Raw genomic sequence first — 57,671 nt, forward strand, 5'->3', positions numbered from 1 at the left:
ACAGGCATAGCCCAGCTCATGCTCCTCTCTTGGCTTCCGGGTCCCAAAGCACGTTCCGTATACGCAGGATCCGCTCATAAAGAGCGCTCCTGCCGGACGTCCTGACGCTGCAAGCTCCAGCGCTGCGCCGGGAGAGCCCGTCTCATCTGCGAACAGTATCACGTAATCCTCCGGCGTGATCTCTTCCGCCTCCTGCAGCACGGTAAATGTATGTCCGGGCTGCTCTGCCGCCTCAGTCAGCTCCTGCAAAAAGCTCCCTGCGGATCCTTTTTCCAGCCCGAACAGCAGGATCCGCTTTCCCGCCAGGGCATCCCGCAGCTCCTTTGACAGGCGCTCATCTCTCTCAAGCTTCTGTGTCATATGATTTCCTTTCCCGGTGCGTTTCCTCATCCATATACCGCATCAGCCGCTCAAACATCTCCGGCAGATCTGTCTGGGCCTTCCATCCAAGCGCATTTAGCTTCTCTGAATTGACGAGCATACGTGATGTCGGCGCATAGCCGAATGTATTCGCATCCTCAGGAATATCGAATACGAGCTTTGTATTGCCGCCCGGATGTCCGTCGATCAGCATCTGCGCCATCTCCCGGATCGAGCAGAAGGTCTCCTGATTGGAAATATTGTACGCCTCTCCGGGTGTACCGCGAAGGAGCACCGTCAAAAGCCCCAGCACCGCATCTGCCGTATAGCAGTAGCAGTGTGCCTTACTGCCATCCGTATGGAGCACAATATCACTTCCTTCCATAATACTGCGGGCAAACTGCGCAAACACACGGTTTTCAGTTTTTGCGATCCCTGCGCCAAACGTCTGCGCCAGGCGGGCGGTGCATACAGGCACCTGATACTCGTGCGCATATGCGCCGCACAGCCCCTCCGCCATACGCTTTCCTTCAGAATAGCTGCTGCGCACCTGGAGCGGATCAATGTATCCGTAATCCGTCTCCCTGACATTATAGTGCTGCTCATCTACCACGCCGTACGCTTCCATGGACGAAAGATATACCATGCCGGACACCTGCTTCTTTTTTGCCAGCTCCAGCACATGCTCCGTCCCTTTGAGCGTAGTGAGGATCGTCTCGACCGGACGGTTGACAAAATCTTTCGAAGCTGTGACACTTGCTGTATGGAAAATATAATCTACGTTACCCTCATACCGGATCGGCAGATTGACATCCCCAGACACGATCTCCAGCCCGCTTCCAAGATACGATGCAAACTGTGTCTTTGCTTTTTCCTCATTTCTGACAAATGCGAGCACCCGGATGCCAAGTCCTCTTATCTGTGACGCGCACACGAGGCTGCGCGCGAGCAGACTGCCGATCAGCCCGGTCGCTCCTGTGATCAGAATACTCCTGCCGGCAAGCTTTTCCCAGTCGATCTGCTCTGACGCAGCGATCTGCTCCAGATCCTGCTGCAGCACTGAATTTTGTTCCCAGATCTTATTTTTCATTTTCCGTCTTCCCCTGTCTCTTATAGCGGTTCATCTTTGCTGCCAGACGGTCCGTCAGTCCGAAACCAAACGCCTGCTCATTTTCCTTATACTGTAAAAGCGCACGGAACATATACACATCCTCCGGCGTTGTCACCTTGATATTCCCACGGTTGCCGATCACCATATGCGGCTGTCTGCCAAGCGCACGGTAGATCGTGCAGGCATCCACCATATTTTCGTAGCGGGTCGGCATATTTCGGATCATCTCATGCGCCTCTATGATGTCCTTCAGATAAAAGCTCTGCGGCGCCTGCGCCGTGTAGCTCTCCTTTCTGAGCGGCATCTCATCTACAGTACATCCATCCCTGCTCACCAGCACAGTCTCATAGCACAGCGTGGAGGTGATCGCACTGCCGTACTTTTTCACACTTTCGATGTTGTCACTGATGACTCCATACCCGACGACCGGTCGCACGCCATCATGGATCAGCACCACAGAATCCTCCGGATTTTCCTGCGCTGCCCTTGAAAGCGCATGATAGATCGAATCCTGCGCAGTCTCTCCGCCTTCCACGACTGCCGCCAGCTTATCAATGCGGTAATCGACTGCCAGCTGCTGCGCATACCGGATATAGTCCGCATTCATTGCCAGATAGATCCGGTCAATCTCCTCATGCTCCTGAAAAAGCTGAAGCGTATGGATCAGGATCGGCTTTCCATTGATCTCCAGAAACTGCTTCGGCACTCCTGCCCCCATACGCACGCCGCTTCCTCCGGCAAAAATGATCGCAATATTCATATATGGCCTCCTTTTCTTTCTGATACGCTGCCATCCCGGCACATCCGCACGCTGCAGCGTATCCTCTATACAGCCCTTATTATCTGCTTTTCCGGCTGCGCGCTCCGCCAGCTGTCTGCGTCACTGCAAAAGCCCGGCAAGCTTCAGTATCCGCTTTGTGGCATGCCCGTCGCACGCGCCGACATACTCCCTGCGAAAGGCGCTGATCTCTTCCTTATGCTCATCTGCCCATATCCAGGATCCGCACAGCGCCTTTTTAAGCTCCTGCTGCGTACACGCCAGAGGAAACGGGATCTGTCTGTAATCCAGGTAGAACCCTCTTCCGGCTTCGTACTCCTGCAGATCCGGTGCAAAGAGGACTGCCGGTTTTTCGTACAGCAGATAGTCAAACAAAACAGAGGAGTAATCTGTCACCAGCACATCAGCGACCGGCAGAAGCTCCTCTGTCGGAAGCTCGCAGTTTGAGACAGCTCCATGAGCGTCCACATGCGGATGCGCTTTCACGATCAAATACCACGCTTCGCCAAGCTCCTGCACTGCACTGCGCATTTCCTCCAGGCCTTCCAGACGGGGCATCGCTGCATTTCCGCGAAAGGTCGGCGCCCACAGCACGATCCGTTTTCCTTTTGCCTGCGGATACCTGCTGTAAAACCGCTCTTTGCAGCTTTCCTTCCATTCTTTATCAAAATAATAATCCGTCCTGCTCACCCCGGTCGCACAGATCCGCTCTGGCGCAAGACGCAGCGCACGTGCATGAACCGGTACGCAGACCTCTGCGCTCAATGTGAGGTACGAATAATTTCCAAACATATCGCCTTTATAATTCTTCGGTATGTCCTGCCCTGTATCATACGCGATCTTTTTCATCAGACCGCAGGAATGCCACAGCTGGACAACGGTTGTCCCGGAGCGCTTTTTGCAGGAAGCGACAGGCAGATAATAATCGCAGATAAACACGTACTGTGCCGTCGCATACTGCTTCATAAAGCGCAGGAGATACCTCGCCAGCGCGACAGACGACAGGCTGCCAAAATCACAGACAAACAGCTCCGTCCGGCATTTTCCCTGACGTTCCAGTTCACAGACCTCCTCATACATGCGCCGCATGGAAAACGGCATCTGCGTATGGTGGGCGTCCGCAAAGATCACTGACCCCTCCCGGATGGGCGCATGGCGAAAGCAGGCATAGACAACAGGAAGCAGGACATTTTGCAGAAACATTTTTATATACTGTCTGATACGGAACATACGGTCTCCTTCCTGCTTCGCGCTTCTTCCTGATACCTTCTCGCATCCTCGTAGATGCGGCGGCAATTTTCCTGATCGCTGTAAGCAAAAAACGCATCCTGACGCGCACGGTATACTTCTTTTAAAGAACATCCACGGCGCATATAATCACACAGCGTATCTACCAGTACATCCAGCGTCGCACAGATCTCGCCAAAGCCCTGCTTTTCATAATCAAAACCGCCGTCACCATAATGCGGCGGCAGCTCCTTCGGATGAAAATATACAACCGGCTTTCTCATATATGCAAAATCAAACTGGACGCCGGAATAATCCGTCACCATCAGACTTGACTGTGTCAGGATCGTTTCATAATCTGTATCAAGCGCCGTGCAGATCTTTACACCTTCCGGCTCCCGGAAGTCCTTTTTCTGCGCGCTGATCACCGGATGCAGCAGATAAATGATCCTGTACCCGCACTCCTTCGCACACGCCCGAAGCTTCTCATTATCCAGCAGCGACTGAAACAGCTGGAAATACTGCGTATTGCGAAACTCGGGATTGTACCCCCGCGCCTCTCCCATGACAGACTGGACCGCCAGATATGCGCGCCACGTCGGCGTGATCAGGATCTGCCTGCGGTCGTCATTGACCAGCCCGTCATACCGGGGGATCCCGGTAAGCCGCAGCGTCTCCGGCGCATAATCATACGCAGGTCTGGAAAGGTTCTCAATCTCACAGGAGGACGCACAGTAATAGCGCTTATTATTATTGACTGCCCGATTGGAATCTGCACTGAGATCCTGCACCGAAAGCCCGTGCTGAATACACGTATTGACGGCGCGCAGACGGTCCTGCACAAAGCGGATCTCCCAGTTATTAAACCCGCAAAACGAGTTTACCCCGCTGTGTGTCCCAAATACCATAGAAGCAAACAGATACGCAAGTCTTTGTTTTTTGCTGCGGTATGCAGCCGGATGATACCCCTGCCCCTGCAGCCTGCGGTAATCCGGCGCATCCCCACGGATCACATAGACCGGAATAATGTCTGACTCTGTGCGGCTGCACAGATATTTATAAAAATATTCTCCGCAGTCGCCGCCCTTATACAGCTTATCAAATGTGATCCAGATATTTTTTTTCATATAGGCCGGATAGGCTAGCCAGTACTGACAGCGCATCAGAAACATTTTTCTGGAACCGTTTTCTGCACACAGGATCTCTCCAAGAAACCCAAGCTCCTGCCTGATACGCCGGCCATATCCGGCGCGCCGGATGCGAAGCGCGTATGGCGCCGCGCCGTTTTTTGCGGGCTCCCCAGAAGCGTGCAGGCTCCTGTCATCTGCCCATGTCACGAGATATACGCACCTGCCTGTGCCAAAGCTCCACCAGCACTTTTTCAAGTCACTGTGCAGCCTTGCCTGGTAATTTGCTGCCAGTATCGGAAGACGCCGTTCTTCCCCATCGGGTGCGCGCCATATAAACTTCAGGATATTATCCGCCGACAGCTCTCTGATGCAGATCTCTGATGCAAAAGCCACCCGCCCGGAAAATACCTCTTTCCCGGCCACGGCCTGCGCGCGTCTTTCGGACCAGTGCACCGGAACATCTGCGCCGTTGATCCGGACTGACAGCGTCCCTCTCTTCAGAAGCTGCCCGTCTGCATTTCCATCTATGCGCAGCAGCCCGCCTTCATACTCCAATATATCTATGCTGACACAGCCCGCAGCAGCCGCTTCACTCATACCTTGATCTTCAGCTCCTTTTTGATATCCGTGATCGCGGCGGTGATCACCTTGTCCATATCATAATACTGATACGTCCCGAGCCGCCCGCCAAAAATAACGTTCTTTTCCTTATCCGCAAGCTCCCGGTATCTCGCATACAATGCATTATTTTTTTCATCATTTACCGGATAATACGGCTCACTGCCCGGCTGCCACTCCGTCGAGTATTCTCTGGAAATGATCGTGAAATCCTTTGGAGCCTCCCGCTCTGCTTCCGGTTCAAAATGCTTATGCTCAATGATCCTCGTATACGGGACCTCCCGGTCTGTATAGTTCACAACGGCATTGCCCTGATAGTTCTCCTCCGGGATACGCTCTGTCTCAAAACGCACCGTGCGGTATTCCAGATGACCGTAGCAATAATCAAAGTATTCATCGATCATACCGGAGTAAATGACCTTTTCAAACATATCGGGATGCTCTTTGCGGTACGCAAAGAAATCCGTATCCAGCATGACATCTGTATTTTCCAGAAGACGCTCCACAAGCTTTGTGTATCCGCCGATCGGGATCCCCTGATACCGATCGTTAAAGTAATTATTGTCATACGTAAACCGCAGCGGCAGGCGTTTGATGATAAATGCCGGAAGATCCTTGCAGTCACGCCCCCACTGCTTCTCCGTATAGCCCTTGATCAGCTTCTCATAAACGTCTGTCCCGACTAAGGACAGCGCCTGCTCCTCCAGATTTTTCGGTTCTGTAATATGCAGATCCGCGATCTGGGAAGCAATCTTTTCTTTTACCTCCTTCGGGGTGCGCACGTTCCAGAGCCGACTAAAGGTGTTCATATTAAAGGGAAGATTGTACAGCTCATCCTTATACACCGCCACCGGAGCGTTGATGTAGTTATTAAACTCTGCCAGGCGGTTCACGTATTTCCACAGCTTCGGATCGCTCGTGTGGAAAATATGCGCGCCGTACCGATGTACCTGGATGCCATCCACATCCTCTGTATAGACATTGCCCCCGATGTGGCTTCGCTTGTCGATCACCAGACAGCGCTTGCCCCGCTTTGTCAGCTCCTTCGCACAGACTGCCCCGTACAGTCCTGCGCCCACGATCAGATAATCGTATTTTTTTCCTTCTCTGCGCAGCTTTTCCCTGTGCTCGCGCTTCTTTTCCTTCGTAAGACGCTCCTGCTCCGCCTGATACGTCTCACAGATCTCCTGCGCGTCTCCGATCATCCGTATCTCTCCGTGATCCAGCCAGACGGCCTTTTCACACAGATTCTTCACTGCTTCGATATTATGCGAGACAAAAAGAAGCGTTGTCCCGCCGGAGAGCATCTGCTGCATGCGCTCATTACATTTCCTTCGGAAGCGCATATCTCCGACCTCAAGCACCTCGTCCACGATCAGGATATCCGGGTTCACGATCGTCGCGACAGAAAACCCGAGTCTTGCCTTCATACCGGAAGAGAAATTTTTCACCGGAGAGTCCAGAAAGTTTTCCAGATTGGAAAATTCAACGATCTCATCAAAATGCTCATCCATAAATTCTCTGGAATGTCCCAGCACGAGACCGTTGAGATAAATATTCTCCCTTGCAGTCAGATCGCCGTCAAATCCGGCGCCCAGCTCGATCAGAGGGGCAATGCTCCCGTTTATTTTTACGCTTCCCTCATACGGCTTCAAAATACCGCTGATCGTCTTTAACAGTGTAGATTTTCCCGATCCGTTTGCCCCGACCAGACCCCACGCCTCGCCTTTTTTTATCTTCAGGCTGACTCCTTTAAGCGCAAAGAACTCCTGGAACATCAGCTCATGACGGACCAGCTTGATCGCATACTCCTTGAGATTGTCAACCTTCTCATTGGAGAGATTAAACCGGATTTTTACGTTATCCACTTCTATTGCATATTTGCTCATCTTTGTTCTCCATTTCCAAAATTAGTCGCACAGAGCTTCTTTCCATTAAATATATAAAATAAATTTATCCTTTGCTCTCTGGAAAGACCATACGCCGACAAACAGCATCAAAAATGCGATCAGCCAGCCGCCCAGGAAAATCCGCATCCCCGGGAACTGTCCATAATACACGAGATCACGGAACTGAGCCACATAGTAATACATCGGATTAAAGCCTTTGATCAGCACCACGAGCCACGGGATCCCCTCGAGCTTGTCAAGATCATAAATGATCGGCGTCAGGTACTGCCACGCCGTCAGCACTGCCGCATAAATATGCTGCACGTCCCGGAAAAATACATTAAGCTGCGCGAGGAAAAATCCAAGTCCCACACAAAAGATATACAGCTGGATGATCACAAGCGGCATCAGCAGGAGATGCCAGTGAAACGGCGCTCCTGTCACCAGCATAACGATCAGCATCGCGCCGAGCGAAAATACAAGATCCAGTGTACAGCTTGTCACCTTTGACAGCGTAAAGATATACTTGGGTACGTATACCTTCCGCAAAAGTGACGCATTTCCGGTCACAGAACGCATAGCGTTTGTCGTTCCGTTTTTCATGAAGTCAAACAGCAGACGGCCGGTAAACAGATATACCGGATAATTCTCGATATTTTTACCAAGCAGATTGGAGAACACGATCGCCAGTACGATCATGATCATCAGCGGGTTCAAGATACTCCACACATATCCGAGAAAGCTGCGTCTGTATTTCAGCTTCAGATCCCTGCTCACCAGCTCCCTGATCAGGTCCTGATACCGGAACAGCGTTTTTATACGGTATTTCAACAGATCCATAATTTTCCCTCCGCATTTCTTCTTTTCATACCATCTTTTTATTTTAGCATACCTGCTATGGCATTTCAACGAAAATACTCGGATTGCAGATAACGCAGATGCAAAATTCCCCGGACAGCCCAAAAGCCATCCGGGGAATCTTCTGTTTATCTGTTATCTGTCTGTGCTCCTGACCGCATGCCTTCTGGCATATGCGGCACCAGGCTATTTCCTGCGTCTGATATAATCCAGGATAAGCTCTACGGAATTGTCGATCCCAAGCACGCTGCTGTCTATGCACAGATTGTAGCTGGATGCCATCCCCCACTTTTTCTCAGACTGGAAATTGTAGTAGCTGGCACGCTTCTTATCTGTCTTTGCGAGCATATCCTTTGCCTTCGCGTCAGTGATGTGATACTCTGCCGCCACGCGGCCGGTACGGAACTCAGTATCCGCATGTACAAAGATGCTGACAAGCTCCGGGCAGTCCCTGAGAATATAATCCGCGCATCTTCCCACGATCACGCAGGATTCATCAGACAGCTTGCGGATCGTATCGTAACTCGCCTGATAGATCTGCTGATCGATCGTTGGTCCGGAATACATCACGGAAGGATATACATCCATGACAATAGAGTACAGCAGACTGTTTGTCGGTTTCTCATCGTAGCTCTCCAGTACTTTTTCGCAAAGACCGCTCTCTTTTGCGATGAGCTTGAGGAGTTCTTTATCGTAAAATTTAATCCCCAGCCTCTTTGCCAGCTTCTCGCCGATCTCATGGCCTCCGCTTCCAAATTGTCTTCCGATCGTGATAATTACCTTTTTATCCATATCTGATCCCTCCTGCCTCTATTCATTAAGTCTATCGAGGTTTATATGCTATAGTATATCACAATTTTACCAATTCGTCCAAAATAATTTGACAATTTTGTTCAACTTTACTTAAAATCCTTCGGGAAGAGCACAACATAATCATTTTCATCATACCGCTTTTTGCCCATGGAAATCTTGCGGAAGAACTTATTCGACCGTGCGATCGCCTTCTGAACGATCTCCACTGCGCCTGCGACGGAAAATTCCGCGCTGGCCTCCAGCCCCTCAGAAAGCTTTTGATAAAACGCATCCCACGCCTCGTCGCCGATCACATAGTCCTGCATATTCGCATAGATCTGTCCGAAGTTTGCCAGCTCATCCTCCGTATACTCCGGCAGATAGATCTGCGCAGTAAACTTCATCGTAAATCTCGGGTGACGCATCAAAAGCTCATGGATATACTTCTGCTCGTCCTCCAGGATAATGATCAGACCATCTGTACGGAACTCCATCGCCGTCGTGAGCTGCTCTACCGTACCCGGCTCCAGATCTCCGGCTTCCTCCACGATCAGCGTACCGCCTGCGATCTTTGCAACGGTTGCCGCTATATCCTTACGGTTCAGATCAGACGCGTAGATCTTTGCCATTTTCATGACCTGGCTGCCCTTATCCTGCGCGACCGCTTTCGCTATATTCATTGCAAGCGTTGTCTTTCCTGATCCATGCGCGCCGAAAATGAGAATATTTCCGCTGCGGGAGGTCCGGTCGTTTCCTTTAGATTCTGCCTGGATAATTGCATTTGCAATCTGATCCTCCAGCCCCTCTACCTCCGTAAAACCTGCAAACAGATCTCTGAGATGATCTGGCAGAGTCAGATATTCCTCCTCGCCATCGTATCCGTCCGGATCCTCTTCATATGCTTCATCCGGCGCATATGGAACATCCTCTTCTTCATAAAATGCGTCATCTGATCCATCGACAGCATCTCCGCCTGCCTCCGGCTCATATCCGTCTGCACCATCTGCAGCCTCATCGTAGTAGCCATCCGGATCCATCTCATCAAAATACGCTTCCTCCGGCACATCCTCCGGCAGCGTCTCCGTAAACATCCGGTCTTCCCCTGCCTGCTCCTGCGCGCCTTCCTGCGCCAGTCTGCGCTCGATCTGTTCTGTCGGGATCCGGATCGTCTTTTCTGAAAGTATTTCTTTTCTTGCAGCCTCTGCAAGCTCCTCACGGCTTACGATCCGGCGTGTCTTGTCAAGCTCCTCCTGCGGCAGCTGCTCCTCCTGACCGGACTCCTCTGTGTAAGTCGGCAGAGAACGCTTATTGCGCAAAAGCTTTTCCGGATTGTTTGTATACTGAAGCGCTTCTCTTTGCGTCTGGGTCAGCTCCTGTGCCGCCGCCTGAGCAACACTTCTGACCGGCGCCGCATCCTCCAGCGCGATCTCCTGTATATCCACATCTTTTTCTTCTGTCTGCTGCGCCTGTGCATCCCTGCCTCTCGCCCTGCCGGACTGCTGCGGCTCTGTTTCCGGTGCATCAGCGCTCTGACCGGCGTCCTCTGCCTCCGGATCTGCGGCATCCTCCGGGGCGCCCAGCACTGCATCTGTGATATGCTTGCCCTGATCGCTCATAGACAGGAGAATGTCATCAATAGAAAGCTTGCCTGCTGTCTGCTCTGTGACCTCCGGCATCTGCAATTTCTGATATCTTGGGAATTTCGGGTCGACGGATGCCGGGATATCCTCCTCTGAATGCTCCTCCCGCTTCACCACGCCGGAAATGATCCTGCGCATACTCTTTGCGAGCTCTACCTGCAGATCTGCCTGCTCCTGCGGCTCCTCCTCTTCTTCCTGAGACAGTCCCTGTACCGCCTCTTCCGTCTGCGCCCAGTCTTCGGCTTTTGCTTCTGCCTGCGGCAGCTTTATCGTCTCCTCCGGCACCGTCTGGCGTCTTACCGGCTCCATCAGGCGTGTCTTTTCTGTCTCTGACGGCTCCTGTACACCTGCCTGATCGGCCTCATCCAGCTGTGCCTTATGCGCTGTGACCTGATCTGCGATCTCCTTTTCTGTCTGCGCCATGATCGACTCAGCGATCACCTCTCCATCTGTACCCGGCACATCCGGAAGCACGCTCTCTGCTTTTTCTTCTGCTTCCTGCTCCTGTGTCTGCTCCTGTGACTTCTCGCGCAGCTCATCCTCATAGATCTGCTGCTGCTTCGGCGTCAGAGCGGCATATCGTTTTTTCAGCTCAAGCGCCTTTAAAACATATTTGCCTGAATGGAACCACAAAACAAGATCGTCACAGGTCGCCAGACACTTTTGCATCTGTCCCGCCTGCTGATACAGAGTTGCCAGCTCATACGCCCAGCGCTCTGTATATTCCTGACCGAGATACTCCTCCAGAATAGTGATCAGCTCCTCGATCTGGCTGCCGCGTCCCTTGTAGATCTTGTATTTTAAAATGTAACGGTTATTATCATGCGGTGCCGCCTGTACGTATTCAGAATAATACTCTATCGCCTCATCATACTGTCCGAGCGCTGTCGTCACCTCTACCAGGCGGTACAGAACTGTCCTGCCCACCGGAGAACGTCTGTATGCCCGCTGCAGCAGCGTTTTGCTGTCTTCCAGTCTCCCCGCCGCCTCATATATTTCACTGATCAGACACAGCGTCCGGATATTCCTGACCCGTCTCCAGTCAATCGTATCTGCCAGATTGGCAGCTTCCTGATAATCTTTCTGGTCTACCAGTTTATCAATCTCTTCCAGCTTGAGATTGTATTCGTATTTATCCACTTCATCCACCTCATTGATCTATGCTTTAAAAAAACCTGCACGATACGCAGTATATTTTTTAGTGTACCATACCTGTTTTTTCTTGTCAAAAACAACTGTCATAAATTTTAGAAAATTGGCGACAGTTGCGCTGTCTGTACATTGACGAACACAAGCCTTTGCAGTAAAATTGTTTCGTGCTCTGCACTCTCGCAATTGTGCATTTAATAATGAAGAAAGGTTTTACAGAAATCATGAATACAGCAGCTTATGATATTACGGTCATCTGTGCAGGTCATGGTGATTCCTGCCAGAAAGCGCCCGCATTTGCACACCAGACGTATCCCGCCGACCGGATACAGATGCTTTATATACAGGAAGAAGATTTTGTTTTCCCACGCCGCGCTTCTCTTATGGCAATCTCCAGAGCATGCGGCCGTTATACGATCCTTTTGGACGAGGAGGATACCTTTGATACAGACTTTCTCGAGCGCATGTATCAGGGCGCCGAAAGCTCCTGCGCCGCCTTTTCGATGTCCGCGCAGGTATTTCCGCGCGTCAAAAGAGTCGTGCAGTATTTCGCCCAAAAAGTGCCCTCTGATCAAACCATTGATGTCAGCAGGGAGCTGACGGTCTTTCCGATGGAGCTGCACGGTCTGATGATCCCGACCGACGTTTTGCAGGAGGCCTGTGCAAAGTATCTGACATCTCCACAGCCGGAAAAGCAGATGCTCCTGTACATCCTCGGGAAAAATCCCGTATTCCGTTTTCTCGGCACATTGCAGCTGTCCTACAGCATCCCGCGCGAATGCGACCCGGAATACGATCTGCGCTGCCTGACGCACGAATGGTACTATGAACCATTTCATCAGTTTTTACTCCCCGCGCTTCAGGCCCGCGCTGCCAGAGATGTTTCCGCAGCTGCTGCCGCAAAAGCGTCAGATCAGACGGATCCGGCCCTCACCTGCGCGGATACTGACCGCATGCTGCAGGCAATGGCGCTCCATATGATCAATGCACGGCTGTTTGCAAATGCAGACAATCGCAACAAGCACATCCTGGAGCCGGAGGAAGTCCTCCCATACTGCAGGCTGCTCACTGATATTTTGCAGTATGTCGAAACGCCGCTGATCCTGTGCCCGGACGAGCAGTGTCTGCCCGCGTCCTCGACGCCGCAGAGAAAGCTGTTTTTGCTGCGCCTGAAAAAAAACGATTTTTCATATTATCCGACCCTTCACTGCACAGATCAGGGCGCCATGCTTTTGTGTGACGGGGTGGAATTCTGTGATTTCGCCCAGATCCCGCTGCGCCTGATCCAGCTCGATTACCGCGGAGGGTGCCTGGAAGCAGACGGCGCGTATCTGGATTTTATCCCCCCGGAAGCACAGATCCTCGCGAAGTTCGATGGAACTTACTATCCGCTGACACTGAACCAGCGTTATTCTATGACAAAGTATTTCGGCGTCACTGCATTTCGCATGAAGACGTTTCACACGACTGTCCCGGTCGCGCAGAGCGACAGACAACGCATCCTGCAATTCGTATTAAAAGTACAGGAGCGCGAATACGTGCTTGATTATGCCTTCCCTTCGCAGGGCAGCCGCTTCGCAAAGGATTTCGGCTACGCCTACTGGCGCTTTGGTCCCTACCTGTCCTACTGGCAGAAAGACGGGATCCATGTGGTCCGCTCCAGAAAGCTGACTGTTCTAAAAAAAGAAATCGCGCTCTGGCTGCAGATGTGGAAAAAGAAGGATGGATTTTACCGTTATCAGCTTCCGACAAAAATCATCAATTTCCTGCTGCGCCCGTATTTTGCCCACCAGAAGATCTGGCTCTTTCTGGACAAGATCTATAAGGGCGGCGATTCCTCGGAGTATATGTACCGCTACGCGGTAAAGCAAAATGACGGGATCAAAAAGTACTATCTGCTCGACAAGGCATCCGCAGACTATGCCCGGATGCGAAAAGAGGGCTATCGTCCTCTGGTGCGCGGTACGCTCAGACACAGGCTCGTCTTTCTGAACGCAGATATGGTCATCGCCTCGAACTCTACCGTGTTTGCCTTTAATGACTATCCGTTTGACCGCTCTCTGCCGATCCGCGGGGACGTGCACTTTGATGTCGCCTGTGTGCAGCACGGTATGTCGGTCCAGAAGATCGCGATCGCCCAGAACCGTTTGCGTGACAACACCAGACTGTATTTCTGCGCTTCAAAATACGAAATCAAAAACCTCTCAAAGCCGGTATATGATTATGCAGGCTACGATGCGTTAAAGCTGACTGGCGTGCCGCGCTACGATGGTCTTGTAAACCGGGCAGAAAAGATCCTTGTGATCTCTCCTACCTGGCGCATGCAGTCCGCACTGCCTGTGACAAGAAGCGAGGGCGTCTCCCGCGACTTCAACCCGCATTTTAAGGAGACGAACTATTTCAAGGTATACAACAGCCTGATCAACGACCCGCGCCTTCTCGACGCAGCGCGCAGATATGGCTACCGCATCCAGTACGTCCTGCATCCGATCATCAGTCCGCAGCACGAAGATTTTGATAAAAATGACGTAGTGGAGATCATCCCGTCCATCGGAGATATGAGCTACGAAAAAATATTCTGTGAAGGAGCGCTCATGGTGACGGACTTCTCAGGCGTACAGTTCGATTTTGCCTATATGAGAAAACCTGTGATCTATCTGCACCATCACGATATTCCGCAGCATTATGAGGAAGGCACGTTCTTTTATGATACCATGGGGTTTGGCGAGATCTGCCACACAAATGATGAGCTGATCCAGGTTCTGTGCCGCTACATGGAACACGACTGTGTCATGCCAGAGCTTTACCGAAAGCGTGCAGATGACTTCTTTGCCTACTCTGACCATAATAACTGCGCGCGTATTTATCCGATCATGCTGGAGCATGAGAAAAACCGCGAACGCTGACCGGTCTGCCGCAAAAGTGCAAAAAGCAGCGGATGCTGTGCTTTACAACATCCGCTGTTTTTTATTTTATATTATTCAGTTTTTATGGTATCGTTTATTTTTTTATCAGAGAGTTCTTTTCCTGTTTTATTTATAAAAGTATCGTCCGTTTCTTTACACGTATTTTCCTTATTATAAACCATGCGGCGTTTATTTCTATATCAATTTGCTCATGTCAGATATGCGGAAGTCCTCTGCCTCCCTGTCAGGCATCTGAGACGTATCGTCTCTTTTATCTTCTGGTATCTCCTACCGATGATCTTTCATAACATGTATCTGTCGCTGCAAATACATACCACAATAGCTTTTCAGTATTCCTTACATCCTGACTCTGTTTCTTTTGATGAATTCTGTTCTTGCGATCATCCCTATGATGATCCTTATCACAATGTATGATCTCAAATACTCCTTATGCAGATAACTGATCGGAACCACATCCGACTGACTCTGCATTTCAGATCATAACTCTCTCATCCGGTATCTGACGGTACGAACCTGTCTGTCCGCTCATCTCCTTTTTCCTTCTGGGTAAATGTGCTCTGTCAGCAGATTCTGTATACTCTCTGATTTATCGTTCTTTTTCGATCAGGCTTGAATCAGTTCTGACAGAGGTCTTTTTTACAGGAAACATTTACCCTGCCGCATGTATAAAAACTGTGCGACACTATATCCACGGGCATCGACCTCCATTCCTTTGTAAACTCATCATTGTCTATAGGTTAATTGCTAATCTATAGGAACAACAACTGTTTGTTGATAATTGTATAATAGCAGATCCGTTTTATTTTGTCAATACTTTTCTTTCATTTTTCTTTTATTTATTTCTTTATTTTGTTTATTATTTTTTATTTTCTTTTATTTATTTATGTTTTTTATATTTTTCTGATAATTTGTAAATTCAAGCATATTCAGGAATCCAGACGAAGCCTGATCCAAAATTCTACTCCGTTCTCTGTATTTTTAACCCCGCACGCGCCCTGGTGCTGATCTATGATCTTTTTCACCATATAAAGCCCCAGTCCCGCATTGTATGTGCCGCGATCCTTCCCGGCCCTGGGAGAGCTCTGGAAAAAGCTTTCCCAGATCCTTCCTGCATCCTCCTCCCGGATCTGCGGACCTTCGTTGTAGACGGCAAAGACCGCATATCCCTCTTGCGCCGTGAGGCTGATCCGCATACCGGCTCCCTGTGCCGTGTGCTGAAATGCATTCATAATATAGTTATTGACCGCCTGCTCCAGATACATACGATTTGCCTTTACGATACAGCCGGGAGCAATCTGTGTCTCCAGGTGTATCCCGTTCTTGCAAAACAGCGCGTCGTATTTTAACACCATGTATTGCGCCACTTCTGAAAAGTCAACCCGTGCCGTCTCCATCTGTTCCAGTTTATTCTCTATCGTCGTAATGTCCAGCAGCGTTCCGACCATATCTGACATTTTTTCAATTTCTTCCCGGATCGAAGAAAAGTAATATCCCCGGTCGATCTGATCTCCCATGCTCTGCAGCATCTCTACCTGACCGGAAATCACTGCCAGCGGCGTTTTCAGTTCATGAGAAACATTTGCCACAAACTCCTTTTGCGCTTTTACAAGCTGTGATGCCCCCTGCGCCAGCCCGGTGGCGCCGCAGACCTCCGGTCCGGGCTCCTGTACCGCGTCATTTGTCTCTCTTTCAAACATACGGCTGGCCAGAACATAAAATGCCCCCAATATCACAGCGACACAGGCACACAGGTAGACAGTCGTATAGAATACCATCTCTCCTGCGCCACGCACCTCCTTGCGGATGTACACATAATAGGGCTGCTCCTGCATGATCCGTCCGCGCATCCGGATAATGCGCGTCTCATTATTTCTCTGTACATAAACAGTGGGCTGCTCCTGATAATCCTGCAGATGGGATTCAATATATCCGCTGATCTGTTTCTCTGCTCTCTTTACACTGGAAGAATAGACCGTCTGAAAACTGCCGTCCACGATCACGATATTCAGATACTCGCCGCTGTAGCTCTGGAGCAGCTCCTTGTCCTCCTCATCGAGGGCAGAGAGCGTCATCTCACCAATGCCCTGATATACTTCCTCCATTATCCGGATCTTTGTCTGTATATAAAAAGGATACGCAAAAAACACGTAGACTGCCATGACCGCTGCCGCTGCCAGAGCAAGCCATATCACCAGTCTGCGTGCCTTTTGCCTGTTTCTGTCTGTATGATTGCTTTTTTTTGCATTCCTCACGAAGCATCTCTCCCAAATAAATACCCTGCTCCATATACGGACCTGATATAAGTACACTCATCTGTCAGCTTCCTGCGAAGCTGCTTCACAAGCGTATCTACCGTCCGTATATCCCCCACATAGTCATATCCCCACACAGCATCCAGGATCGTATTACGTGTAAGCACCACATCACTGTGCTCCATAAAATAGACGAGCAGCTCAAACTCCTTGCGCGTAGTCTCCACATACGTATCCTTCCAGAACACTCTCTGCCCTGCGAGATCTACATGGATATTACCAAATTCCATGGTGTTTTTCAACTTCCCGGCACGTTTTAAAAGCGCCTCGATGTGCAGCTTTACCAGCTCCAGCGTATAGGGCTTCGTAATATAATCATCCGCTCCCCGCTCAAATCCGTTCATCTGATCTTCTACGGAAGCACGCGCAGTCATCATGATAACCGGAACATCCCGGATCTTTCGGATCTCCTTTAATACCTCATACCCGTCCATGCCGGGCAGCATGATGTCCAGCAGGATCAGATCAATATCTTTTTGATTCTGAAAAAACAGGTTCAGCGCCTCTGTACCGTCCGCTGCACACAGGATATCATATCCCTGAAGCCTCAGATAATCCGACATCGTCCTCGCCAGCTTTTCTTCATCCTCCACTATCATAATCTGGTTTTTTCTCATTTTACACACTCCATTTATGTCATCCAGGTCGTAAAGCCAAATATTAAAAATCAAAAAACCTTGTAAATACTCACGTATCTTAGTATAATAATCTACATACGCTAAAAAATATACTACAAAAATAATGTGATGGAAATGTGTACAAAAAGGACGGCTGCCAGCTGTCCCCATACTTCTATCACAATCTTCTTTTACGATATTGGAAAGGATATTGTAAAGAATACCAAACAGACAAGGAGTAGTTACTATGAGTAATATGACCCATCTTGACGAGCTCGAGGCAGAAGCCATATACATCATGCGCGAGGTCGCTGCCGAGTCCGAGAAGCCGGTAATGCTCTACTCGATCGGCAAGGACTCTTCCGTCATGCTGCATCTGGCACTGAAGGCTTTCTATCCGGAAAAGCCTCCATTTCCGTTTCTCCATGTAAACACAACATGGAAATTCCACGAAATGATCGAATTTCGTGATCAGGTGGCAAAAAAATACGGCATTGAGATGCTGGAATACATCAATCAGGACGGCGTAGCTCAGGGGATCAACCCGTTTGACCACGGCGCTGCCTATACCGATATCATGAAGACGCAGGCGCTCAAGCAGGCGCTTGATAAGTACGGCTTTACAGCAGCCTTTGGCGGCGGCCGCAGAGACGAAGAGAAATCCCGCGCAAAAGAGCGTATTTTCTCCTTCCGCAACTCGAACCACGCATGGGATCCGAAAAACCAGCGCCCGGAAATGTGGAAGCTCTACAATACAAGGATCCAGCAGGGAGAAGAGATCCGCGTTTTCCCGATCTCGAACTGGACAGAGGCCGATATCTGGCAGTATATCCGGCAGGAAAAGATTGACATTGTGCCGCTTTATTTTGCCAAGGAGCGTCCTTTCGTGCGCAGAAACGGTAATATCATCATGGTAGACGATGACCGGATGAAGTTAAAAGAAGGCGAAAAGGTCGAGCACGGCATGATCCGTTTCCGTACGCTTGGCTGCTATCCGCTGACCGGCGGCGTGGAGAGCACGGCGACAACACTCGATGAGATCATTGACGAGACATTAAGCGCTGTTTCTTCTGAACGTACCAGCCGCGTGATCGACAGCGATGGCGGTTCCGCCAGCATGGAAAAAAGAAAGAGGGAGGGTTATTTCTAATGAATAGTCTTCTGAAATTTATCACCTGCGGCAGTGTGGATGACGGTAAGTCCACGCTGATCGGGCATATGCTTTATGATGCAAAGCTTCTCTTTGCAGACCAGGAACAGGCTTTGGAGCTTGACAGTCAGATGGGCTCCCGCGGAGGCGCGATCGACTACTCCCTGCTCCTGGACGGTCTGATGGCAGAGCGTGAGCAGGGTATCACGATCGATGTCGCATACCGCTATTTCACCACAGAAAAACGTTCCTTTATCGTCGCAGATACTCCGGGACATGAGGAGTATACAAGAAATATGGCGGTTGGCGCTTCCTTTGCCGACCTTGCGATCATCCTTGTAGACGCAACGCACGGCGTACTCGTCCAGACAAGACGCCATACGCGCATCTGCTCTATGATGGGTATCCAGCATTTTATATTTGCAGTCAATAAAATGGATCTGATCGACTTTGACGAAAACCGTTTTGACAAGATCGCCCGCGATATCCGCCAGATGATGTCCGAGTACGATTTTGCTTCTATGAAGATCCTTCCCGTGTCTGCGACGGAGGGCGACAATATCACGCTTAAATCCGACCGGATGCCCTGGTACAGAGGCACCTCGCTCCTCACATATCTTGAAAATATCAATGTAGCGACCGAGGAGGACGATTACGCATTTACCATGCCGGTACAAAGAGTCTGCCGTCCGGACCGCACCTTCCGCGGATTTCAGGGACAGATCGAGACCGGCGCTATCAGGATCGGAGACGAGATCACGACACTGCCATCCAATGAAAAGGCAGTCGTAAGCCGGATCATTGATGCCGGACGCGATGTAGAAGCCTCTGACCGCGGACACGCAGTCACGATCTCACTCGACCGTGAGGTGGATGTATCAAGAGGCTGCGTCCTTGTAAAAGATACTGCTCCGTATGTCGGCACACTGTTTACTGCAAAGCTTCTGTGGATGGACGATACGCCGCTCGTAGCAGGAAAGAACTATTACCTCAAGCTCGGTACCAAAATGATCCCTGCTGTGGTGATGAATATCAGCCATAAGATCGATGTAAATACCGGAAATGAGATCCCTGCTGATACGACATATAAAAATGAGATCGTTCAGTGCGACATCTCTGTTTCCGACAAGATCGTATACGAAAAATTCAAAAATAATCAGGCGCTCGGCTCCCTGATCCTGATCGACCGTGTCACAAACATGACGTCCGCCTGCGGTGTCGTGCTGCACAGTCTGCGCCGTTCTGACAACCTGACATGGCAGAAGCTTGACGTGACGCGTGAGTTCCGTGCCAACCAGAAGGGACAGACGCCTGCGACTATCTGGATGACGGGCCTGTCCGGCTCCGGTAAGTCCACGGTAGCAAACGCACTGGAAAAACGTCTGGTTTCGCTCGGCAAACATACTATGATGCTTGACGGCGACAACATCCGTATGGGACTTAATAAAAACCTCGGCTTCAAAGAGGCGGACCGTATCGAAAATATCCGCCGGATCTCAGAAGTATCCAAGCTGATGAATGATGCCGGACTGATCACGATCACCTCCTTCATCTCTCCGTATCAGAGAGACAGAAGGACTGCCCGCGACATCATCGGAAACGAGAGCTTCCTCGAGGTCTATATCAGTACGCCTCTGGAGGAATGCGAGCGCCGTGATATCAAGGGGCTTTACAGGAAGGCCCGCGCGGGACAGATCCCGAACTTCACAGGCATCTCCAGTCCGTACGAGGCACCGGAGCATGCAGATGTGACCGTCGATACGACCAATATGAGCGTAGACGAGTGTGTGGATAAGATCATCGAAGCGCTGGAAGCACGTTTCGGGAAATAACTGACAGTCAATTCCATCAGGAGGAGTTTTTTAGGATGAAAACATTATATGTACATGTAGGACAGCCCAAGACCGGAACAACTGCCCTGCAGGTCTTTTGTCTGAAAAACCGGAAAGTACTGAACCAGAAGGGTTATGAATATCCGTTTTTTCACTATAAGTATGAGCACATCAACCGCAGACGCAACGGACATTTTCTCGTAGGTATCGTTAAGGACAGCGAGGGAAACCGTCTGAAAGATGAGGAGCAGCGTCTTTTACAGGAAGGACTTGCGCTCGTAGAGCAGTCCTTCCAGAAGTATGACAATGTCGTGCTTTCCGATGAGCGCCTCTGGCATGCGTCAAAGGGTCCTCTTTTTGCCTACTGGAATATCCTGAAGGAGCATTCCGAAAAGCACGGCTATGTCGTAAAGATGATCGTTTATCTGCGCCGTCAGGACGTCTTTGCGACTTCCTGGCGCAACCAGATGATCAAAAACGGATTCGAGGGCGCTTACGGACAGTACCGCTGGAAGGAATGGCTGGAGAAGGATACCCCGGGCATTGTACTGGATTACTACTGGCTGCTTGAGAAGATCGCAGCTGTTATCGGCAGAGAAAATATCAAGGTCCGCATCTATGACCGCGCATGGCTTGAGCGCGATGGCGGCAATATCTACACCGATTTTCTTGATGCACTCGATCTGACCTGGGACGACTCCTTTGTGATCGCCCCGGAGGATCCGAATCCGTCCCTGACGCTTAATCTCCAGGAGATTAAGCGTGTCGTCAACAATATCCCCGGATATATCGGCGGCGACGGCGACCTCTTCGGAACAGCGATCCGTCAGTGCGCAGCAGGTAAAAATCCAGACTATCCGTGTTCTATGTTTTCGGTTGACGAGCTGAAAGAATTTCTCGGAAAATACGAAGAGAGCAACAATAAGGTGGCAAAAGAATATCTCCACCGCGAAGGACCGCTTTTTGATACAAAGATCAAAGAACTGGACAAGTGGACCGAAAATAATCCTTACATGTATGAGGATATCATCCGCTACTTCGCACAGATTGCCATGAACCAGCAGGCTGAGATCGAAAAACTCAAAGCAGGCGTATCTGCGAACAAGGCGCGTCTGAATAAGATCACCGATATGGCAAAGCATCCAATGAAGGCTGCAAAGCACTTTGTCGGAAAGAAATAGTCTTCCGAAAAAAGCGATACAGGAGAAATGATTATGGCGACTGTTTACTTACACATCGGACTGCCGAAGACAGGTACTACGGCGCTTCAGCGCTTTTTATACAACAATACTGACGTTCTTGAACGTCACGGGGTCTCTTATCCTGACTTTGGACTCCGCTATAAAAATAACAGTTCATATTTGAGTTTCCACAAAAACGGGCGTTTTCTGATCGCTCCGAATACTTCCAGCGGGACGCGGGATTTTTCCCGTCCTGCGGACGAATATGCTCCGACACTTGATAAGATCGCCGAGCTTGGAAAGTCCTATGAAAAGATCATCATTTCGGACGAAGGTATCTGGAAAATCAGCGGAAATCGTGAAAATTTCTGGTCCGATCTGAAGTCTGACCTGAAAAGCCGCGGTCTTGAATTGAAGGTCATCGTTTATCTTCGCCGTCAGGACTCCTTTGTTCAATCACTGTATGCACAGCGCGTCAAAGAAACGAAGCAGCCATTTACATTCGAGGAGTACCTTGCTTCCGAGGCTGCCGTCTGGCCGCTTGACTTCAAGAAAAGGCTTGACCATATTTCAGGTATCGTGGGAAAAGACGCAATGCTCGTGCGCATCTACGAAAAAGGCCAATACCAGGGAAGAGAAGAAGAGCCCACCCTGTTCTCTGACTTTCTCGATATTTTCGGCCTGGCGCTTTCTGACGGCTTTCAGGTAGAACAGGAGCAGCTTAACTCTTCCTTTGACGGAACGTATCTGGAACTCAAACGGCTGCTCAACATCCTGCCTGAATCCATCAACGGTTCCGCATTGCAGAAGACTCTTTATGAGATTGGATCACTCAACCCATATATACAGAAATCGACCAAAACGACATACTTTAAATCGCGTGAGGTACAACAGGCATTCCTTGATCAGTTTGCCGAATCAAACAGTGCAGTTGCAAGAGAATACCTTGGCAGAAAAGACGGACAGCTCTTTTATGAACGTATCCCCGATCTTCCGCAGGAAACAGTCTCCACAGAAGAGCTTCTGCGTGATTCCCTGCTGTTCTACGGTCGAACAATCCAGCGTCTTGAGAAGCAGAACGCTGAACTCGAGCAAAAACTGGAAAAGCTGGAGGCTGAGCTTGAGAAAAAGCGCAGCAGGAACGTTGTAGCACTCGTCAAAAACTCAGTGTACAGCCGTACACAGAAAACTTCATAAAGCAACAGCAAGCAGATTGGAAAACATGAAAAAAAATCAATTATCATCCATGGTTTCATCCATGTTTAAAATCGGCGCGATCGGATTCGGTGGCGGGACAGCACTGATTCCCGTCATTGAAAACGAGATCGTTGAACATTCAAAAATCGTAACAGAAGAAGAATACAACAGAGATGTCATGATAGCCAGTATCACCCCAGGCGCACTTCCTGTTGAGGTTGCAGCCGGGATCGGCAGAGAGGTTGCCGGAAACAGAGGAATGATAGCAGGTGCCACCGCAATGGCTCTGCCCGGTGCTTTTCTGACACTCTTTTTACTTGTACTTTTTTCCGGTATGAGTGATGCCATGCGGATTCAGCTTGGCTTCCTTTCTGCCGGAATTTCTGTTTTTATCATCTATCTTTTGATACAGTACGTGATCAATACGCTTAAACAGGCAAAAAACACAAACGAAGCTGTACTCTACTTTTTTATGATGCTGGCAGTCTTTGCCGTATCAGCCGAAAAAAATATATATCATCTGTTAGGGATATCTGCCACACCGGTATTCTCTCTGTCTGTCGTGCAGGTCCTTGGCGCAGCATTTTTTGTAATTCTTTTTACCCGGGGACAGCTGCGCATGGCAAAACGCAGTGTACCGGCGCTTGTGATCGTCTTGATCTATTTTCTGTGCGCAGGGAAGGCGCACGTCCTTCCTGCTGCCTGGAAGACGCCTGTCTCACTATTGATGACTGCTCTGGCACTTATCGGCTTTGTACAGACCGTTGCAGCCGCAAAGCACCGCAGAGCGTTTCCTGCAAAGAAACTGTCCGGCGCCATCGCCTCATGGCTTGTATTTACTCTGGTTTTATCGCTCCCGGCGATCCTTTTGACCTTTGATACTTTTTCGTTTCTCGGAAACGGCTTTCTCTCCTCCATTATGTCATTCGGCGGCGGAGATGCCTATCTTTCCATTGCGCAGGGTATGTTTGTAGAGACTGATCTGATCAGTCATTCTGATTTTTACGGAAACATTGTCACAGTCGCAAATGCGCTTCCCGGATCCATCCTGTGCAAAATCCTGACCGGAGTCGGATATTACCTCGGTTATGGTCTGAATCAGTCCGTATGGGACGGTATCTCTATGGCACTGTGTGGATTTGTCTGCAGCGTTGCATCCTCCGGAGCGATCTATACCCTCGTTTGGGCAATCTATGAAAAATATGAAAATCTGCGGATCTTTGCAACGATCAAACATTTTATCCGTCCTATCATATCAGGACTTTTGATCAACGTTGCACTTTCCTTATATATTTCCGCTATTCTCGCCCCCCTTCAAAACGGGCGTCCGACAGTACCTACTCTGGTCATTACAGTCTCTGTCGTTACCGGTATGTTTTATCTTTCTGGTAAACAAAAACACTGATTCTCAAATTTCTCTCAAAATCCTCTTATATAATACCTGTATCATACGGATTATAGAAGGGGATTTTTTATGTCTACTGTATTTTTACATATAGGTCTTCCTAAAACAGGAACGACCGCGATCCAGAATTTTTTACGCACAAATGATGAGGCCCTGCGCCGTCGCGGAATCTGTTTTCCTGATCTTGGTTTTTCTTATCCAGAGATCCATTCTAACCGTAACGCACATTTTCTTGTTTCATCCTACGACGCACCGTCACAGATGTCTCACTTTACTCCAGGCTCTGACTATACCTCAGGAATCGAACAGCTCGCCAGATTGTCCAAAACATATGATACAATCCTTTTAACAGATGAGCTTATCTGGCGTGTCTGCAATCAGCACGCTGATTTCTGGCCAACAGTCAAAGAAGATTTCTCCAGACACGGCATGGAGCTTAAGGTGATCGCCTACCTGCGCCGTCAGGATGAATTTGTACAGTCCCGCTATCGCCAGCGCATGAAAGCAGGCGAAACCTTTTCTTTTTATGAGTTTCTTGACCAGCTGCGCTCGCACAACTACCCGCTCGACTTTTATGCCGCTGCGCAAACAATCTCCCGCGCCATCGGAAGGGAAAACCTGATCCTGCGTATCTATGAACAAAAACAATACCAGGGGATACAGCATACACTGATCTCAGATTTTCTTGATATTTTCGGTTTGTCTATTTCAGACGATTTTATTGTGGAGGATAAGCTCTTCAACCATTCTCTGCATGGCTCTTATCTTGAAATGCGCCGTCTGCTCAACGCCCTGCCAGGAAATGTAAAAGGCACACCCACGCTGACGCAAAGCATAAAAGAAATTCAGGAAGCCAACCCTTATACACAAAAGCAGGAAAAACAGACGTTATTTCTTCCAGGTGATCAGCATACTTTTCTGGAGCATTTTGCTGATTCTAACGCCCAACTTGCCAGAGAATATTTTGGCAGAACAGATGGCTCTTTATTTTACACTCCCCTGCGTGAGCTTCCTTATGAAAAAACCAGTACTGAAGAGCTGCTGCGCGATGCTCTCCTTGTCTATGGACGCGCATTCCAGACACTCGACCGGCAAAATAAAGAGCTGAAAATGCGGACGGAAAAGCTGGAAAAAGAACTGAAAAAGAGCAGTCTGGCAAACTGCGCCAAACAAACAGTAAAAAAACTGATCGGACGGAAATAACCACAGCCATGTTCCCGACATACTGCTAACGTATGGTACAAAAAACATGGCTATACAAAATAAGCGGGCTGCCGCAAACTCTTGCACCGAAGATCCATCGACGCAAATGTTTGCAGCAGCCCGCATGTTTTATTCAACCCGCAACAGTTTCAGATGTTTTTATTCTGGCGCAGATCCCTACTTCACCCGATTGTAATTGATCAGACATCCATCCAGTATGATCTGTCTTTCATCATCTGTCATTTCTCCGAGTCTCAATGTAAATTCTTTCAGCGCCCCATCCTTTACCACATAAGCAAAAATCTCTGTCGCCTTGTTCTGCACCGCAGCACGGATGCCCGGGACGAACAGATAATCCTTATTTGAAAACGGCAGCCCGCCCTCCTCGATCAGGAACGGGAGCATACCCCAGTTGATGAGATTGGAGCGATAGCGCTTTGTCGCATATCCATTCGCAATATTTGCCCATCCGCCAAGCACCTTCTGGCAGGACGCAGCCTGCTCTCTGGCAGAACCGTCTCCCGGCTTTACTGCAAAGATCGTACTGCCTACTCCCGTATTTGCTTCGGAAACATCTGCAAACTGAGATACGCCTCGGAGCACGCCGAGTACCTCTGCAAGCTCCGGAAGAGCTGCCTCCATACTTTCGCCGGCTTCACGCGCCTTCTCTGCCTTCTGCACCTCTTTTGCCAGTCCTACATACGCCGGATCTTTTCTGGAGAGCGTAAACTCTGCAAGACCAAGCGGATTGGAGCGATAAGAAGAGGTTTCGCCGGACGGGATCAGCTCATCTGTAGTAGTCACAGGATCATGGATCTCCGATACGACCTTTAAGATCAGATTTTCCGGCAGTTCTGCCATCGCCGGCCAGTCCTTGATATTTGGTCCGAATTTGATCTCCACAGACGGATCAGCCACGCCGTGACTGTCAAATACGCGGTTCGCATAAATACTGCTGTCAAAGAAATACTTTGGCTTTCCATAGGTTGCGTCAATATCCGTTGCAGCCGTAAGATAGCCCTTATTTGCGGCTGTGGCTGCGATCGAGCGCGCATCCATGAGCGCAACTGATGCGATCTGTCCGCTCTGAAGCTTTGAGCCCTCCCGGTTCGGGAAGTTTCTCGTTGAGTGGCGGATACTGAAGCCATTATTTGCCGGCGTATCTCCCGCGCCGAAGCACGGTCCGCAAAATGCTGTCTTTACGACTGCTCCGCTCTGGATCAGATCTGCCAGACGTCCGTTTTTCGCCAGCTCCATATAGATCGGCGTACTTGCCGGATACACACTGAGCGTAAACTCATCCGCACCGATAAATCTGCCCTTGAGAATATCTGCAGCATCACAGATATTTTCAAAACCGCCGCCCGCACAGCCGGCGATGATCCCCTGGTCTACATACAGTCTGCCGCCGCGCACCTTATCCTTCAGTGTAAAATCAACGGCTCCGTCAAGGCTTACCTTCGCGCGTTTCTCTACATCATCCAGAATATCCATCAGATTCGCATTCAGCTCCTCGATCGTATAGGTGTTGCTCGGATGGAACGGCATTGCGATCATCGGACGGATCTGACTTAAATCCACCTCGACCATACCGTCATAGTATGCTACCTCACCCGGGTTCAGTTCCTTATAGTCCGCGCCTCTGCCGTGGATCTCATAAAACTCTTTGATCCTGTCATCCGTCTTCCAGATGGAAGAGAGGCAGGTCGTTTCTGTCGTCATGACATCCACACCAATACGGAAATCTGCACTCAGATTCTCTACGCCCGGCCCGACAAATTCCATCACCTTATTGTTTACATATCCATTGGCAAACACAGCTCCGATGATAGCGAGCGCCACATCCTGCGGTCCTACGCCCGGTATCGGCTTGCCAGTCAGGTATATACCGATCACACCCGGCATATTGATATCGTACGTCTGTCCCAGCAGCTGTTTTACAAGCTCCGGTCCGCCCTCTCCCATGGCCATTGTGCCAAGCGCGCCGTACCGTGTATGAGAATCTGATCCAAGGATCATGCTGCCGCCGCATGCAAGCATCTCGCGGGCAAACTGATGGATCACTGCCTGATGAGGCGGTACATACACGCCGCCGTATTTCTTTGCGCATGTCAGACCAAACATGTGGTCATCCTCATTGATCGTGCCGCCTACCGCACAAAGAGAATTGTGGCAGTTTGTCAGCACATACGGCACCGGGAACTTCTCGAGACCTGACGCCCTTGCCGTCTGGATGATCCCGACAAACGTAATATCATGAGAGGTCAGCTTGTCGAATTTGATCTTCAGCTTCTGCATATTGCCAGAAGTATTGTGTGACTTCAGAATCGACCACGCGATCGTATTCTCTGCAGCTTCCTGCCTGGACGGCACGCGCTCTCCAAGTCTGCTCTTTAACGCTTCTGCCGCGTCATCTGTATCACTGATGATCTGTGTCCCGTTCAACAGATACGCGCCTGTGTCATGCAATTTGATCATTGAATTATCCTCCCTGTAGTAAAATTAATACATTCCCGGGATACAGGAGACTCCTGCTTTCCCATATTACAAGAAAAGGCTGCCGCAGTTTACCGCAACAACCCCTTTGTTCTTCTCTCTAGCTGATCCTCAATATAAATTTCTGCGCTTCCTTCTCGCTGTTTACCCGCTCGATCTCAGCACCCAGACTTTTCAGCTTTTCTTCAAACTCTTCATAGCCTCGCTGGATATAGACAATGTCATCGATCGTAGAAATCCCCTCTGCCGCCAGAGCCGCGATGACAAGCGCTGCTCCTGCACGCAGATCCGGCGCTGAAACGCGTGCGCCCTCCAGCTTCTCCACGCCTGTGATGATCGCTGTATTTCCTTCTACACGCACATTTGCACCCATACGCGCAAGCTCGTCCATATATTTAAAGCGATTTTCAAAAATGCTCTCCGTCACGATGCTCGTACCCTTTGCCAGTGCGAGCGTCACACCGATCTGCGGCTGCATATCTGTCGGATACCCCGGATACGGAAGCGTCTTGACATTTGTGCTGCCCAGCCGTTTTGATGCGACTACGCGGACTGCATTGTCAAACTCCTCTACCTCGCAGCCGATCTCCAGAAGCTTTGCTGTCGTTGCCTCCAGATGCTTCGGAATCACATTTTTTACCATGACGTCACCCTTTGTGGCAGCTGCGGCAAACATAAAGGTCCCCGCCTCGATCTGATCCGGAATGATCGGATACTCCGTCCCATGCAGCTTCTGTACGCCGCGGATACGGATCACATCGGTACCTGCGCCCTTGATATTGGCGCCCATGCTGTTTAAGAAGTTCGCTACATCGACCACATGCGGCTCACGCGCACAGTTCTCGATAACTGTGTATCCCTCTGCCATAGCCGCTGCCATCATGATATTGATCGTAGCTCCTACCGAAACCGTATCAAGGAAAATATGTGCGCTGTGCAGATGCTCTGCCTCTGCGATAATAAAACCGTTGCGGATCGTGACCTTTGCGCCAAGAAGCTTAAAGCCCTTCAGGTGCAGGTCGATCGGCCTGCTGCCAATATTACAGCCGCCCGGAAGCGGTACCTTTGCCCTTTTGTATTTTCCAAGAAGCGCACCGATCAGATAGTACGATGCACGGATCTTTTTGATATATTCGTAGTCAACGCTGACTTCGCCAATATGCGCGCTGTTCATACGCACAGAATGGCTGGAAAGACGCTCGACCTCTACGCCGATGCTCTCCATTGCCTCTAAAAGCACATTAATATCTCGAACATTGGGAAGATTCTCGATCTGGACGGTATCATCTGTCATGATCGCAGCCGCAAGAATCCCCAGTGCAGCATTCTTTGCTCCACTGATCTCCACTTCTCCCACAAGTGGATTCCCACCCCGGATAATATACTGTTCCATAAAACACCTCGAATGTTCCTGATTAATATCTATACAATTCCCTTATCAAAACGCCAGTATCCGCGGGCGCTGTGCCTGTTTTGATACTGCGATCCTGTGGTCAGTCTAAAACCAATACGGTTTCAGTATACCACATTCTCCTCATTTGTAAATGAAAATTCATACTCCGTATATAATTTCGTCACATTGCCAGTATGTTTTTTCACGGATTTTCGCGTTTTTTCTGATGTTTTTATACGGAACGTGTCATTTTTTTCGTTTTTTTCTCCGCACACTATATCCAAAACTTCCGACTTTTTTCCCCAGACCAAAATATTCTCCATGTGAATATACGATCGGATCCGCCTTGTTTAAGCAGAATTTTCCACTCTCATCCAGATATTTGTCGTCAATATCCACACCGAGCACCTCTGCAATAAACATATGGTGGGAACCCAGCTCCAGGATCTGCTTTACGCGGCATTCAATATTCACCGGGCTCTCTTCAATATAAGGAGCGTTTACATGGACAGATTTTCCCGGCGTCAGCTTCATTTCCTGAAACTTATCCGTATCCCGTCCAGAACGCACCCCGCAGTAATCTGCCGCACGCGCAAGCTCCTGCGTCGTCAGATTGATCACAAACTCTCCCGTTTTCTTTATAATGTCATAGGAATAGCGCTCCGGCCTTACTGAGATTGATACCATTGCCGGGGAGCTGCAGATAGTCCCTGTCCAGGCAATGGTGATAATGTTTGGCTTTTCTCCCGGTCTCTGACAGCTTACCATGACTGCCGGGAGCGGATAGAGCATATTGCCTGCTCTCCAGCTTTCTCTTCCCATTTATCTTCCCCTTCTTTCTTACAGTTGGCTGATCGCCATCATAAATGCCGGCACCAGCTGCTTCTTTCTGGAGACAACACCCGGAAGGTCCACGCAGCCGTCCTCGCCGCTGCCCTGATGAAATGCCTCCTCAACAAGCTCTCCTGATTTTTTTCCGAAGCACAGCAGCTGTGTGGACTCGCGGATAATATTTGTCAGCATAAAAAATATCATATCCATATCATCCTTTGCGTGTACCTCGCGTATGTAGGGCAGGAGCCTCTGCTTGATATTGTTCAGCTCTTCCGCGTTCATGGATGTGATCTGACCGATCCCGATATTAAAGTCCCCGAATTCAAACCGCTTGAAGTCCTGATACAGGATTTCCTCTGCGGTCTTTGACTTCAGATCACTGCCTGCTGCAAACATCTTTTCCGCATAAGACTCGCACTCGATACCTGCGATTTTTTCCAGCGCTCTTGCCGCCTGGATATCCATTGCCGTACATGTCGGGGAACGAAATACCAGCGTATCAGAGATGATCGCACTGCATAAAAGCCCTGCGATGTTCTCCGGGATCGCAATCCCCTGCTCCATAAAGATCTGGTAGATGATCGTTGCTGTGCATCCCACCGGCTGATTGCGGAAATATACCGGAGACATCGTCTCCAGAGAGCCAAGCCTGTGGTGATCAATAATCTCCATGATCTCCGCATCCAGCACATTATCAACCGCCTGCGTCACCTCATTATGGTCGACGAGGATCAGCCCTCTCTTATGCACACCCAACAGATTTCGCCGGGAGATCATGCCGACATACTGCCCGGAGCGGTCAAGGATCGGGAAATCGCGGTAGCGTTTTTTGGACATCGTATCGCGGATCATTTCCGTATAATCTGCCAGCCGGAATGTAACCAGATTATCTTTTTTCATAAAGAAATCCACCGGCATGCTCTGATTGATCAGCCTTGCGACTGCATACGTATCAAGCGGCGTCACGATGATCGTACAATTGCGCTCCTGTGCCAGACGCTTGATCGTGCGGGATACCGGAGCGCCCAGACAGACTACGATACAGCCTGCCTGCATCTCGATCGCGCAAAGCTGAGATTCATACCGGTTCCCCAGCACGACCATATCATGCTCCTCGATATACTCCTCCATCACATCTGGATTCGCCGCTGCAATGACGACCTTTCCTTTATCAAAATACCCTTCCGGATCACCGACGATCATCTCTGCATCCAGCGTCTCGAGAATATTTCGATACGGTGTTTTTGCCACCGACACGATCGCGCTGTCATACTCTTCCATGTAAGATTTTGCGATATCATTTGTCGTGATGACGCCTTTCAGCTGATTCTTTTCATTTGTGATCGGCAGTGTAAACACATTCTGCGTCATCATCAGGGTCCAGGCATGCTTCAGAGAAATATTGCTCAGTACACCCGGGACATTTCGTATATCCATGTCCTTGACCCTCGTACCAATGTTCTCAAGAAGCGCTGGCGTCTCCACTCCGAACCGCTCCAGCACGTACTGCGTTTCCGCACTGATCTGCCCCGCTCTTGCCGGCACATACTGGTGATTCGGGCAGATCTGATCCTTCAGATACGCATAAGCGATCGCCGAGCAGATCGAATCCGTATCCGGGTTCTTATGACCTACCACGTAAACCGTACGCCTGGTCGGATGGCCAAGCCCCGCCTCATCCTTTCTTTCCTCTATCTCCATCAGTTTTTCTCTGTCTTCCATCTTTTCCTCCAAACAGTCATCCTTTCCCCCACTCATCCAAATGTCCCGCATGATCAGACTCCCCCTGCTCAAAGCTTCCTGATCCTACGCTGTTTCCAGTGCGATTTTTACCATATCGCCAAAGCTCGACTGGCGCTCCTGCGATGTCGTAGCTTCACCTGTGACAAGGCTGTCAGAAATCGTACAGATCGCAAGTGCATGCTTCCCGCAGCGCGCCGCATTCATATACAGAGCTGCTGCCTCCATCTCAACAGCAAGCACTCCCATCTTCTGCCACAGAGCTGTAGTCTGCGCATTATCATTATAAAATGCATCCGAAGACAGCAGATTACCTATTTTATACCGGATCCCTCCCATGTCTCTGATCACGGAAACTGCCTTTTCGAGCAATTCATAGGAAGCGGTTGGCGCATATGTCCCGGGCAGACCAAACTGCTTCGCATAATTTGAATCCGTGCATGCACCTATGCCGAGCACAACGTCGCGAAGTGCGAGGTCCGGCTGCATCGCTCCGGCTGTCCCCATACGGATAATATTTTCCACATCATAAAAATGATACAGCTCATACGAATAGATACCGATCGACGGCATTCCCATCCCGCTTGCCATGACGGAAACACGCTTGCCTTTATACGTTCCGGTAAATCCATTTACGCCGCGCACCTGATTCACCAGAACCGGTTCATCCAGAAATGTCTCTGCGACATACTTTGCCCGAAGAGGATCTCCCGGCATCAGGACTGTTTTTGCAAAATCTCCTGCCTTTGCCTCAATATGAGGTGTTGGTGTCTTTCCCATATCCATTCTCCTTTCTCATATTACCTGTTATCTTTTTCAATTTTACTACAATTCCATAGGAAAAGGAACCATTTTTTGTCAAAATATACTCAGTCGCTTTACCACGTTACATGTGCAAATCGCACAATTATTTTTCCTTCCCTTTTACTTTTTTGTCATTTTTACTGATTATTTATTGTTCGTTCATATTTTGTTCACAAGTGCCTGTTATATTATAATCAGTTCTTGAGAGAGATTCTCAAACCTAAATTGATAAATTTTTTCATAATAGCCTCCGGTGTACCAGACGCCGGGGGCACTCCTCATTTTAGAGGAAATTCTGCAAAAAATCTGCCATCCATACAAAGCGCCTTGCTGCGGTGCCATGTATGGATGGTTTTTTATCTGCGCCAGGCTATCCTTCCTGCAGGATCTGTATCTCAAGATAGTCGAACTCGATCTCCTCTATAAAGCTGTCCTGATAAAATCTTGCCTTGCTGTGTCTTTGGAACTCCGCTACTGTCATATCCAGCCAGATCGGCTTCCCCAGATCAAAGTCTGCGCATATCTGCTCCAGTCCCCGAAAAATCTTATGGGTACGCGTATCCTCGCTTTCTTCTTCATATACCGTATCACAGACCATGCGGCTGTCCTTCCATATCTTTCCCCATAAACGAAACATCATTCTGGCTCCTTTTCTTCCTTCACTGTCCTGTCAGTTTAAAAATGTGTACACAAGGCTGGATATCGAAGCAATCCTGTCGATCGCCTGCGACTTGCTCTCCCAGTCACTTGAAAGCACCACGAGAATATAGTCACACGTTTCACCGAAAATGATCGCCGCGTCATTCTCTGTTGTCTCCATTTCTCCTGTTTTGTTCCCGCACAGTACACCCTCCGGGAGTCCTGCCGGTATTTTATAGCGGGTATGCTGATTCAGCAGCATCTCCTCGATCTCATTTGATACGCTGCGGCTGCCCCACTGCCTCCGGTAAATATCCTCCAGCAGCCGGCCGCAGTCCTTTGCCGTTACCTGATTCGAGCGCTCACTGTCCATGACCGTTTCCGGGTCACTGAAGCCATTATACTCTATGGTCTGACTGCTGTATTCGTTCTCCCGGATAAATGCGTTCACCCGGGCGATGCCTTCCCCATAGCTGGAATCCCCCAGCATATATAAAAGCTGATTGGATGCAGTATTATCACTGACTGTGATCATCTGCTCCATCAAAGACATGACCTCCTGCGTCCGTTCCAGCTCTCCCTTTTCTATCGCGTCATAAACCGTTCCCATGATAAACAGCTTCATCACACTGGCGGACTTCATCGGCTTGTCATTGAGCACAAAGCTCTCCTGTGTCGTCAGGTTTTTAAAATAGACAGACCACTCCCCATCATATGACGCAAGCCGCGTCCTCAGCATCGTCTCAAGCATGGCAGTCGATCTGCTCTCCTTCCCCGCCATCAGCTCTCCATACGGCACCCTTTCAAACTGTTCCTGCGGATAGACGGGATGTACGCCGTGGATCTGCCGCATATCTTCCAGTGTATAGAGCTCCAGACGGAGCGTTTCACTGTCGTCCTGACTGTCATCGCGCTCCAGTACCATCGGATATCGGAATCCCTCCGGGAGCAATGTCAGAAAACGATGTGCTTCCCGTGCGCGCTCCTGCTTCTCCTGTACTTCCCCGTCGCTTTCTGTTTCCTGCTGCCCGGCTCCTTCTGTCTGTTCTGTCTCTGATTCTTCTGTCTTATCTGTATCTCCGAATATGATCTCTCCCGGCGTCCCCTCCACCTTCAGCATCAGGTCTTCCAGACTTCGCTTCGCCTTTGCCGCTCCCGTATCAGGCAAGACAAAAAAAAGACCAGCTGCCATAAGTGCAGTCCCCATCATAAGCGGGAAACAGACTCTGCCCGGAGCATTCCTTCTCTTCTTTCTTATTTTCTCTGTTTCTTTCATTCCTTATCCTCATTTGCTTTGCAGCTATCGTGGTCGTTATTCGCCGCTCCCGATGAACAGGCTGCGCCTGTTCCCGCTCGCTAATGCCCATCATACCATATAACCGTCCTCCTGACACGCTTTTTTTCATTTTTGACCTTCCCTTTTTTTCCCTCATATGCTACTCTCGATGATAGAAGCTGTATACAGCAAACCAGAAACGGAGGTATTTTCCATGATCGAGAAAAAACAGACTGGTCTCATCCATATCTACTGCGGCGATGGCAAAGGCAAGACCACCACTGCAATGGGACTGTGCGCCCGCGCTGCCGGATTTGGCTATCGCGTGCTGATCTACCAGTTTATGAAAGATAATTCAACAAGTGAACGGCAGGTTCTGCAGCTTTGCAGCAATATCACCTTTGTAGACGGACTTTCCTCTGAAAAATTCAGCTTTCAGATGACTCCGGAAGAAAAGGCGCAGCGCAGGCTATATTATGCCGAACAGCTTTCCCTCGTGACTCAAAAAGCCTGTCAGGAAAATTACGATGTACTTTTTCTTGATGAAGTCATCTACACGATCGGCGCCGGGCTTCTTGACGAGGCGCTCCTGCTCGATTTCCTGCAAAACAAGCCAGAGCACCTTGAAGTCATTCTGACTGGCCGCAATCCCGGCGAAAAGCTTCTGCATATGGCAGACTATGTGTCCGAGATCCATAAGATCAAGCATCCCTTCGACCGGGGACTGCCTGCAAGAAAAGGGATTGAGCGGTAAGCCCAATCCCTTTTCTTATCCGGCATCTGCAAACAGCTCCATGCACCTGTCGTTTCCGCCAAAAATGTAGTTGTACTCCAGAATATTGTACTCATTTACCCGTTCAAAATACGGGGAGCTCTCATCGTCCAGCTCATAAAAATCTCCGTCACTGGTCCAGTAGCCGCCTGCCGCAAGCACCGGGATCTCCTCGCTTAGATCCAGCAGATATTCCTGATAACCGGTCATCGGCAGATCCAGCCGGTCTGCCAGGATACTGTAGAGATAATTCAGACTCGTTTTCTCGATCACCTCTTCTTCAATATCATAGTTCGCCCAGGCAATGAACGGCACCTTATACTTTTCCATCCGCTCCTCGGCAGTCAGGGTCTCTTCTTTACCGATCAGATGCTCATACGTCGCCGTCCCCAGACTCGCCTGATGATCTCCAAACATGATCACGACTACCGGTTCCTCCCGTGTTGAAAAATACTCGATCAGCTTCTGGAACGCTTCGTCGGACGTCCGGATCAGATTTGCGTGCTGCTGTACCTGGAACGTATCAACATCCTCATCCTTTACCTTAATATTTGTCTTGAGGTTCTGCACATTCGAAGATGTGTAGCCCCCGTGATTCTGGATCGTCACATTATAGCACAGCAGCGGATCATCACTCTGCGCCACATGCTTTTCAAACTCCCGTATCACGCGGTCATACAGCGCCTCATCTGATATATATCTGCGGATATATCCGGCTGACATAAAATGCTTTCTGTCATAATATGTATCAAACCCGATCTGAGGGTAAACGATATGTCTTCTGTAGTTTGTCCCGCGATACGGATGCATGGCGAGCGTGGTGTAGCCTTCATTTTTAAGCTGAGAAGCAAGAGAGGGCATATTGCCACGCACAAATACATTAAAGCCAACCGATGTCTCCGGCAAAAAGCCCATCGTATTTCCGGTAAGAAATTCATACTCTGAATTTGGTGTGTTTGCACCGAATATCGAGGCGTATGCAGTCCCCTTTATCGTATTTTCTGTCAGTCCGTGGATAAACGGCATGCAGTCCTCAGAAAAATCAAGTCCCTGCCCTATATCCGAATAATCTGCAAAGGATTCATTCATGATCACCACAAGATTCGGTGTACTGACTTCTCTGTCCTCATCTGTGCCAATGTACTCCTCTGCAATTTCCTGCGCATGCTCCACAGAATATCCCTCTGGTTTGTCAGCAATCATATAGAAGCACGTACATAACGTGGTGAACAGCATATCATACTGCTTGTACCGCAGCTGATGCGTAAATCCGCCGGAACGGATATCGTGATCCTCCAGGAAAGAGGTCCGGCAGCAGATATGATAATATGTTCCCGCAAAGATACACCAGATGCACAGAAGGATCACGCGCACCTTCCAGTGGAACGGGCGAAATCCACGTATCTTGCAGCTTATTATACAGATACCCACAGTTAAAAACAGTTCCATAAACATGAACCAGTCCAGTCGGTACTCATAGCTCGATACGACCGTCATTGCCGTGTTGATGGAGAACAGATCCCCTCCGGAAAGCGCCATTCCGCGAAATTCAATGACAAAGCAATTTGCGATACCCAAAACGGCTACTGCTACGGCAGGCACGATCACTGCGGCGCGCAGGCTTCCAAAGAGGATCAGCACTGCGGCTGCAAGCAGATATAAAAACCAGAAAGTAAAAAACAAAGCGATCCGGTTCAGCTTAAAAAATTCAATATGAAATTTTTCTGCGTTTAAATACAGCAGAGAAAAATAGATCGCAAACGGCGAAACCGCAAACCAGACCCATGCGATCACGCGATTGCTCTTTTCTGAAATCCGATTCGGTATCAGGCACAGCGCGATCAGGACTGTCGCACATACGATCATCGCATACGTCCTGCTGCTCTCAAACAGCGCTGTACCGCCGTCCTCCCCGCTGTAGTATTCGGGATGCAGACAATACCATACCAGAAGCCCGCCTACAAGCCCTGCTCCAAGGATCCGGCAGACTGCCAGCCAGATCTCTTTTTTCTTTTTTCTAAAAAAGCTGCTTTCCGGAGATGCAGCCCCGTTTTCTTGTACCTCTTCTTTCTTTTGTACTTTCTCCTGTATTTCTTCCTGTATTTCTGACATATCTTTCCTTCTCTTCTAATCGTAAAACTGCCCGGGTCGATCCGGTGTCCAATAACAGCAGAGATGCCATGGGACAGTTCTTCTGCCCACAGCATCCCACACATACTCCGCACAGCTCTCCCGGTTCTGTACGGATCCTGTTCTATTGACCACCGCCTGCCCGCTTTCGGGCAGATTTCTTTTCATTCTATCAGACATATTCTGCTTTCGCAAGAGCGTTTTTCTGTGTTTTTCCGCTCATTCTCTGATCATGGCAGAAATCATGACAGAAATTCCTTCAGCACCTCCCGGAGAATCCTCTCCTGCTCTGCAGGATCCATCTGCCGCAGAAGCTCTGCATTCTTCTCCTTTTGCGCGGCAGCTGCCGTTTCCTGCGTGCCCGTTTTCAGCCGCGCCAGATTTTCTTTCAGCTGAAGCTTCTCTTTCTGCGCTCTTGTCTGCGCAGCAGCCGCCTCTGCACGTGCCTTACGCTTTGCCCTGCGCCCTGTCTCCACCGAAACGATCGGAGATGCAGCTGTTTCGGTCTGCTCATCCTCTTCCTGCGTTTCACTGTAATCCCGTACTGCTCCGCTGTTTTCCAGATAATCCGTCAGTCTTATTTCCAAATATTCTCTCTGATATCCCGTATCTGAAATCCCATAGGCTGCTGCCATAAGAGCTGCTGCCAGCGCTCCCATCCAAAAATACGCATTTCCTGCAGTAAGCGCTGCTCCGCCGCGTACCAGATAGACACTTCCGGCTGCCGCACACAGCATACTCACCACCAGGCACTCTGCGCCCAGACGCTTCCAGCTGTGCAGGCTCATTCCCCAGAAACGGTATTCCATCACACTTTTCTGGATGAAGGCACGTACATCCCCTACCTTATCATTCAGATGAGAACAGTATTGAAAACGCTGCCGAAGCTGTTGGAGAAATCTCCCGTCCGGTTCTCCTGTATTTTTTGTATCTTTTATCAGTTTTGCGTAAATCTGTTTTAACATGATCTGGCTGGCAACGCCGACCGCACAGGCTGCCGCAAGTAAGTAAAGTAATAAATTTCGATCCATGATGAACTGTAACATTTGGAATCCCCCTTTTTGAAAAATGTATGAGTTCTGCAATCCGGAATCCCGGACGGACACATTTTGCGTCCGCGACGGCGCCTGTCGCCGCAATCGCTCAAGTATCGCCATTATAGCCGGAAAAAAATCATTTGCAAAGCAAAATCGTTCGACAAATTCGCTTTATTTCCGCCTTTTCCAAACTTCAAAATCTTTCTGGGGGAAGGAAAAAATCATTTTGAACCGCAGACATTCCTCAAAATTTATTTCCTTTATAATCCGTCTGAGCGCTTCACAGATCCCGGTCGCCCGGCAAAGCGCCCGCTCTTTATCACAATCTCGCCAGCAGTCCCTCCACAAGCCGGATACAGTGCGCGGCTGCTTTCTTCTCAAAGGTCGGATAATCTTCTGAGGCGCTGTCATCCGCCTTGTCGGAGATCGCCCGGATGATCACGAAGGGAACCTGATTCAAATAAGAAGCCTGTGCAATGGCCGCCCCCTCCATTTCTGTGCAAAAACCGTGGAACTGCTCTGCAATATAAGTCTTTTTCTCCCTGTCTGCCACAAACTGATCTCCACTTACAATGCGTCCGCGAAATACCGAAATCTCAGGATTTACCTCCTGACATACCCGTTCTGCCAGATCCGCCAGAGACTCATCTGCCGCAAAGGAAAAGACGTCCATCTGCGGAATCTGTCCAGGCTCATATCCAAACTGTACTGCATCCATGTCATGATGGACCACATCTGTTGAAATCACGATGTCTCCAATATCGATCTGCGCATTCAGGGATCCTGCAATTCCAGTATTGATCACCGCATCTGCCCCAAATTCATCTATCAGGATCTGCGTACATACTGCCGCATTGACCTTTCCAATGCCACTTTGTACAACAACCACTCTTTGTCCTTCTAATATCCCTTCGCAAAACTCCATGCCCGCCTTTTTCACTTCCCGCACGATCTGCATATCCTGCTTCAGACCTGCGACTTCAATATCCATGGCTCCTATGATACCCGTCACTTTCATTCGTTTTCTCCATTTCTTCTTATAAGTTTTCGTAACAGTTCAGCCACCCGCCCGGATCAGCTGCTTTCTGTTCCTTCCTGTGCGCTCATGCCGCTGCAGACTTTCTTATTATAGCAGTTGTACCGCCGCCCCGTCTATATGCGGGGGATCTTTTTCCCCATCTACTTTTCTTTCACAGGCTATTGATTCTCTCCTCAAAAAAAGCTATACTTAGGACATTACAAAAAGATTTCAGCCAACAGGCACAGGAGGAATGATTATGTTATCATATAAAACAAAGGGAGTCTGTTCTCAGGAGATCCGCTTTGAACTGGATGGAGATACCATCAAGCACGTAACCTTTATTGGAGGCTGCTCCGGAAATACACAGGGAGTTGCCCGCCTTGTAGAAGGAATGACCGCACAGGAAGCAATCCGCAGACTGGAAGGGATCCAGTGCGGCCCCCGTCCTACTTCATGTCCGGATCAGCTCGCAAAGGCATTAAAGCTTGCCCTGGAGCAGAATCAGTAAATCCAGCCATATTTTTAGCGGCTGCATGCGCAGCGGAATCATTCCGCATTGCCTTGCAGCCGCTTTTTATTTCTGCCCATCTGATCTGTCTCCTACCAGTAAATAGTGATCAGATAAAAGTTGTCATCCGTATGATAACGATAGTTCCACGTATCTGTTCCATTTATTTCCATCAGATACTGTCCGGCATCCTGCAGCAGTTCCCGCTCAAACAGCTCATATTTTGCCTCATCATATGCCTCCTGATCTGCGAACTTCAGCACAAGATTCGGCTCCGCATTCCAGACGGACTGCATGACAGCCTGATAGATTCTGTCATAATCAAAAGATTCATAATAACAGCCATTTAGCCGGTAATAATTATAATCATCATAAATACACTCTGGAAGCTTCATCGAATCATCCGGCACATGTGTCTTAAACAGATCCATTTCTGTACAGCACAGATAATTATAATTCTTCAGATTTCCCTCTGACCGCTCTCCGACCTGATTCGCAAAGACCGGATCTCCCCACGTAACATCCACATAATAATACCTGTCATCGATGCGGACCATATTCCAGCCGTGATCGCCGCCGTCTCTGATCTGCCCGGTTATATATGTACAAAACAGCCCCATCCGGTGCAGGATATACTGAAATGCCTTGGAATACCCGGCACACACAGATGTATGGTACAGCAGCGCACTCTGTATATTCTGAGAATCTGCGCTTCCGTTCTGATACTCGACCGTATCGATCAGGTACTCATATACATATTTTATTTTCTCATATTCAGATGCCTCCGGTGAAATCCCGCGGATGCACGCATCTGCCGCAGCCTCCAGCTTTTCCTTCATAGAAGGACGCGCCTCCACCGGTACTGCTGCCTCCAGCGTATAGGATACAACCTTTCCGATCAGCCCCGCCTCCTCTACCTGCACACTCGTCCCCAGCCAGAATATTTCCGGATGATCCGCCAGGACAGCATAATAAACCGTCCAGAAATCCTCCACGCTGACGGAAGAAAACACACTTCCCGAATCCTCATTCTGCATCATGTGCACATACATCTCCCGGTATACCTCTCTCAGGTCATCCCTCAGCTGCGCATAATGATATTCTTCTATTTCCGAAACGATCCCTTTTTCCAGTGCAGCCTCCTCCCAGGTCGTAAGATCTGCCCCGGAAAGCTGATAGCCGGCACGCTGTATAACCTCGTATCCCCCCAATGCAAATACTGCGGCCACGCACAGAGCCGCTGCGGCGCACCAGACTGTGCGCCGCAATATCTTTTTTATCTGAAGCTTTTTCATAAATCCTTTCTTTCCCATCTGTCACACAGCGCATGGATCTCTCTTGTAAATTTATCGAGATCCTTATTGGCGCCGCCTTCATTCTGACGGATCACACCGATCAGGCGCTGTCCCGCTGCCAAAAGCCGTGCAAATGTCTTTGTCACCTTCGCTGATGCGGCAGTGACCGCCTCTGCTTTCTTTCGTACCGGCTCCGGCTCTGCTGTGATCCTTCCTGCTGCCAGGTCAAATTCGGCTCCGGAATACGGCGCATACGTATCAAGCCCAAGCTCATCTCTGAGACGGTCTGCAAAAACCTCGCATACCGTATCCTCCCCGTGTACGATAAATACCTTCCGGGGCTTTTCCAAAAAAGCGCTGATCCAGCGGATCAGTCCATGATTATCTGCATGGCCGCTGATACCCGGAAGCCGGCATATCTCTGCCTTTACATCGATCTCCTCACCAAACAGCCTGACGCTGTCCACACCGTCAAGCAGCGCGCGCCCCAGCGTACCGACTGCCTGATAGCCTACAAACAGTATCGTAGATTCTCTTCTCCACAGATTATGCTTTAAGTGATGCTTAATGCGCCCCGCATCACACATTCCGCTTGCCGACAAGATCACCTTGGGCCGCATATCTTCATTGATCGCTCTGGAGTCATCGCTGGTAATAGACGTCTTCAGTCCGGCAAATCCGATCGGATTGATCCCTTTTTGCAGCAGCTCCAATGCCTCTTCATCGAAGTCATTGAACATATGCTCGCGGAAAATCCCGGTCGCTTCATTTGCAAGCGGGCTGTCGACCCACACCTCGAATCCGTCGTGCCCTTTGACCATGCCATTTTGCTTGATCTGACGGATAAAATAAAGCATCTCCTGTGTGCGCCCCACTGCAAAGGACGGTACTACTACATTGCCGCCGCGGTCAAACGTCCGCTGTATCACTTCTGCCAACGCTGTCGCATAATCTGCCGGCGCATCATGGCTTCTGTCCCCGTATGTCGACTCCATTACCACGTAGTCTGCATGCTCAATATACTGAGGATCACGGATCAGCGGCTGGTGCAGGTTCCCGATATCACCGGAGAACACAACTGTCCGCTCTGTACCATCCTCTCTGAGCTTTACGATGATAGAGGAGGAGCCCAGCAGATGCCCTGCATCTACAAACCGAATCTGTATCCCGTCAGCGATCATGATCTCCCTGTCATATTCACACCGTACAAAACAGGAAAGCACCCCGATCGCATCATCCATATCATACAGAGGTTCTACCGGTTCACGTCCGGCTCTTTTTCCCTTCCGGTTTTTCCACTCAGCCTCAAACATCTGGATATGTGCACTGTCCCGAAGCATGATCTCACAAAGATCTGCCGTGGCTGTTGTCGCAAATACCTGACCGTCAAATCCGTTCTTATACAAAAACGGCAATTTCCCCGAGTGATCCATATGCGCATGTGTCAGCAGCACCATGTCGATCTCTGCAGGATTCACTGGAAGATCCATATTTTCAAATGTATCCGGGCCCTGCTCCATCCCGCAATCTACCAGTACATGTTTTCCGCATGCATCCAGCAAAAAACAGCTTCCTGTCACCTCGTGCGTTGCACCCAAAAAAGTAAGCTTCATACCATGCACCCCATTTCTTTTTGAAAATATAACAAAAGAGCCCCTCTTTTTTCTTTATTTTATCATCCGTCCGATAATTTCTCTACACAAAAATCAAAAGATTTTCTAAAGATTTTTTAAAATGGTTCCTTTGTCTTTCTTTCTATTTTATGATGAAGCCACAGTAATATCCTCTCTCTTTTCCATCCCCCCTGTTTTTGCATTTGAGTATCAGCCCCCGGCCGGACGTTTCCATCCGCACGCTTTTTCCGACTGAGGCGCTCACGGTCTGTTATATATCAGTCTTCCGCAGCAGCAGACGATCTGCCCGTCATGCAGCGCTGCCAGCGTATTCCCTTCTGTAGCTTTCTTTCCATTTTTCTGAATACTGGCTCCGTATTCCCCTGCCGTATTTGCCTTTATCTCCCCTTCCATACCGATAAAGCAGCGTCTGCTGTTAAAATCCTGGATCTGCCCTGTATTTTTTCTGATCTGTGCATCCTTCTTTCCGTTCTTATCTTCTGTACTGTCCGCATCACACCCGTCATCTGCCTTTTCCTTTCCGCACAGAGCCACAAAACAAATCCCCTGGATATTTTCTTCCAGCTCTGCCCGAAGCATTCTTGATCGGATCCGGTTCATCTCTCCTGACAGCGCAACTGTTCCGATTTTATACGGAGCTTCCAGATTTTCACCGGTGCAGACCGTCTCCTCCAGATCTTTCCTGCCTCCATTCGGGCAATACTTTCTTTCGCCTTCATCTATCTGAATACCGCAGCTTCCTGCACGCAGATCTCTGATCTGTAACTCGCTTCTGTCAAAAAGCTCAATCTGCATTTCACATGCCTTAAAAACATCGCCCGGCATACTGTTGCCAAGATCATACAGGGATGCCACGCTTGTATCTGTCCCCGTACATGACAGACCGTGCGCAAATACCACCGTTCCTCTTTCACATGACTTTGCAAATATTTTCCATCCCGCCGCACAGAAACGATATGCCCGCTCCGGTTCGTCAACAGACAGGCAAAGCGTGATCGTCTCGGGAGGTACAAAATCAAATCCGGCATCATTAATGCCATCCGGCACCACAAGTGTATCTGCCCGTGCCTGTGATAAAATAACTCTCAGCGCCTCCCGCACAGATATATTTACATTTCCCAAAATGATCAAATCGATTCTTTCAGGAAACAAAAAAGGCGTGTGGTCAGATTCCTCCTGATTCACATGCCTGTCAATTTCCCGCAGATATATAAATGTAAGCTCCTTTCTCATTTTCGTATCGTGTATTTCTCCAAAGTGCATAAAGCACCCATCCATCTCTCCATACAAAAAGCGATAATGTTTCACATCCATACTATTTCTCACACCTTACATTATCCGGATGCCCCAGGACAATCCTGCCAGAGGCATCCAGCTGATTGTTGTTACTGTTGCCAAGTTACAAAAATACCGGAAAACTGTTTCCCAAAATCTCCCGGACAAGAACTGCCATCAGCTTACCCAGATACCATCTGTGGCACTTGCCGCGGATTCAAACACGCCGTTCTCTATCACCGTATGGCTTCCAGTCATGCGATAGTAATATCCTCCTGCTACCGAATAGCTCCTGCTTGCAGAAACATAATACGTATTGCTTTTTGTCACCGGTCCATAAGAAGCGATCGTTACCCAGCTGCCGTTCTTTAACTGCTGCAGGTGCATCGTCACTTTTACGGAATCCACTGTCTGGCGCGCTACTGTGTTTCCGGTCAATAAAACAGTTCTGTTTCCTGTCAGAGTAATTCCGCCTCCGCCATTTCCAAAGTACTTGCCCCGGAGTGTCGGATATGCAATTTCCTGTGCAAACGGCTCCTGTGTAAGTCTCGAACCATCCACAGTCTGAATATCCTCCTGTGCGGATACCGAAATAGCCCCTGCTCCCATGCAGGCAATCATCATAACAGCCATAAAAAATAATCTTATCTTTTTTCTCATTTTTTCTCTCCCTTCACATAGAATACATATATACATAACGAATTTTTGATTCGAATGTGACGGGAATTTATAAAATTATAGAATATTTTGCTATTTTTTTTATCTCATCCAAAGAATCTACACCATTTATCAAATAGCGGAAGTCCTCATGCCATATTTCTGCTGCATACATCTTCCTTTCTATCCCTTCACCTGTTTCCAAAATATGTAATTCCAGATCTTGTTCATTTTTTATTACATCAACAAGCTTTGCCTCCTGATCAAAAACGAAATACACGGAACCATCTCTATTTGTATTTGGCATATAAGTAATGCAAACACTGATAATCTTATCCTTCCAGGAATAAAAAATATAAGCCTCCTTGCTGTTTTCCATCACATCGTATCCTGTATATTGAATTCCCTCAGGCAAATACTCAAACTCAATAATTTTTGTTCCCAGCGTTTTTCTTATCGTCTCCAGTGCCGCTATCTCGTCCTGAGATCTGCTTCTGACCAGCTCTTCACTCGAATAATTTGTTGATAATCGGAAATTAAGATTATACATCATCCCATCCCATGCCTGTAGCATCAGTCTTCGGTTTGCCTCACTCGTCATACCAAGTCCAACGATAAACACAGCCGCTGCTGCCACGATACCGCACTTTTTCCATACTTTGACGCGTCTGACTCTTTTTTGCTTTTTTCTTTCCTTCTGTCTGCGATATCTTTTTCCGGCCTCTATGTTCAGGCGGTCTTCCTCGGAGAGCAGCTGATAAATGCTGTCCGGGCTTTCCTGTCCTTCTCCTTCTTCTTCTCCTTCCCGCTCCCATGCTCCCTGTTCTCTCAGCTTCTCCACGATCACCTCAAACAGATCATCTGACACTCCTACGCCTCTGAGTGCTTCATCTTCATTCAGCTCTTTCTCCATCTCATCTGCTTCGCGGATCATCCCCTCCTTTAACAAAAGATCCATCTCCGGATCAGAAAGCATCTCCTCTGTAATAGCAAATGACGTGATTTTATTTTTTTCATCCTGCCTCTTATTGTCTTTTTCCATAGCTGGCAAGTCCCTTCTTGACTTTTTTATAATAGCGGGTAAACTGTAGTGTAAGCAGCCATAATATACAGCCCTTCGTCTGCTGCAGCTTTGCACAGAGATGTTTCATATACCGGGCTGTATGGAGCGGATGCAAATGAATTTAAAATAAATATGGAGGACACACGTTATGAAACGAATCATTCTCACCGGCGGCGGCACAGCCGGTCATGTCACTCCGAATATCGCACTTGTCCCTCAGCTCAAACAGCTCGGATACGATATTCAATATATTGGTTCCTACGATGGCATTGAAAAAAAACTGATAGAAGAAATGGGGATTTCCTATCACGGGATTGCCTCAGGAAAATTACGGCGCTATTTTGACCTGAAAAACTTTTCTGACCCATTCCGTGTTGCGAAGGGCTTCTTTCAGGCAAAAAAACTGTTAAAACAGTTAAAACCGGATATTATCTTCTCAAAAGGAGGCTTTGTGACAGTGCCTGTTGTTCAGGCTGCAAAAAACCTGCATATCCCTGTTATTATTCATGAATCTGATATGACTCCGGGACTTGCAAACCGGCTGGCGATTCCTGCCGCTTCAAAGGTTTGCTGTAATTTCCCTGAGACAATTTCTCACCTCCCTGAAGGAAAAGCGGTTGTCACCGGCTGTCCGATCCGTTCAGAACTGCGCAGCGGAAGCCGCCTGGCCGCACTTAAATTCTGCGGGTTCTCTGCTGATAAGCCAGTATTGCTCATTATCGGAGGCAGTCTGGGATCCGTTGCTGTGAACAATGCAGTGCGCAGCATCCTGCCCCAGCTTCTGCAAAAATTTCAGATCATCCACCTTTGCGGCAAAGGTAATATAGATGAATCGTTTGCAGGTACACCTGGATATGTCCAGTATGAATATATTAAGCAGGAGCTTGCTGATCTGTTTGCTCTTGCTGATGTAGTCGTCTCAAGAGCCGGAGCAAACGCGATCTGTGAACTTCTGGAGCTGCGCAAACCGGCTCTGCTGATCCCTTTGTCTGCTGCCGCCAGCCGCGGAGATCAGATCTTAAATGCAAAATCATTTAAAAAGCAGGGATTTAGCGATATGCTGGAAGAAGAACAGATTACTCCTGATTTGCTTCTTGAAAAAATTACCTCACTTTTTGATAACCGGCAGACATATATCACTGCCATGGAAAAAAGCAGCTCCAGTGACGCGGTCAGCACGATCGTCTCGCTGATTGAAACGACCATCTCAAAATAACAGCTTCTGTTTTTCTCAAAAGTGTTGTAAAATACGATACACTCTTCTTTCGTATTTTACAACACTTTTTGTGTACTGCTTACCGTTCCAGATATTCTGCTCCAAACTTTTCTTTGATAAAGACTCTGGCCCGATACATTCTTGCTCTAAGAACAGACTCTGAGATATTTAACCTCTTTGCAGACTCCGCGTAAGACAGCCCATCTACGCAGTGCATCATCAATACCTCAAACCACTGCTCATTTACTGCTCTTACCTCCCTTAAAATGCGTCCGACAAACTCTCTGTTGCTGCGCTTCTTTTCATAAAGCTCAACACTCTCTTCTACAAGAATATTACCGTCCTTTACACATGACGTATCTGTAAAAATTTTCTCTTTTGTCTTGTTCTTTCTGATGTAATCAATGACTGCATTCTGTGTGCTGCGAATCAGCCATGCCTTCACCAGTTCTGGTGATACCTTGTCCATATTTTTATAGAATGAAATGAATACTTGCTGACATATTTCCTGCGCTGCCTGATAATCTCCTGTTTTATTCATGACGATTCTGATAATAAGGTTTTTGTACCTCAAAAAATATTCCTCAAACCGTTTATTTTTCATGATATTATCCCTTGTCTTTCGTGTTCCGGAACCGTTCCCGGCTTTCGATCCTTTAAAACAGCGCCAATATCTCCTTCTTGTCTTCTTCTGTCAGTGTACCTGGCACCCAGTTTATGTTTACTTTGTCTCCCTGATAGCGTGGAATCAAATGCATATGATAATGGAATACTGTCTGTCCGGCAGCTTCTCCATTATTCTGCACCAGATTTATTCCATCTGCATGCAATCCCGTCTTTAACACTCCTGCGATCTTCTTTGCGAGCACGATTGCTTTTGCTGCTGTCTCATCCGGCAGTTCAAATAAATCTGCTGCATGCTTTTTCGGAAGGATCAGCGCATGTCCCTTGGCCGCCGGATTCAGATCAAGAATTACACGGAACATATCATCCTCATACAAAGTTGCTGAGGGAATCTCCCCATTTGCGATTTTACAAAAAATACAATTGTTTTCCAATATTTTCTCCTTCTTTCTTCTTTACTGCTGCATTTCCTACAACAGCCTGACTATATTATAGTATCTATATTAAAAAGTATGTCAGAATTTGTCAACAAAATATCGTTGATAATTTTGTTATAAAATGTTACACTGGGTATCGTTCTATTGACTGTTACAAGGAGTATATATCATGGAATTATCAGAAAAATCTTGTGAACTGGAATCTACAAAAATTTCTCAGCAAAAGGCAGAGTACAAAAAACTTCTTTCTAAATTTTCTCATGAAATCCGTAATCCGCTGACGCTGGTCAACAGCTCTCTTCAATTACTGGAAAAAGAGTATCCGGATCTGCAGACCTCGCCCCTGTGGCCTCAGATAAAACAGGATCTGGGGGATATCCTCTCGCTTCTTCAGGATATGTCTGCTCTTAATAATATTGACGTGATCCGCCGCTCATATTTTACTGTCGAAAACTTTTTAAAAGAAATAGAAAATTCTTTTACCTCATTTATGCAGGAAAAGAATATCAATTTCATCCTGTCCTCTGATCGGAATGCAGCCCCTATCCAGCTTTTTGCGGACAAATACAAGCTGCGAGAAGCGATCGTCAACCTGCTTTTAAATGCAGTGGATGCAGTTTCTGTGCTGCCGCAAAAACGGACCATTTTTCTTTTTGCAGATCTGAATGACGCAGAGATCTGCTTCCATGTACAGGATAATGGTCCCGGCATCCCCGATACCTATATGGAAACACTCTTTGAACCATTTATCACGCACAAGCAGCATGGTACAGGACTTGGACTCGGCATTGCCAAAAGTATCGCACAGCAGCACGGAGGACACATTACATTAAATACCTGCACCGTACAGCCTGATACATACACCCATTTTTGCCTGCATCTTCCATTATGTGAAAGCAGCACATAAGCCTTTTCGGCGATACCGTTTCAGGCTTCCAGCCTTTTCTTTCTGTAAAGAAGAACCGCTAACAGAAAACCTCCTGCCAGACCGCCGATATGTGCCCAATTATCAATACCGGTCTCCATCAGACCATTGATCACAGACAGACCTGCCATCAGCAGCAGCCTTTGTGTGGAATATCCTTCGAGTCTGCCCTTGTTTTTAAACACGATCCAGATCAGAGCTCCTATTACTGCAAATATAGCCCCAGAAGCTCCGGCAGATACTGCATAATCCTCACCTCTTAAGCCTGCCCATATGGATACGATATTCCCGGCCAGACCGCCCAGCAGATAAATGATCAGGTACCGAAGCTTCCCGACAGTTTTTTCCAACGTATCACCTAAAAAGATCAGGAGAAGCATGTTATAAAATAAATGCTCCACTCCAAAATGCAAAAACATACAGGTAAACAGGCGATAGTACTCCTGATATTCTATTACAAATGGCGCATAGCATGCTCCATGATTTACCATAAACCATGCGTCCTGCGTATCTCCCATTATACTCAGAATAAGGAATACGATAATATTAGCTGCAACAATAGCCTTATTCACCGGCTGCTTTTCCCGTATAAACGATATAATTTCCTGCATAAGCGCTTCCTTTCCCAGCCGGTCTCCTCTCGAGTATCTCCGGCTTTCTTCCTTTCGCCCGCCATACGCTTTATTATACCGTTTGACCTGTTTATTTACAACCGTGATCCTGTAATATTTAAAAATCCAGGCACACCTTTCCTCACGCGGTCTTACAACTGAACAGCCTGATATTCAATTTCTGCAAATGCAATCCTGTCTCCCACTGCAATTTCGCACTGTTCCTGTGGTTCCAGCCGTTTACCATTATAAAAAGTTCCATTTTTACTGTTCAGATCCTTGACAAAATACCTGCCTTCTTTCTTTTCCAGACGGGCATGTACTCTGCTTACCGTAGGCGAATCCAGAAGTATATCTGCCTCACCTTTAATTTTTCCCACATATAGGGTTGCGGTATTCAGGCAGATATCAGGAAATCTGCCTGCTCCTCCTTCCGGCCGTACAGAAATCAGCCGAAGACTGCGCTCCTCCGGCGTGACTGCCAGATATTGCGTTTCTTCTATCTTCTCTTCCGGCGGCGCCTCCTCATACATTTCTTCCTGAAGGATACGATACATCTCATCCTCTTCCTCCTCTGCCCACTGCGCCTTCCTTCCTTTTTTGCTGCGGTCTGAAAGATATTTATTCAGCAGCATTTCTGCAGATACGATCAGAAAAAAAATACCGCCGGCTTCTGTCAAACCGATCGCTCCAAAATAATATGCCACCTCAAGAAGCGCAAAAAAGAGCAATCCGGAAAGAAGAACTGCAGGATGCACAACACGAAATATTTTATCTGCTCTGTCTCTGGCACAGCTGTGTCTGCCTCTTCGTTCCTTATGTGTTACCTCATATCCCTCATCCTCTTTATACCGCGCAGCTCCGTCTGTGTGGATCCCTGCCTCGCCTTTTTCTGTTTTTTCTTCTCTTTCTGCTTTTCTCTCCGGCAGTGTTTTCTGTGTACTTCTTTCTTCTCTGTCATACTCCTTGTATACTCCGGGCGTACTGTTTTCTCCGCCAGGCTTCACATCCGATCGCTGCATTTCGCAGCGGTCAGTCGGATGCTCCAGGCTTTTCATTTCAATGAGCAGCTCCCTGAGCGTTTTATACAGACTAAAATTTTCCTCTGAAATCCTCTGATAAAAGCTGTAACCAAGTTCTACCGCATTTCTGTCCTCATGATCCAGCCGTTTTAAAATAAATTCTGCCATTGATACAATAGATGTCTCCGCCTGCGCACCTGGAAAATAACATAAAAAAACAGTCCTGCGATCGGCATTTGTATAAATATATTCCGGATAAAAAACCAGCTGCGCCGGATTCAGAAGATATTTCTGTAATCCTTCCAGAACCTCTTTCAATCCCTCCAGAACAAATATAATGTCCTTCCATCCCATAAGTCTTTTTTCATACAGACTGCTTATAGACTGCTTTGATGTAATCTCATAATAAAGCTGCAGCTCTCCATCGGTCCTGGCGCTGTGAAAAGGAAGAAGCCCTGTAATCTCATTATTTTCTGCCATACGAAGCTGGTATCCGTCTTCGCCTTCTTCTCTATCTACAGAAAGCACCAGATAATTGTTCTGTAAGTCTCTTTTATACGCCGCCTTCACGTTTCTCCTCCCAGCAGCAGCCCTGCCGCTCCTCTTATTTTTCTGATCGTATCTGAGGGCTGCACTACTTTACACGTCCACGAGCGATCAATCTCCAGACGATCTCCCACAAAATACTGCACAACTGCTCCCGGCACCGGATACACTGCCTTCCACCTTGCTGACACTTCTTTTTTCCCTGCTGCTGTATGTCCGGACAGCTCACGCCCGCCTAACAATCGTTCCTGTTTAAACTGTTTTTTTATTTGCGCTGCCGCATGACTCCGGTCTTTTTGCAGGAAAAAATTGCTTCCCGATGCTGCCGCTTCGCATGCCGCGCTCTGGCATACTGCTTTGTCGTGCAGATAAAAAGTACACAGAATCAAACCTGCCATAATAAAAACAGTAACAGAAAACAAAACTGCTGCTTCCACTGTATAGCTTCCCTTCAAAAAATTCTTCTTCATCCTCCACCTCCGGCACTCTGGATCACATAACCGATCAGTAAAAACGGAACAAACGGAAACTCTCGCCTTCGTTCCAGCCTGCGACACAATAATATCAGCGCCCAGATTGCTGACCAAAAAAGCGCAGTAAATAATATCCACATGCACGGCCAAAAACCGAGAGAAAATCCACATATCATAATCAGTATACTGTCCCCATATCCCAATTCCTGTCTGCTGATCCAGGAAACAACAAAACAGACAATGCCCGGGATCAGACCTGCAGCTAATACTGCTACAGACATCCCTGCCTGCTTTGCACCTTTTTCTATAAATTCAAAAACAAGACCGGCTGCCTGTCCGACTGCCACCAGTAAAAAATACAGGACTGCTGTCCGTTTATATACCTTCCGATGTCTGATATCTGTTATTGTGCATATCACAAATGCCGCCCCTGTTATTATGCTCTGATACATCCTGTCCTCCATGCTCCGGCAAACTGCTCCCGATCTTTATACACTGACTCCCTCAGCCTCTTTTGCACCGGGAACATACCCTCATACCGCCCAGCTCTTTTCTTGATATCTGCCGTACTGTTCGTTTTAATCCGCTGCAGCTGATAGAATTGTGATATCTGTTTCCTTCCTCTGTAATATATACGGTACTGCTTCCCGGCCGGCTGGCACATTTTTCGCAATTATGATAAATAGCTCCGTGATTATTACGCAGGGTAGCAAGCGCTCCTATATCAACTGCCTGAACTGATAAGCGCAGGTGTGTACACTCGGGATCTTCATGGTATACTGTCCCTGTCTCTGTTACATAAACATAGTCCTCCGCCGTATCCTCGCCTGTGGTCCCATTTTTCTCTCCGGCCGGAATACGCCCTGTCCATGCGCGCAGTCTGGCCCGCTGGATAAAAAAATTGCCTGGCAGCCGGACGCTTCCTATTGGAGAGCGAATCTGATATGTCAGTACCAGATCAATCTCATCCTCCTCCTGAAGAAATGTCGACAACAGCATATTCATATTTTTTACAGTAGAAGTATCCCCTGCCTGTGCGGTAACTCTGCTTTTGGCATACGCCGCTGACAGCGCTGCGGTTGCCAGTTCCGGGGCTTCCTTTGTCTCGCCCCCATACGTTGCGACATATGCCGCAGTTGCTATATTTTTTCCGGTATCCGCCAGGGCGCTTCCAAATTTAACAGCCGTCTCCATCACAGCAGCGTACTGTATTGCCGCAATCATAAAAAACAGAAATATCGGCAGTATCAGTGCAGCCTCTATCGTCAGCGAGCCCTGAAGCGGGGCAAAAAAGGATGTTCCTGTATCCCGTTTCTGCGCATTCGGTCTAGGGGGAGAGAGTTTTGCCTTTCTTATTTTTTTTGTATGTAGATTTGTTGTTAAGATGTCTTTTCTGACAATGATATTTGCATATATTTTTTTTGCGAAATACAGGACCACCCTTTTTCACCCCGCTTTTTTTATACCTGCCTTGTCTGCGTTTTCTTTAGTAGGCTACACTTCCTGTTTTTGAAAATGAAGTATCTGCTCCATGTACTCCCATGACAGCCCTCGGCAAGCTGAAAAATACCGGGCTGCATTTCCACTGTGTCTCTGTCTTTACTGCCACAATACAGTTATCCGCCCGAAAGCCCGCCGAGTTCGTACTGTGGCGCAGCTCTTCCTGTATCATATCCAGCGCCCTCATTTTTTGTGAGGAAACAGAACTCATATTCAGTAAGACTCTCAGATATTCCTCATACGTAAGCCCCCTTCCTTTACTCTTTGCGCCTTCCCGCAAAACCTCTGTGATCCGTCTCAGATTTTCTATGGACAACGCCCAGTCTGAATCTTCCTTAAAGATCGGTATCTTTCCTTTATCAAGAAGGATCCTGACATCTATAAGGCTTTCTCCGTACGACCATGCCAGTAAAAGCGCATGTTTCGTAGCTGCTGTAAGCGCAGGAAGCCCGAGAAATCCTGTCAGAGAAACTGCCAGCCCTTCTGCAGAGGCTGCAATCCCGGGACTTTTCAGACAATACAGATAATTCATACCTTCTCTGATCAGTAAAAGTCTGTGTACTACATATTTCAGATTTTTTTCATCCGTATTTTTTCCTCCCAGAATATACTCAAGCTGATAATCCAGCGCATGTCCCTCTTTATCATCCAGATAATTGGGAAAGTGCATCATCAGATATTCCCGGAAGACCACATCGCCTATCAGTCCACTGTGTTCTTTTTTGATTTTCATATTGCCTTTTCGATTTCTTTTCCTGGATGGAAAGTCCCTTACCTCCACGTGCTTCTTTGATATTTCTTTGTCCCATGTCACAATGGACAGCGTGCTCTTCTTACGAAGCTTCATAATCTCCCTAAGCGGGTTTCCCTCTGGTTCTTCGGTCACTTCTGCCGCCACGTCCCCTGCGGCTTCTGCCTCTGACTCAATCTGCTCCAGTTTTTCCTGCTTTTCCTGTTCCATACCAGACATCTGACTGTCATTCGTTCTTTTACTTTCTTCATATTTTTCCTGCCACGTCTCAATCTCCTTTGTATCTTTTGTATATTCCAAAAGCCTATCCGCCGCCAGCAAAGCAGTATTCGTTTTCATATAGGATACTGCCTGCTGATAAAATGGCTCGCCCTTTTGATCTGTCAAAAGCGCATATTCCGATACATCACTGTCTGTCAGCTCCAGCTGCCAGGGATCAAAGGCCAGCGATGAAAATACGTCCTTACGAGGATCTGTGTTGTAGGAAATATAATGCTTCAAACGTTCATTTACTTTATCTATCTGGAAGGTTCCGTTTCCATACGTTCCATCCAGAGAAAAAATATTGTACTGTTCCAGCAGTTCTCTGTCGAATTCCGCAAACAGAGAAAAGTTTCCCATACCCGCTATATTCGCCGACTGTGCCTTTGCCCCCTGTACTCTGGCTGATTCCACGGATGCACAGATCAAAGACAGAAATAAAATACATACAAGAGAAAGAAATACCGTTATAGATCCTTTTTGTCCCTGTCTGTCCATCTATTCTCCTTATACACTGTTACTCTGACTTGTAATTTTTCCGAAAATACGTTTGACCAGATCGGTCAGCTGACCTTTAAATATTAAAACCAGACTGATAAGTACCACCAGAATCAGTATGATCTCGACTACTCCAACTCCTGATTCTTCCTTTAGAAATGATCTGAAATGCAGCATAGCCTCCTCCTTTCCTCATCCTTTACTGTTAAAATGACAGAAAAGCCGGTACCATAAGAATAACAAAAACAATTCCGAGCATGAGCATCATTGGAAATAACAGTTTTGTACCTGCGCGCTCTCCGATTTTTCTTGCGTGATTTTTTCGGTCATTCAGAGAAGCCTCTGCTTCTGTTTCCAGAAGCTGTGTCAGTCCTCTGGATCCTTTCTTCAGATTCTGCGACAGCACTGACCCAAGCCGTATATACTCCGGCAGCTGGCATCTCTTTCCAAAGCGCTCATATGCCTGAGCTTCCGGCACTCCGCTGTCCATCTCATAGCACGTATACATGACTTCTTCATAAATGTGCCTGTATTTTCCATTGATCCTTTTCTCCCGCAGATACTCTTCTGAAATTCTCGTAAAAATTCCTCTGATCCCAAGTCCGGCGCCCAGAAGCATCGTCATTTTCCACATGAGATCCGGATAATCCAGCAGCAGCTGTTCTCTGCGTCTTTCTGCTTTCCTGTGTACCATACTGTCCATCTCATAACTGGCACAGATTGCTGTCAAAACTGTAAATATGAGCATAGAGAGAACCGGGTTTTCCTTTTTTTGTATCCAGTCCAGGCGCCTGTTCTCTACTATTTCCGGAAGCGTAACTGTATTTTTGTGACTGTCTCTGGCATCCGCCTGCTCCACCTCTTTGCTGACAGACTGGAACAGCCGCTCCTGCTCCGAAAGATCAGGTGGAAAAACCCTGGCAAATACGGTATGTGTCATCTCCATACCTGCGCAGGTCAGAGTTCCCTGTATCTCTACCTGCGTACCATTTTCATCCTCAGACCCTGTCAGACTTCCATCCTCCCCGATCACTCCGTATGGGATCGTCAGCCAGCTTGCCTTTACCGCTCCATCCTGAAAGCTGTCAGGAAATACGAGATCTCTTCTCACCTCATCCAGAGAATCATTTTCCCCTGGAAGCACTTTCTCCAGCTCCTCAAGAGCGCCCTCCAAAAACGCTTTCTTCTGGGCATCTGTATATTTACGCTCCTGAATATTTACATTTATCTCCTTTTCCTCCTCTCCTTCTATCTGTACCGTCAACGTCTCTTTTCTGTCACCTTCCCCATAACCGGGGCGCGCAAGTGTCTGCATCTTCGTCTCCTTTTCTCCTGACAGATATACTGCCAGGCAAATAAAGCAAAGTATCAGTCCCGCTGTCAGTACCGCAAGAAATACTGCCGCCTTTTTTATATAATGCATCCTGACTGATGACTTCCGCCCTGTAGACAAAGAAATGATCTCCTGCTGCAGCTCCAGTTTCCCCTTTCCCGGTCGATCAAGCTTTAAAAGATCTACCAGAAACTCACCCATCCGTAAAAAAATTTTCTTTATTTTATTCAATCCTACACCTCTATCCGGACAATCCTTTTGCCCCAGAAATACGCACCCACGTACACCAGAAAGCATATTGTCATCACTGCCGTTCCGGTCAGATTTCCATACATCACATCAAGAAAACCGGGAGAAGTCAATTTAATATAAGCAAGAATAAAAATCGGGATCATGCTCATAATATTCTGCTCCATAATCTTTCCTGACAAAGAGGTTTCTATCTCTTGAAGCGTCTCCTGCTTTTGTCGTATGCAAAAAACAGTATTTCTGATCACAGCTAAAAGATCACCCCCTGAACGCTTCGCTGTCAAAAGTACCTCCGCAAAGCTTCGGATATCATCCACCGCACTGCGCCTCCCAAAATCCAGAAACAGCTCTTCCAGGCTGCGGCTCATAGAAAGCTGTGCACTGATCAGGCGAAATTCTCTGATAATGATCGCATTTGGTTCATATACCTTTACCAGCTCCTTTATCGATTCTCTGAGCGCATTCTCAGCTGAATACCCGGCCTGAAGCGATGCCGCCATCATCTGTATTCCATCCATAAACTGTTTTTTTATCTGTTCTGCTCTCCGTTTCTGGAGCATTTTACTGCATTCACGTATAAACCATACACTCCCGGGAAGCAGCAATACAAATACAAGTGCCGATTCAAAAAACAGATAGCTGACTGCCACATCCAGCAGCAGATATATTGCTTCAAATCGTACACACTCCGAAGCACTCAGCCTGTATATCCGATAGTCCGGCCTGCCTTCTTCTATATCTGCAATCCGGCTCTTTGAAGCTTCTGCCGTCTTTGCAGTAGATTGCCTTTTTTGAGACTTCCCCTTATCCTGCCACATGCATCCTCACCCTCCTCCTGGAATTCATACAAAGTCTGTGTCTGCACCTCTCCCGTTTCACCGTTATAGCCAAGGATCTCAATGATCTGCAGAACCTTTCTCGTCCGGTCCCGCAGTCGTCCGAGATGGATGATCACGTCTATCGCTGATGCGATCTGACGCCTGACTGCAGACAATGGTATCTCTATTCCCATAAGCACCATCGTCTCGAGTCTTGCCAGCATATCGCCAGGGCTATTGGCATGCCCCGTGCTGATGGATCCGTCATGCCCCGTATTCAAAGCCTGTAAAAGATCGATCGCCTCGCTTCCCCGAACTTCCCCGATCAGTATCCGATCCGGCCGCATACGCAAACTGGACCGGATCAGATCGCGGATCGTAACAGCCATCTCTCCTTCCGCATTTGCATTTCGTGCTTCCAGCCTCACCAGATTTTTAATTCCCTGTAATTGAAGCT

49 protein-coding genes and 1 pseudogene (2 of these 50 running past the window's edge) are annotated in these 57,671 nt (G+C 48.3%); 11 read left to right on the forward strand and 39 right to left on the reverse strand.

The annotated features are described in order from the left end of the window. From QOX44_RS04300 to QOX44_RS04345, 10 genes and pseudogenes are all read right to left on the reverse strand, one after another. Positions 1-360 carry the 5' portion of a hypothetical protein gene (locus tag QOX44_RS04300; RefSeq protein ID WP_283681512.1) on the reverse strand. 285 nt of this gene lie to the left of the window's left edge, so the window shows 360 of its 645 coding nt (coding positions 1-360); the start codon lies at positions 358-360; its stop codon lies off the left edge, out of view. Next, the gene (locus QOX44_RS04305) at positions 344-1,450 is read right to left on the reverse strand and encodes an NAD-dependent epimerase/dehydratase family protein (RefSeq protein WP_283681514.1); all 1,107 of its coding nucleotides are present in this window, start codon (positions 1,448-1,450) and stop codon (positions 344-346) included. Before QOX44_RS04305 ends, QOX44_RS04300 begins: the two co-directional genes overlap by 17 nt. Continuing rightward, positions 1,440-2,231, reverse strand: a complete 792-nt coding sequence (locus tag QOX44_RS04310; RefSeq protein ID WP_283681515.1) for an IspD/TarI family cytidylyltransferase — start codon at positions 2,229-2,231, stop codon at positions 1,440-1,442. The genes QOX44_RS04305 and QOX44_RS04310 overlap by 11 nt, the downstream gene beginning before the upstream one ends. A 120-nt stretch (positions 2,232-2,351) precedes the next feature. After that, on the reverse strand, positions 2,352-3,479 hold the full coding sequence (locus QOX44_RS04315; protein ID WP_283681518.1) for a CDP-glycerol glycerophosphotransferase family protein: 1,128 nt from the start codon (positions 3,477-3,479) through the stop codon (positions 2,352-2,354). Next, entirely contained in the window at positions 3,455-5,203 is a 1,749-nt protein-coding gene (locus QOX44_RS04320) for a CDP-glycerol glycerophosphotransferase family protein (protein ID WP_283681520.1), read from the reverse strand. The genes QOX44_RS04315 and QOX44_RS04320 overlap by 25 nt, the downstream gene beginning before the upstream one ends. Next, positions 5,200-6,339 carry a UDP-galactopyranose mutase gene (gene glf / locus QOX44_RS18190; RefSeq protein WP_283681613.1) on the reverse strand — a complete coding sequence of 380 codons (1,140 nt, stop codon included), beginning with the start codon at positions 6,337-6,339 and terminating at the stop codon, positions 5,200-5,202. Before glf ends, QOX44_RS04320 begins: the two co-directional genes overlap by 4 nt. Before the next feature lie 258 nt (positions 6,340-6,597). Beyond that, positions 6,598-7,113 (reverse strand): annotated as a pseudogene (locus tag QOX44_RS18195) (ABC transporter ATP-binding protein); the annotation flags it as partial. Between the two features lie 45 nt (positions 7,114-7,158). Next, entirely contained in the window at positions 7,159-7,953 is a 795-nt protein-coding gene (locus QOX44_RS04335; protein WP_283681521.1) for an ABC transporter permease, read from the reverse strand. 204 nt (positions 7,954-8,157) lie between these two features. Further along, a complete protein-coding gene (locus tag QOX44_RS04340; protein WP_283681523.1) occupies positions 8,158-8,763 on the reverse strand; it encodes a cytidylate kinase-like family protein in 606 nt (201 codons plus the stop codon). A gap of 107 nt (positions 8,764-8,870) precedes the next feature. Continuing rightward, a complete protein-coding gene (locus tag QOX44_RS04345; RefSeq protein ID WP_283681525.1) occupies positions 8,871-11,543 on the reverse strand; it encodes a tetratricopeptide repeat protein in 2,673 nt (890 codons plus the stop codon). Positions 11,544-11,752: 209 nt separating this feature from the next. Between QOX44_RS04345 and QOX44_RS04350 the strand changes: the two genes are divergently transcribed. Further along, a complete protein-coding gene (locus QOX44_RS04350) occupies positions 11,753-14,458 on the forward strand; it encodes a CDP-glycerol glycerophosphotransferase family protein (protein ID WP_283681526.1) in 2,706 nt (901 codons plus the stop codon). Positions 14,459-15,405: 947 nt separating this feature from the next. Here the strand turns inward: QOX44_RS04350 and QOX44_RS04355 are convergent. Then, entirely contained in the window at positions 15,406-16,731 is a 1,326-nt protein-coding gene (locus tag QOX44_RS04355) for a sensor histidine kinase (protein ID WP_283681528.1), read from the reverse strand. Beyond that, positions 16,728-17,408 carry a response regulator transcription factor gene (locus QOX44_RS04360; protein ID WP_283681529.1) on the reverse strand — a complete coding sequence of 227 codons (681 nt, stop codon included), beginning with the start codon at positions 17,406-17,408 and terminating at the stop codon, positions 16,728-16,730. Before QOX44_RS04360 ends, QOX44_RS04355 begins: the two co-directional genes overlap by 4 nt. A 247-nt stretch (positions 17,409-17,655) precedes the next feature. Here QOX44_RS04360 and cysD point away from each other — a divergent pair, with 247 nt between their 5' ends. The 6 genes from cysD (at position 17,656) to QOX44_RS04390 (ending at position 25,376) form a co-directional block, all read left to right on the forward strand. Beyond that, the gene (cysD, locus tag QOX44_RS04365; RefSeq protein WP_283681530.1) at positions 17,656-18,558 is read left to right on the forward strand and encodes a sulfate adenylyltransferase subunit CysD; all 903 of its coding nucleotides are present in this window, start codon (positions 17,656-17,658) and stop codon (positions 18,556-18,558) included. Then, complete coding sequence (gene cysC, locus QOX44_RS04370) at positions 18,558-20,390, forward strand: adenylyl-sulfate kinase (protein WP_283681532.1); 1,833 nt, start codon at positions 18,558-18,560, stop codon at positions 20,388-20,390. The genes cysD and cysC overlap by 1 nt, the downstream gene beginning before the upstream one ends. Before the next feature lie 35 nt (positions 20,391-20,425). Continuing rightward, positions 20,426-21,571, forward strand: a complete 1,146-nt coding sequence (locus QOX44_RS04375; RefSeq protein ID WP_283681534.1) for a hypothetical protein — start codon at positions 20,426-20,428, stop codon at positions 21,569-21,571. Between the two features lie 33 nt (positions 21,572-21,604). Further along, complete coding sequence (locus QOX44_RS04380) at positions 21,605-22,768, forward strand: hypothetical protein (RefSeq protein WP_283681535.1); 1,164 nt, start codon at positions 21,605-21,607, stop codon at positions 22,766-22,768. A gap of 25 nt (positions 22,769-22,793) precedes the next feature. Next, positions 22,794-24,173, forward strand: coding sequence for a chromate transporter (locus QOX44_RS04385; RefSeq protein WP_283681537.1), 1,380 nt, complete (start codon positions 22,794-22,796; stop codon positions 24,171-24,173). A gap of 69 nt (positions 24,174-24,242) precedes the next feature. Beyond that, the gene (locus QOX44_RS04390; protein ID WP_283681539.1) at positions 24,243-25,376 is read left to right on the forward strand and encodes a hypothetical protein; all 1,134 of its coding nucleotides are present in this window, start codon (positions 24,243-24,245) and stop codon (positions 25,374-25,376) included. Between the two features lie 177 nt (positions 25,377-25,553). Here QOX44_RS04390 and QOX44_RS04395 read toward each other — a convergent pair whose 3' ends face one another. From QOX44_RS04395 to QOX44_RS04425, 7 genes are all read right to left on the reverse strand, one after another. Further along, a complete protein-coding gene (locus QOX44_RS04395; RefSeq protein ID WP_283681542.1) occupies positions 25,554-27,854 on the reverse strand; it encodes a hydratase in 2,301 nt (766 codons plus the stop codon). A 118-nt stretch (positions 27,855-27,972) separates the two neighbouring features. Further along, positions 27,973-29,265 (reverse strand): UDP-N-acetylglucosamine 1-carboxyvinyltransferase, encoded by a 1,293-nt coding sequence (locus QOX44_RS04400; protein ID WP_283681543.1) that lies wholly within the window; start codon positions 29,263-29,265, stop codon positions 27,973-27,975. A 246-nt stretch (positions 29,266-29,511) separates the two neighbouring features. After that, complete coding sequence (locus QOX44_RS04405) at positions 29,512-30,087, reverse strand: flavin reductase family protein (RefSeq protein ID WP_283681545.1); 576 nt, start codon at positions 30,085-30,087, stop codon at positions 29,512-29,514. Between the two features lie 18 nt (positions 30,088-30,105). Continuing rightward, positions 30,106-31,800 (reverse strand): putative manganese-dependent inorganic diphosphatase, encoded by a 1,695-nt coding sequence (locus QOX44_RS04410; protein WP_283681614.1) that lies wholly within the window; start codon positions 31,798-31,800, stop codon positions 30,106-30,108. Positions 31,801-31,905: 105 nt separating this feature from the next. Then, complete coding sequence (deoD, locus tag QOX44_RS04415) at positions 31,906-32,619, reverse strand: purine-nucleoside phosphorylase (RefSeq protein WP_283681547.1); 714 nt, start codon at positions 32,617-32,619, stop codon at positions 31,906-31,908. 394 nt (positions 32,620-33,013) lie between these two features. Continuing rightward, positions 33,014-33,280: a hypothetical protein gene (locus QOX44_RS04420; protein ID WP_283681616.1), complete on the reverse strand. Its 267-nt coding sequence runs from the start codon at positions 33,278-33,280 to the stop codon at positions 33,014-33,016. Positions 33,281-33,313: 33 nt separating this feature from the next. Next, complete coding sequence (locus QOX44_RS04425; RefSeq protein ID WP_283681549.1) at positions 33,314-34,558, reverse strand: serine hydrolase; 1,245 nt, start codon at positions 34,556-34,558, stop codon at positions 33,314-33,316. Between the two features lie 214 nt (positions 34,559-34,772). On the opposite strand from QOX44_RS04425, the gene QOX44_RS04430 reads away from it, so the two are divergent. Continuing rightward, entirely contained in the window at positions 34,773-35,312 is a 540-nt protein-coding gene (locus tag QOX44_RS04430; protein ID WP_283681550.1) for a cob(I)yrinic acid a,c-diamide adenosyltransferase, read from the forward strand. A 15-nt stretch (positions 35,313-35,327) separates the two neighbouring features. On the opposite strand, the gene QOX44_RS04435 is transcribed toward QOX44_RS04430, so the two are convergent. From QOX44_RS04435 to QOX44_RS04445, 3 genes are all read right to left on the reverse strand, one after another. Beyond that, on the reverse strand, positions 35,328-37,442 hold the full coding sequence (locus QOX44_RS04435) for an LTA synthase family protein (protein ID WP_283681551.1): 2,115 nt from the start codon (positions 37,440-37,442) through the stop codon (positions 35,328-35,330). Between the two features lie 260 nt (positions 37,443-37,702). After that, a complete protein-coding gene (locus tag QOX44_RS04440; protein WP_283681553.1) occupies positions 37,703-38,506 on the reverse strand; it encodes a hypothetical protein in 804 nt (267 codons plus the stop codon). Between the two features lie 310 nt (positions 38,507-38,816). Further along, positions 38,817-39,515: a 5'-methylthioadenosine/adenosylhomocysteine nucleosidase gene (locus tag QOX44_RS04445; protein ID WP_283681555.1), complete on the reverse strand. Its 699-nt coding sequence runs from the start codon at positions 39,513-39,515 to the stop codon at positions 38,817-38,819. A gap of 259 nt (positions 39,516-39,774) precedes the next feature. On the opposite strand from QOX44_RS04445, the gene QOX44_RS04450 reads away from it, so the two are divergent. Then, positions 39,775-40,026 (forward strand): TIGR03905 family TSCPD domain-containing protein, encoded by a 252-nt coding sequence (locus QOX44_RS04450; protein ID WP_283681557.1) that lies wholly within the window; start codon positions 39,775-39,777, stop codon positions 40,024-40,026. Between the two features lie 92 nt (positions 40,027-40,118). Here the strand turns inward: QOX44_RS04450 and QOX44_RS04455 are convergent, their stop codons facing one another. The 5 genes from QOX44_RS04455 to QOX44_RS04475 all read right to left on the reverse strand — a co-directional run bounded on the left by QOX44_RS04455 (position 40,119) and on the right by QOX44_RS04475 (position 45,929). Then, the gene (locus QOX44_RS04455; RefSeq protein WP_283681558.1) at positions 40,119-41,321 is read right to left on the reverse strand and encodes a transglutaminase domain-containing protein; all 1,203 of its coding nucleotides are present in this window, start codon (positions 41,319-41,321) and stop codon (positions 40,119-40,121) included. Continuing rightward, on the reverse strand, positions 41,318-42,934 hold the full coding sequence (locus QOX44_RS04460) for an MBL fold metallo-hydrolase (RefSeq protein WP_283681561.1): 1,617 nt from the start codon (positions 42,932-42,934) through the stop codon (positions 41,318-41,320). Before QOX44_RS04460 ends, QOX44_RS04455 begins: the two co-directional genes overlap by 4 nt. A 261-nt stretch (positions 42,935-43,195) precedes the next feature. Continuing rightward, complete coding sequence (locus QOX44_RS04465; RefSeq protein ID WP_283681563.1) at positions 43,196-44,269, reverse strand: hypothetical protein; 1,074 nt, start codon at positions 44,267-44,269, stop codon at positions 43,196-43,198. 138 nt (positions 44,270-44,407) lie between these two features. Beyond that, a complete protein-coding gene (locus QOX44_RS04470; protein ID WP_283681564.1) occupies positions 44,408-44,890 on the reverse strand; it encodes a DUF6147 family protein in 483 nt (160 codons plus the stop codon). Between the two features lie 67 nt (positions 44,891-44,957). Continuing rightward, entirely contained in the window at positions 44,958-45,929 is a 972-nt protein-coding gene (locus QOX44_RS04475; RefSeq protein ID WP_283681565.1) for a DUF4367 domain-containing protein, read from the reverse strand. A gap of 169 nt (positions 45,930-46,098) precedes the next feature. On the opposite strand from QOX44_RS04475, the gene QOX44_RS04480 reads away from it, so the two are divergent. Further along, positions 46,099-47,166 carry an undecaprenyldiphospho-muramoylpentapeptide beta-N-acetylglucosaminyltransferase gene (locus QOX44_RS04480; protein WP_283681566.1) on the forward strand — a complete coding sequence of 356 codons (1,068 nt, stop codon included), beginning with the start codon at positions 46,099-46,101 and terminating at the stop codon, positions 47,164-47,166. 79 nt (positions 47,167-47,245) lie between these two features. Here the strand turns inward: QOX44_RS04480 and QOX44_RS04485 are convergent, their stop codons facing one another. Together QOX44_RS04485 and QOX44_RS04490 are read right to left on the reverse strand one after the other, a co-directional pair. Beyond that, complete coding sequence (locus tag QOX44_RS04485; RefSeq protein WP_283681567.1) at positions 47,246-47,770, reverse strand: RNA polymerase sigma factor; 525 nt, start codon at positions 47,768-47,770, stop codon at positions 47,246-47,248. Between the two features lie 52 nt (positions 47,771-47,822). Continuing rightward, complete coding sequence (locus QOX44_RS04490; RefSeq protein ID WP_283681618.1) at positions 47,823-48,227, reverse strand: HIT family protein; 405 nt, start codon at positions 48,225-48,227, stop codon at positions 47,823-47,825. 169 nt (positions 48,228-48,396) lie between these two features. Here QOX44_RS04490 and QOX44_RS04495 point away from each other — a divergent pair, with 169 nt between their 5' ends. After that, positions 48,397-49,134: a sensor histidine kinase gene (locus tag QOX44_RS04495; RefSeq protein WP_283681568.1), complete on the forward strand. Its 738-nt coding sequence runs from the start codon at positions 48,397-48,399 to the stop codon at positions 49,132-49,134. A 20-nt stretch (positions 49,135-49,154) separates the two neighbouring features. Here QOX44_RS04495 and QOX44_RS04500 read toward each other — a convergent pair whose 3' ends face one another. The 10 genes from QOX44_RS04500 to QOX44_RS04545 form a co-directional block, all read right to left on the reverse strand. Continuing rightward, entirely contained in the window at positions 49,155-49,763 is a 609-nt protein-coding gene (locus QOX44_RS04500; RefSeq protein ID WP_283681569.1) for a rhomboid family intramembrane serine protease, read from the reverse strand. A 152-nt stretch (positions 49,764-49,915) separates the two neighbouring features. After that, on the reverse strand, positions 49,916-51,355 hold the full coding sequence (locus QOX44_RS04505) for a DUF6382 domain-containing protein (protein ID WP_283681570.1): 1,440 nt from the start codon (positions 51,353-51,355) through the stop codon (positions 49,916-49,918). Next, entirely contained in the window at positions 51,352-51,801 is a 450-nt protein-coding gene (locus QOX44_RS04510) for a TadE family protein (protein ID WP_283681572.1), read from the reverse strand. Before QOX44_RS04510 ends, QOX44_RS04505 begins: the two co-directional genes overlap by 4 nt. Then, a complete protein-coding gene (locus tag QOX44_RS04515) occupies positions 51,798-52,256 on the reverse strand; it encodes a prepilin peptidase (RefSeq protein WP_283681575.1) in 459 nt (152 codons plus the stop codon). The genes QOX44_RS04510 and QOX44_RS04515 overlap by 4 nt, the downstream gene beginning before the upstream one ends. A gap of 52 nt (positions 52,257-52,308) precedes the next feature. Then, positions 52,309-53,244: a TadE family protein gene (locus QOX44_RS04520; protein ID WP_283681577.1), complete on the reverse strand. Its 936-nt coding sequence runs from the start codon at positions 53,242-53,244 to the stop codon at positions 52,309-52,311. Positions 53,245-53,290: 46 nt separating this feature from the next. Further along, entirely contained in the window at positions 53,291-54,814 is a 1,524-nt protein-coding gene (locus QOX44_RS04525; RefSeq protein WP_283681580.1) for a DUF5702 domain-containing protein, read from the reverse strand. Positions 54,815-54,823: 9 nt separating this feature from the next. Next, positions 54,824-54,991 carry a Flp1 family type IVb pilin gene (locus QOX44_RS04530; RefSeq protein WP_283681583.1) on the reverse strand — a complete coding sequence of 56 codons (168 nt, stop codon included), beginning with the start codon at positions 54,989-54,991 and terminating at the stop codon, positions 54,824-54,826. Positions 54,992-55,019: 28 nt separating this feature from the next. Next, on the reverse strand, positions 55,020-56,378 hold the full coding sequence (locus QOX44_RS04535; protein ID WP_283681585.1) for a type II secretion system F family protein: 1,359 nt from the start codon (positions 56,376-56,378) through the stop codon (positions 55,020-55,022). 2 nt (positions 56,379-56,380) lie between these two features. Then, positions 56,381-57,214: a type II secretion system F family protein gene (locus tag QOX44_RS04540; RefSeq protein WP_283681586.1), complete on the reverse strand. Its 834-nt coding sequence runs from the start codon at positions 57,212-57,214 to the stop codon at positions 56,381-56,383. Next, positions 57,130-57,671 carry the 3' portion of a CpaF family protein gene (locus tag QOX44_RS04545; protein ID WP_331488319.1) on the reverse strand. The gene runs 682 nt beyond the window's last position, so only the last 542 of its 1,224 coding nucleotides appear in the window; the start codon falls outside the window, past its right edge; the stop codon is at positions 57,130-57,132. Before QOX44_RS04545 ends, QOX44_RS04540 begins: the two co-directional genes overlap by 85 nt.

The organism is Parablautia sp. Marseille-Q6255 (genome assembly GCF_951230155.1).
Taxonomy (GTDB): domain Bacteria; phylum Bacillota; class Clostridia; order Lachnospirales; family Lachnospiraceae; genus Choladousia.

What these genes read in the sequence shown, in the direction of transcription:
- QOX44_RS04305 (WP_283681514.1), bottom strand. Translation starts at nt 1,450, where the DNA reads ATGAAAAATAAGATCTGGGAACAAAATTCAGTGCTGCAGCAGGATCTG.
- QOX44_RS04310 (WP_283681515.1), bottom strand. Translation starts at nt 2,231, where the DNA reads ATGAATATTGCGATCATTTTTGCCGGAGGAAGCGGCGTGCGTATGGGG.
- QOX44_RS04315 (WP_283681518.1), bottom strand. Translation starts at nt 3,479, where the DNA reads ATGTTCCGTATCAGACAGTATATAAAAATGTTTCTGCAAAATGTCCTG.
- QOX44_RS04320 (WP_283681520.1), bottom strand. Translation starts at nt 5,203, where the DNA reads ATGAGTGAAGCGGCTGCTGCGGGCTGTGTCAGCATAGATATATTGGAG.
- QOX44_RS04335 (WP_283681521.1), bottom strand. Translation starts at nt 7,953, where the DNA reads ATGGATCTGTTGAAATACCGTATAAAAACGCTGTTCCGGTATCAGGAC.
- QOX44_RS04340 (WP_283681523.1), bottom strand. Translation starts at nt 8,763, where the DNA reads ATGGATAAAAAGGTAATTATCACGATCGGAAGACAATTTGGAAGCGGA.
- QOX44_RS04350 (WP_283681526.1), top strand. Translation starts at nt 11,753, where the DNA reads ATGAAGAAAGGTTTTACAGAAATCATGAATACAGCAGCTTATGATATT.
- QOX44_RS04360 (WP_283681529.1), bottom strand. Translation starts at nt 17,408, where the DNA reads ATGAGAAAAAACCAGATTATGATAGTGGAGGATGAAGAAAAGCTGGCG.
- cysD (WP_283681530.1), top strand. Translation starts at nt 17,656, where the DNA reads ATGAGTAATATGACCCATCTTGACGAGCTCGAGGCAGAAGCCATATAC.
- cysC (WP_283681532.1), top strand. Translation starts at nt 18,558, where the DNA reads ATGAATAGTCTTCTGAAATTTATCACCTGCGGCAGTGTGGATGACGGT.
- QOX44_RS04375 (WP_283681534.1), top strand. Translation starts at nt 20,426, where the DNA reads ATGAAAACATTATATGTACATGTAGGACAGCCCAAGACCGGAACAACT.
- QOX44_RS04380 (WP_283681535.1), top strand. Translation starts at nt 21,605, where the DNA reads ATGGCGACTGTTTACTTACACATCGGACTGCCGAAGACAGGTACTACG.
- QOX44_RS04385 (WP_283681537.1), top strand. Translation starts at nt 22,794, where the DNA reads ATGAAAAAAAATCAATTATCATCCATGGTTTCATCCATGTTTAAAATC.
- QOX44_RS04390 (WP_283681539.1), top strand. Translation starts at nt 24,243, where the DNA reads ATGTCTACTGTATTTTTACATATAGGTCTTCCTAAAACAGGAACGACC.
- QOX44_RS04395 (WP_283681542.1), bottom strand. Translation starts at nt 27,854, where the DNA reads ATGATCAAATTGCATGACACAGGCGCGTATCTGTTGAACGGGACACAG.
- QOX44_RS04400 (WP_283681543.1), bottom strand. Translation starts at nt 29,265, where the DNA reads ATGGAACAGTATATTATCCGGGGTGGGAATCCACTTGTGGGAGAAGTG.
- QOX44_RS04405 (WP_283681545.1), bottom strand. Translation starts at nt 30,087, where the DNA reads ATGGGAAGAGAAAGCTGGAGAGCAGGCAATATGCTCTATCCGCTCCCG.
- QOX44_RS04410 (WP_283681614.1), bottom strand. Translation starts at nt 31,800, where the DNA reads ATGGAGATAGAGGAAAGAAAGGATGAGGCGGGGCTTGGCCATCCGACC.
- deoD (WP_283681547.1), bottom strand. Translation starts at nt 32,619, where the DNA reads ATGGGAAAGACACCAACACCTCATATTGAGGCAAAGGCAGGAGATTTT.
- QOX44_RS04420 (WP_283681616.1), bottom strand. Translation starts at nt 33,280, where the DNA reads ATGTTTCGTTTATGGGGAAAGATATGGAAGGACAGCCGCATGGTCTGT.
- QOX44_RS04425 (WP_283681549.1), bottom strand. Translation starts at nt 34,558, where the DNA reads ATGAAAGAAACAGAGAAAATAAGAAAGAAGAGAAGGAATGCTCCGGGC.
- QOX44_RS04430 (WP_283681550.1), top strand. Translation starts at nt 34,773, where the DNA reads ATGATCGAGAAAAAACAGACTGGTCTCATCCATATCTACTGCGGCGAT.
- QOX44_RS04435 (WP_283681551.1), bottom strand. Translation starts at nt 37,442, where the DNA reads ATGTCAGAAATACAGGAAGAAATACAGGAGAAAGTACAAAAGAAAGAA.
- QOX44_RS04440 (WP_283681553.1), bottom strand. Translation starts at nt 38,506, where the DNA reads ATGTTACAGTTCATCATGGATCGAAATTTATTACTTTACTTACTTGCG.
- QOX44_RS04445 (WP_283681555.1), bottom strand. Translation starts at nt 39,515, where the DNA reads ATGAAAGTGACGGGTATCATAGGAGCCATGGATATTGAAGTCGCAGGT.
- QOX44_RS04450 (WP_283681557.1), top strand. Translation starts at nt 39,775, where the DNA reads ATGTTATCATATAAAACAAAGGGAGTCTGTTCTCAGGAGATCCGCTTT.
- QOX44_RS04455 (WP_283681558.1), bottom strand. Translation starts at nt 41,321, where the DNA reads ATGAAAAAGCTTCAGATAAAAAAGATATTGCGGCGCACAGTCTGGTGC.
- QOX44_RS04460 (WP_283681561.1), bottom strand. Translation starts at nt 42,934, where the DNA reads ATGAAGCTTACTTTTTTGGGTGCAACGCACGAGGTGACAGGAAGCTGT.
- QOX44_RS04465 (WP_283681563.1), bottom strand. Translation starts at nt 44,269, where the DNA reads ATGGATGTGAAACATTATCGCTTTTTGTATGGAGAGATGGATGGGTGC.
- QOX44_RS04470 (WP_283681564.1), bottom strand. Translation starts at nt 44,890, where the DNA reads ATGAGAAAAAAGATAAGATTATTTTTTATGGCTGTTATGATGATTGCC.
- QOX44_RS04475 (WP_283681565.1), bottom strand. Translation starts at nt 45,929, where the DNA reads ATGGAAAAAGACAATAAGAGGCAGGATGAAAAAAATAAAATCACGTCA.
- QOX44_RS04480 (WP_283681566.1), top strand. Translation starts at nt 46,099, where the DNA reads ATGAAACGAATCATTCTCACCGGCGGCGGCACAGCCGGTCATGTCACT.
- QOX44_RS04485 (WP_283681567.1), bottom strand. Translation starts at nt 47,770, where the DNA reads ATGAAAAATAAACGGTTTGAGGAATATTTTTTGAGGTACAAAAACCTT.
- QOX44_RS04495 (WP_283681568.1), top strand. Translation starts at nt 48,397, where the DNA reads ATGGAATTATCAGAAAAATCTTGTGAACTGGAATCTACAAAAATTTCT.
- QOX44_RS04500 (WP_283681569.1), bottom strand. Translation starts at nt 49,763, where the DNA reads ATGCAGGAAATTATATCGTTTATACGGGAAAAGCAGCCGGTGAATAAG.
- QOX44_RS04510 (WP_283681572.1), bottom strand. Translation starts at nt 51,801, where the DNA reads ATGAAGAAGAATTTTTTGAAGGGAAGCTATACAGTGGAAGCAGCAGTT.
- QOX44_RS04515 (WP_283681575.1), bottom strand. Translation starts at nt 52,256, where the DNA reads ATGTATCAGAGCATAATAACAGGGGCGGCATTTGTGATATGCACAATA.
- QOX44_RS04525 (WP_283681580.1), bottom strand. Translation starts at nt 54,814, where the DNA reads ATGGACAGACAGGGACAAAAAGGATCTATAACGGTATTTCTTTCTCTT.
- QOX44_RS04530 (WP_283681583.1), bottom strand. Translation starts at nt 54,991, where the DNA reads ATGCTGCATTTCAGATCATTTCTAAAGGAAGAATCAGGAGTTGGAGTA.
- QOX44_RS04540 (WP_283681586.1), bottom strand. Translation starts at nt 57,214, where the DNA reads ATGTGGCAGGATAAGGGGAAGTCTCAAAAAAGGCAATCTACTGCAAAG.